Source organism: Cohaesibacter haloalkalitolerans (assembly GCF_003574655.1).
Classification (GTDB): Bacteria; Pseudomonadota; Alphaproteobacteria; order Rhizobiales; family Cohaesibacteraceae; genus Cohaesibacter; species Cohaesibacter haloalkalitolerans.
Genome location: NZ_QNUM01000009.1, coordinates 1 through 55,160, shown reverse-complemented (window position 1 = coordinate 55,160; position 55,160 = coordinate 1). Strand labels below are relative to the sequence as shown.

The 55,160-nt window shown below is 54.9% G+C and carries 61 protein-coding genes (1 of these 61 running past the window's edge); 50 read left to right on the top strand and 11 right to left on the bottom strand.

Annotated elements, in window-relative coordinates:
* On the bottom strand, positions 1–116 hold the 5' portion of the coding sequence (locus DSL70_RS19485) for a type II toxin-antitoxin system HicA family toxin (protein ID WP_119309729.1). The gene continues 67 nt to the left of window position 1, outside the view; only the first 116 of its 183 coding nucleotides appear in the window; its start codon is at positions 114–116; its stop codon lies off the left edge, out of view.
* 98 nt (positions 117–214) lie between these two features.
* On the opposite strand from DSL70_RS19485, the gene DSL70_RS19480 reads away from it, so the two are divergent.
* From DSL70_RS19480 to DSL70_RS22345, 4 genes are read left to right on the top strand one after another with little or no spacing between them, the layout of a single operon-like run.
* A complete protein-coding gene (locus DSL70_RS19480) occupies positions 215–574 on the top strand; it encodes a hypothetical protein (RefSeq protein ID WP_119309652.1) in 360 nt (119 codons plus the stop codon).
* Position 575: 1 nt separating this feature from the next.
* Positions 576–899 carry a hypothetical protein gene (locus DSL70_RS19475; protein ID WP_119309651.1) on the top strand — a complete coding sequence of 108 codons (324 nt, stop codon included), beginning with the start codon at positions 576–578 and terminating at the stop codon, positions 897–899.
* Positions 896–1,597 (top strand): helix-turn-helix domain-containing protein, encoded by a 702-nt coding sequence (locus DSL70_RS19470; RefSeq protein ID WP_119309650.1) that lies wholly within the window; start codon positions 896–898, stop codon positions 1,595–1,597. Before DSL70_RS19475 ends, DSL70_RS19470 begins: the two co-directional genes overlap by 4 nt.
* Positions 1,598–1,654: 57 nt before the next feature.
* Entirely contained in the window at positions 1,655–2,035 is a 381-nt protein-coding gene (locus DSL70_RS22345; protein WP_162916924.1) for an HNH endonuclease, read from the top strand.
* A 140-nt stretch (positions 2,036–2,175) separates the two neighbouring features.
* On the opposite strand, the gene DSL70_RS19460 is transcribed toward DSL70_RS22345, so the two are convergent.
* Positions 2,176–2,379 (bottom strand): hypothetical protein, encoded by a 204-nt coding sequence (locus DSL70_RS19460; protein ID WP_119309648.1) that lies wholly within the window; start codon positions 2,377–2,379, stop codon positions 2,176–2,178.
* 308 nt (positions 2,380–2,687) lie between these two features.
* Complete coding sequence (locus DSL70_RS22340) at positions 2,688–3,665, bottom strand: hypothetical protein (protein ID WP_162916923.1); 978 nt, start codon at positions 3,663–3,665, stop codon at positions 2,688–2,690.
* 266 nt (positions 3,666–3,931) lie between these two features.
* Here DSL70_RS22340 and DSL70_RS19445 point away from each other — a divergent pair, with 266 nt between their 5' ends.
* The 19 genes from DSL70_RS19445 to DSL70_RS19360 all read left to right on the top strand — a co-directional run bounded on the left by DSL70_RS19445 (position 3,932) and on the right by DSL70_RS19360 (position 22,049).
* Positions 3,932–4,402, top strand: coding sequence for a P27 family phage terminase small subunit (locus DSL70_RS19445; protein ID WP_119309728.1), 471 nt, complete (start codon positions 3,932–3,934; stop codon positions 4,400–4,402).
* Complete coding sequence (locus tag DSL70_RS19440; RefSeq protein ID WP_119309645.1) at positions 4,399–6,111, top strand: terminase large subunit; 1,713 nt, start codon at positions 4,399–4,401, stop codon at positions 6,109–6,111. The genes DSL70_RS19445 and DSL70_RS19440 overlap by 4 nt, the downstream gene beginning before the upstream one ends.
* 148 nt (positions 6,112–6,259) lie before the next feature.
* The gene (locus DSL70_RS19435) at positions 6,260–7,459 is read left to right on the top strand and encodes a phage portal protein (protein WP_245418293.1); all 1,200 of its coding nucleotides are present in this window, start codon (positions 6,260–6,262) and stop codon (positions 7,457–7,459) included.
* Positions 7,449–8,123 carry an HK97 family phage prohead protease gene (locus tag DSL70_RS19430; protein ID WP_245418292.1) on the top strand — a complete coding sequence of 225 codons (675 nt, stop codon included), beginning with the start codon at positions 7,449–7,451 and terminating at the stop codon, positions 8,121–8,123. The genes DSL70_RS19435 and DSL70_RS19430 overlap by 11 nt, the downstream gene beginning before the upstream one ends.
* A 25-nt stretch (positions 8,124–8,148) precedes the next feature.
* Positions 8,149–9,348: a phage major capsid protein gene (locus tag DSL70_RS19425; protein WP_119309644.1), complete on the top strand. Its 1,200-nt coding sequence runs from the start codon at positions 8,149–8,151 to the stop codon at positions 9,346–9,348.
* Between the two features lie 65 nt (positions 9,349–9,413).
* Complete coding sequence (locus DSL70_RS19420) at positions 9,414–9,713, top strand: hypothetical protein (RefSeq protein WP_119309643.1); 300 nt, start codon at positions 9,414–9,416, stop codon at positions 9,711–9,713.
* Positions 9,710–10,288, top strand: coding sequence for a head-tail connector protein (locus DSL70_RS19415; RefSeq protein WP_119309642.1), 579 nt, complete (start codon positions 9,710–9,712; stop codon positions 10,286–10,288). The genes DSL70_RS19420 and DSL70_RS19415 overlap by 4 nt, the downstream gene beginning before the upstream one ends.
* On the top strand, positions 10,288–10,479 hold the full coding sequence (locus DSL70_RS22335; RefSeq protein ID WP_162916922.1) for a hypothetical protein: 192 nt from the start codon (positions 10,288–10,290) through the stop codon (positions 10,477–10,479). Before DSL70_RS19415 ends, DSL70_RS22335 begins: the two co-directional genes overlap by 1 nt.
* On the top strand, positions 10,457–10,792 hold the full coding sequence (locus DSL70_RS19410) for a phage head closure protein (RefSeq protein ID WP_162916920.1): 336 nt from the start codon (positions 10,457–10,459) through the stop codon (positions 10,790–10,792). The genes DSL70_RS22335 and DSL70_RS19410 overlap by 23 nt, the downstream gene beginning before the upstream one ends.
* Positions 10,792–11,250 (top strand): HK97 gp10 family phage protein, encoded by a 459-nt coding sequence (locus tag DSL70_RS19405; RefSeq protein WP_119309640.1) that lies wholly within the window; start codon positions 10,792–10,794, stop codon positions 11,248–11,250. Before DSL70_RS19410 ends, DSL70_RS19405 begins: the two co-directional genes overlap by 1 nt.
* A gap of 8 nt (positions 11,251–11,258) precedes the next feature.
* The gene (locus DSL70_RS19400) at positions 11,259–11,684 is read left to right on the top strand and encodes a DUF3168 domain-containing protein (protein WP_119309639.1); all 426 of its coding nucleotides are present in this window, start codon (positions 11,259–11,261) and stop codon (positions 11,682–11,684) included.
* Positions 11,681–12,106 carry a phage tail tube protein gene (locus DSL70_RS19395; protein ID WP_119309638.1) on the top strand — a complete coding sequence of 142 codons (426 nt, stop codon included), beginning with the start codon at positions 11,681–11,683 and terminating at the stop codon, positions 12,104–12,106. Before DSL70_RS19400 ends, DSL70_RS19395 begins: the two co-directional genes overlap by 4 nt.
* A gap of 10 nt (positions 12,107–12,116) precedes the next feature.
* On the top strand, positions 12,117–12,479 hold the full coding sequence (locus DSL70_RS19390) for a hypothetical protein (protein ID WP_119309637.1): 363 nt from the start codon (positions 12,117–12,119) through the stop codon (positions 12,477–12,479).
* 159 nt (positions 12,480–12,638) lie between these two features.
* Positions 12,639–14,615 carry a phage tail tape measure protein gene (locus DSL70_RS19385; protein WP_119309636.1) on the top strand — a complete coding sequence of 659 codons (1,977 nt, stop codon included), beginning with the start codon at positions 12,639–12,641 and terminating at the stop codon, positions 14,613–14,615.
* Between the two features lie 10 nt (positions 14,616–14,625).
* The gene (locus DSL70_RS19380) at positions 14,626–15,255 is read left to right on the top strand and encodes a DUF2460 domain-containing protein (RefSeq protein ID WP_119309635.1); all 630 of its coding nucleotides are present in this window, start codon (positions 14,626–14,628) and stop codon (positions 15,253–15,255) included.
* Complete coding sequence (locus DSL70_RS19375) at positions 15,252–16,151, top strand: DUF2163 domain-containing protein (RefSeq protein ID WP_119309634.1); 900 nt, start codon at positions 15,252–15,254, stop codon at positions 16,149–16,151. The genes DSL70_RS19380 and DSL70_RS19375 overlap by 4 nt, the downstream gene beginning before the upstream one ends.
* A complete protein-coding gene (locus DSL70_RS19370; protein ID WP_119309633.1) occupies positions 16,138–16,578 on the top strand; it encodes an NlpC/P60 family protein in 441 nt (146 codons plus the stop codon). Before DSL70_RS19375 ends, DSL70_RS19370 begins: the two co-directional genes overlap by 14 nt.
* A 2-nt stretch (positions 16,579–16,580) precedes the next feature.
* Entirely contained in the window at positions 16,581–20,543 is a 3,963-nt protein-coding gene (locus DSL70_RS19365; RefSeq protein ID WP_162916919.1) for a baseplate multidomain protein megatron, read from the top strand.
* Positions 20,544–20,690: 147 nt separating this feature from the next.
* A complete protein-coding gene (locus DSL70_RS19360) occupies positions 20,691–22,049 on the top strand; it encodes a hypothetical protein (RefSeq protein ID WP_162916918.1) in 1,359 nt (452 codons plus the stop codon).
* Here DSL70_RS19360 and DSL70_RS19355 read toward each other — a convergent pair.
* The gene (locus tag DSL70_RS19355) at positions 22,020–22,649 is read right to left on the bottom strand and encodes an NUDIX hydrolase (RefSeq protein ID WP_119309630.1); all 630 of its coding nucleotides are present in this window, start codon (positions 22,647–22,649) and stop codon (positions 22,020–22,022) included. The two genes, DSL70_RS19360 and DSL70_RS19355, sit on opposite strands and share 30 nt — an antisense overlap.
* A gap of 140 nt (positions 22,650–22,789) precedes the next feature.
* Here DSL70_RS19355 and DSL70_RS19350 point away from each other — a divergent pair, with 140 nt between their 5' ends.
* The 13 genes from DSL70_RS19350 to DSL70_RS19290 all read left to right on the top strand — a co-directional run bounded on the left by DSL70_RS19350 (position 22,790) and on the right by DSL70_RS19290 (position 32,267).
* The gene (locus DSL70_RS19350; protein WP_119309629.1) at positions 22,790–24,004 is read left to right on the top strand and encodes a DUF2793 domain-containing protein; all 1,215 of its coding nucleotides are present in this window, start codon (positions 22,790–22,792) and stop codon (positions 24,002–24,004) included.
* 11 nt (positions 24,005–24,015) lie between these two features.
* Complete coding sequence (locus tag DSL70_RS19345) at positions 24,016–24,351, top strand: hypothetical protein (protein WP_119309628.1); 336 nt, start codon at positions 24,016–24,018, stop codon at positions 24,349–24,351.
* Positions 24,348–24,770 carry a hypothetical protein gene (locus DSL70_RS19340; RefSeq protein ID WP_119309627.1) on the top strand — a complete coding sequence of 141 codons (423 nt, stop codon included), beginning with the start codon at positions 24,348–24,350 and terminating at the stop codon, positions 24,768–24,770. Before DSL70_RS19345 ends, DSL70_RS19340 begins: the two co-directional genes overlap by 4 nt.
* 64 nt (positions 24,771–24,834) lie before the next feature.
* The gene (locus tag DSL70_RS19335) at positions 24,835–25,584 is read left to right on the top strand and encodes an NlpC/P60 family protein (RefSeq protein WP_119309626.1); all 750 of its coding nucleotides are present in this window, start codon (positions 24,835–24,837) and stop codon (positions 25,582–25,584) included.
* Between the two features lie 74 nt (positions 25,585–25,658).
* Complete coding sequence (locus tag DSL70_RS19330; protein ID WP_119309625.1) at positions 25,659–26,144, top strand: hypothetical protein; 486 nt, start codon at positions 25,659–25,661, stop codon at positions 26,142–26,144.
* Between the two features lie 18 nt (positions 26,145–26,162).
* Positions 26,163–26,384, top strand: coding sequence for a hypothetical protein (locus DSL70_RS19325; RefSeq protein ID WP_119309624.1), 222 nt, complete (start codon positions 26,163–26,165; stop codon positions 26,382–26,384).
* Positions 26,344–26,610, top strand: a complete 267-nt coding sequence (locus DSL70_RS19320; RefSeq protein WP_162916917.1) for a hypothetical protein — start codon at positions 26,344–26,346, stop codon at positions 26,608–26,610. Before DSL70_RS19325 ends, DSL70_RS19320 begins: the two co-directional genes overlap by 41 nt.
* Positions 26,607–26,798: a hypothetical protein gene (locus DSL70_RS19315; RefSeq protein ID WP_119309622.1), complete on the top strand. Its 192-nt coding sequence runs from the start codon at positions 26,607–26,609 to the stop codon at positions 26,796–26,798. The genes DSL70_RS19320 and DSL70_RS19315 overlap by 4 nt, the downstream gene beginning before the upstream one ends.
* A 477-nt stretch (positions 26,799–27,275) precedes the next feature.
* A complete protein-coding gene (gene choX / locus DSL70_RS19310; RefSeq protein ID WP_119309621.1) occupies positions 27,276–28,196 on the top strand; it encodes a choline ABC transporter substrate-binding protein in 921 nt (306 codons plus the stop codon).
* 92 nt (positions 28,197–28,288) lie between these two features.
* Positions 28,289–29,125 carry a choline ABC transporter permease subunit gene (gene choW / locus DSL70_RS19305; RefSeq protein ID WP_119309620.1) on the top strand — a complete coding sequence of 279 codons (837 nt, stop codon included), beginning with the start codon at positions 28,289–28,291 and terminating at the stop codon, positions 29,123–29,125.
* A complete protein-coding gene (choV, locus tag DSL70_RS19300; protein ID WP_119309619.1) occupies positions 29,122–30,159 on the top strand; it encodes a choline ABC transporter ATP-binding protein in 1,038 nt (345 codons plus the stop codon). Before choW ends, choV begins: the two co-directional genes overlap by 4 nt.
* Before the next feature lie 77 nt (positions 30,160–30,236).
* Positions 30,237–30,929, top strand: a complete 693-nt coding sequence (locus DSL70_RS19295; RefSeq protein ID WP_245418291.1) for a potassium channel family protein — start codon at positions 30,237–30,239, stop codon at positions 30,927–30,929.
* Positions 30,930–30,932: 3 nt separating this feature from the next.
* A complete protein-coding gene (locus DSL70_RS19290; RefSeq protein ID WP_205563380.1) occupies positions 30,933–32,267 on the top strand; it encodes a TrkH family potassium uptake protein in 1,335 nt (444 codons plus the stop codon).
* Positions 32,268–32,313: 46 nt separating this feature from the next.
* On the opposite strand, the gene DSL70_RS19285 is transcribed toward DSL70_RS19290, so the two are convergent.
* The gene (locus DSL70_RS19285) at positions 32,314–33,135 is read right to left on the bottom strand and encodes a response regulator (protein WP_119309724.1); all 822 of its coding nucleotides are present in this window, start codon (positions 33,133–33,135) and stop codon (positions 32,314–32,316) included.
* 575 nt (positions 33,136–33,710) lie between these two features.
* Between DSL70_RS19285 and DSL70_RS19280 the strand changes: the two genes are divergently transcribed.
* The 4 genes from DSL70_RS19280 to DSL70_RS19265 all read left to right on the top strand — a co-directional run bounded on the left by DSL70_RS19280 (position 33,711) and on the right by DSL70_RS19265 (position 37,701).
* Entirely contained in the window at positions 33,711–35,462 is a 1,752-nt protein-coding gene (locus tag DSL70_RS19280; RefSeq protein WP_119309617.1) for an ArnT family glycosyltransferase, read from the top strand.
* A 51-nt stretch (positions 35,463–35,513) separates the two neighbouring features.
* A complete protein-coding gene (locus DSL70_RS19275) occupies positions 35,514–36,338 on the top strand; it encodes a phosphatase PAP2 family protein (protein WP_119309616.1) in 825 nt (274 codons plus the stop codon).
* Between the two features lie 153 nt (positions 36,339–36,491).
* Positions 36,492–37,265 (top strand): glycosyltransferase family 2 protein, encoded by a 774-nt coding sequence (locus tag DSL70_RS19270; RefSeq protein ID WP_119309615.1) that lies wholly within the window; start codon positions 36,492–36,494, stop codon positions 37,263–37,265.
* 88 nt (positions 37,266–37,353) lie between these two features.
* On the top strand, positions 37,354–37,701 hold the full coding sequence (locus tag DSL70_RS19265; RefSeq protein WP_119309614.1) for a lipid-A-disaccharide synthase N-terminal domain-containing protein: 348 nt from the start codon (positions 37,354–37,356) through the stop codon (positions 37,699–37,701).
* A gap of 84 nt (positions 37,702–37,785) precedes the next feature.
* On the opposite strand, the gene metC is transcribed toward DSL70_RS19265, so the two are convergent.
* Complete coding sequence (gene metC, locus DSL70_RS19260) at positions 37,786–38,970, bottom strand: cystathionine beta-lyase (RefSeq protein WP_119309613.1); 1,185 nt, start codon at positions 38,968–38,970, stop codon at positions 37,786–37,788.
* 331 nt (positions 38,971–39,301) lie between these two features.
* Here metC and DSL70_RS19255 point away from each other — a divergent pair, with 331 nt between their 5' ends.
* The 4 genes from DSL70_RS19255 (at position 39,302) to DSL70_RS19240 (ending at position 43,793) form a co-directional block, all read left to right on the top strand.
* Complete coding sequence (locus DSL70_RS19255) at positions 39,302–40,318, top strand: amino acid ABC transporter substrate-binding protein (RefSeq protein WP_119309612.1); 1,017 nt, start codon at positions 39,302–39,304, stop codon at positions 40,316–40,318.
* A gap of 150 nt (positions 40,319–40,468) precedes the next feature.
* Positions 40,469–41,662, top strand: a complete 1,194-nt coding sequence (locus tag DSL70_RS19250; RefSeq protein WP_119309611.1) for an amino acid ABC transporter permease — start codon at positions 40,469–40,471, stop codon at positions 41,660–41,662.
* Positions 41,663–41,672: 10 nt separating this feature from the next.
* The gene (locus DSL70_RS19245) at positions 41,673–42,980 is read left to right on the top strand and encodes an amino acid ABC transporter permease (RefSeq protein ID WP_119309610.1); all 1,308 of its coding nucleotides are present in this window, start codon (positions 41,673–41,675) and stop codon (positions 42,978–42,980) included.
* An 18-nt stretch (positions 42,981–42,998) separates the two neighbouring features.
* Positions 42,999–43,793, top strand: coding sequence for an amino acid ABC transporter ATP-binding protein (locus DSL70_RS19240; protein WP_119309609.1), 795 nt, complete (start codon positions 42,999–43,001; stop codon positions 43,791–43,793).
* Between the two features lie 105 nt (positions 43,794–43,898).
* Here DSL70_RS19240 and DSL70_RS19235 read toward each other — a convergent pair whose 3' ends face one another.
* The 5 genes from DSL70_RS19235 to DSL70_RS19215 all read right to left on the bottom strand — a co-directional run bounded on the left by DSL70_RS19235 (position 43,899) and on the right by DSL70_RS19215 (position 48,577).
* Positions 43,899–44,546, bottom strand: coding sequence for an outer membrane protein (locus tag DSL70_RS19235; RefSeq protein WP_162916916.1), 648 nt, complete (start codon positions 44,544–44,546; stop codon positions 43,899–43,901).
* Positions 44,547–44,745: 199 nt separating this feature from the next.
* Positions 44,746–45,594 (bottom strand): 3-mercaptopyruvate sulfurtransferase, encoded by an 849-nt coding sequence (sseA, locus tag DSL70_RS19230; RefSeq protein ID WP_119309607.1) that lies wholly within the window; start codon positions 45,592–45,594, stop codon positions 44,746–44,748.
* Between the two features lie 206 nt (positions 45,595–45,800).
* Positions 45,801–46,148 carry a carboxymuconolactone decarboxylase family protein gene (locus DSL70_RS19225; protein ID WP_119309606.1) on the bottom strand — a complete coding sequence of 116 codons (348 nt, stop codon included), beginning with the start codon at positions 46,146–46,148 and terminating at the stop codon, positions 45,801–45,803.
* Between the two features lie 321 nt (positions 46,149–46,469).
* Complete coding sequence (locus DSL70_RS19220) at positions 46,470–47,186, bottom strand: alanyl-tRNA editing protein (RefSeq protein WP_119309723.1); 717 nt, start codon at positions 47,184–47,186, stop codon at positions 46,470–46,472.
* A gap of 272 nt (positions 47,187–47,458) precedes the next feature.
* Positions 47,459–48,577 (bottom strand): iron-containing alcohol dehydrogenase family protein, encoded by a 1,119-nt coding sequence (locus tag DSL70_RS19215; RefSeq protein ID WP_119309605.1) that lies wholly within the window; start codon positions 48,575–48,577, stop codon positions 47,459–47,461.
* 424 nt (positions 48,578–49,001) lie between these two features.
* On the opposite strand from DSL70_RS19215, the gene DSL70_RS19210 reads away from it, so the two are divergent.
* From DSL70_RS19210 to pdxA, 6 genes are all read left to right on the top strand, one after another.
* Positions 49,002–49,463 carry a tripartite tricarboxylate transporter TctB family protein gene (locus DSL70_RS19210; RefSeq protein ID WP_119309604.1) on the top strand — a complete coding sequence of 154 codons (462 nt, stop codon included), beginning with the start codon at positions 49,002–49,004 and terminating at the stop codon, positions 49,461–49,463.
* Positions 49,464–49,499: 36 nt separating this feature from the next.
* Positions 49,500–50,465, top strand: coding sequence for a Bug family tripartite tricarboxylate transporter substrate binding protein (locus DSL70_RS19205; protein WP_119309603.1), 966 nt, complete (start codon positions 49,500–49,502; stop codon positions 50,463–50,465).
* 116 nt (positions 50,466–50,581) lie between these two features.
* Positions 50,582–52,075, top strand: a complete 1,494-nt coding sequence (locus DSL70_RS19200) for a tripartite tricarboxylate transporter permease (protein WP_119309602.1) — start codon at positions 50,582–50,584, stop codon at positions 52,073–52,075.
* A gap of 3 nt (positions 52,076–52,078) precedes the next feature.
* Complete coding sequence (locus DSL70_RS19195; protein WP_119309601.1) at positions 52,079–52,963, top strand: dihydrodipicolinate synthase family protein; 885 nt, start codon at positions 52,079–52,081, stop codon at positions 52,961–52,963.
* Positions 52,963–53,925 carry a phosphoglycerate dehydrogenase gene (locus tag DSL70_RS19190; RefSeq protein WP_119309600.1) on the top strand — a complete coding sequence of 321 codons (963 nt, stop codon included), beginning with the start codon at positions 52,963–52,965 and terminating at the stop codon, positions 53,923–53,925. Before DSL70_RS19195 ends, DSL70_RS19190 begins: the two co-directional genes overlap by 1 nt.
* Positions 53,926–53,983: 58 nt before the next feature.
* Positions 53,984–54,970 (top strand): 4-hydroxythreonine-4-phosphate dehydrogenase PdxA, encoded by a 987-nt coding sequence (gene pdxA, locus DSL70_RS19185; RefSeq protein WP_119309599.1) that lies wholly within the window; start codon positions 53,984–53,986, stop codon positions 54,968–54,970.
* Positions 54,971–55,160 lie beyond the last annotated feature (190 nt).

Here is a 55,160-nt window from a genome sequence, read left to right as displayed (position 1 = left end):
GGGACAATGACAACCTTGTCTCCCTTCCTCAATTTATGGTGCGAGCCCTTCACCGACATTTCCTCAAACCCTTCGGCCTTGAGCCTCTTTATGATCTCTCGGCTGTTTGTTTCCATCGCGGTTCCCATGGTGGTTTGAAGTGTGGCCCGGTGTTCTTTTATGCGCATTATAATGTGTATTTCAGGGAAATTTGTCAAGGGTTGAGAGCATTATTATGCGCACGCAAGAGCGCGCAAGGGGGTGCTATCATGAAGATGGAATCAACTTCATTGATAAACAGAAAAAGGATTTTGGCATGAGTGCAGAATTGATGACGTGGGTCGGTAAGCAACAGTGTGGCGGTGCTCTTCAGAAGCTGGTGCTTCTGTTGTTGGCAGACAATGGCGGCGGGATTGAGGGGCCAACCTCTTTCAGCATGAGCGAGATCGCAAAATACTGTCAAGAAAGTTCCGAAGCATGCCGTCTTGCCTTGGACGATTTAGAACAGCGCGGGCTAGTTCGCACAGACAGACGTCTTTCGTTTGCGAAGGACGAAGAGGCCATATCTTTCACCTTGATTGCGGAGACTAGGTAGGATGGTAGCTATCAGATTTGAACCTGGTTTGGTCCAAGATAGTGTCGTGAAGATTAGCAAGGAGATTACAGAGGCTTCATCGCTGAGCGTTGAGGCGCTAGGGTTGCTTTGCTATTTAACCCACTACGCTGAAACCGGCCACTTTGAACCTGAAGACCTTCGGGCGGCAATTAATCTCGGACGAGATAAATACAACCGCTTGATGCGTGAATTGTTGACGTCAGGATGGGTGATCCGCCATCAGCCGCGAGATCATTCAACGAAAACCTTTGGCGCGATTGAACTCCATGTTTGCCGAACTTTGAAAGCAAAGGGTGAAGCATGAGCATTCAGGACGTTGGATGGGTACTTGGGCAGAATATTGTTAACACCGGTGCCAAGCTTGTTTTGGTAAGCATTGCCAATCACATTCATAGCAAGATGGACTATGCATTCCCGTCTATCGACAATCTGGCAGAAGAAGCCAGCATGTCTAGGCGGTCAGTGCAGCGTCATATCAAGTGGCTTGAGGATCAGCAGTATCTGATTGTTGAGGCTTCCTATGATGTGACGAGCCGTCAGACTTCGAACCGATACAGGCTAAATTTCAATCGTCCTGAAGAACAGTCTAGGGAGGGTGACAAATTGGCACCCTCCAAGGAAGCCATTGATTTTGTTGAAGGGGGAGGGTGTCAAATTGACACCCCGGGGTGTCAGATTGACACGGAGGAGGGTGACACAGGTGACACCCCCGAGGGTGACACTGCTGTCACCCCTTTAATAGGAATAATAACCGGAATAAATAAAAACCCCTTACCCCAAACGACAGTCAAACGACGCAAGAAGCGCTCTAACGGTACTCCCTTGCCTGCTGAGCAGCAACGGGTGTTTGTCGTGCAGTACTCGCCACAGTGGGAGGCTTGGGTGCGGCACCGTGGCAACACCGTTCCAACGGGCAATTATCGAGATCCCGAAACAGGGCGTTACCTGACCGGATGGTGGTTTGATACTCTCTGGCCGCCCGGTTACGCGGAGGCATCGTAAGGGCTCGGCAGAACAGGGAAAGGGGAAGGGGAAGGGGAAGGGGAAGGGGAAGCGACCATGCCAAAGGCACCAAGCACGTTCAAAGCGCCATGGGCTCCTGTGCGGAGCAAACAGGACAGGGAACGCGACAACGACATGAACCGGCGCAAGCGTCACCCGTGGCGGAACTGGTACAAGCTGGCGGCGTGGAAGCGGATACGGGCGTTGCGGCTGTCGGCTGATCCGCTGTGCGTGATGTGCCTGGCTGAGGGCAATACGATGGCGGCAACCGTGGTTGACCACATCGAGCCGCACCGGGGCAATCGTGAGATGTTCTTCAGCTACGCCAACACGCAAAGTCTATGCGAGACGCATCACAACCGGGACAAGCAGCGGCTGGAAGCCAGCGGCGAAACCCAAAGCCCACCGGCATCGGCCGAGCCGGGGGCCTGCCGCTGAGGGGTGGGGGCGGTCAAATCTCTACACCCCGACAGCGCGCGGACCGGCGGGGTAGTTAGATTTCTACGGTGTAGAAAATTAAAAGAGAAAACCCATTAAGATATTGAACTTAATATGTTTCTATGGCCTTTTAAAGATGGCTATTTTTGCTTTTCTCTCTGTTCTGGGAGCTTTTCAAGCCTTGCACTAATCTCTTCAGCTTGTGCAAACAGAACTCTGTTGTTTTCATTGATTTTGGCACTTTCTTCAGTAGTCATTTCTTTGGATTGTAATTCTTGATGATTGAGCTTTATGGATTCAAAACAGGTTTCAAGATTTCTTAAAAGTATTTTGTCTTCCGTCATTTCATTTCCCCCTAGATGGTGTCTGTCAGACTATAGCACTTTAAAGATGAATGACTGTCGCTTTTCAACCAAATCACAATAAATTCTATCAGACGAGGGCCAGAGGAGTATCTTGCAAGCCCTTTCTTGTTACTGAAACGGCCTGTTCGGTTCTGCTTATCTATAGGGCGGGTAGTTCCGTAGGGAAATTGCGTGGCTAGAGGAAGGAAAGATGGTGTAGATTATGTTGGGCAGCGGCTCCCCAAAAATAGAGATAATTCGAATTAGAACGGGGAGATAGTAACTTAGTATTAGCAAGAATCATGAAATTAACATTTTTCGAAACTAACAATATCTTTTTTAAAACGGGAAACAATATCTTCGGCAATCAAAGCAGCTCGCAACTTATTTTCCTCTCTTAAGTAATTACTTCCGTAAAAGCGCTTGTCGAGATTCTCGAGACAATCGAATTCGAGGTTCTTTTCTGCAGGATACTTATCCAATCCAACAGATGTAATCTCTTTTTGTACCAGCCACACTTGCTGAAGAAAATTCTTGTACCAGGCATGCATATCCGCAAAACGGCTAATAGCTTCGTTTTCAGAGACGGAAGAGCTTTCCATTAGGGTATCTAAATGAAGCCAAAATCGTAGGAATATTGTCATAATCATGTGTTCATTAGTTCTATTCATAATGTCATTTTCGGATATTAGGTCAAAATGTCCTCTAAATGAAATATCATTTTGAAAGGGTACTTTTCTGCATTCATCATGATTCTTAAACGGTCTTTGTTCGTATAACAAAAGCGCGCCTATTAGGTCATATCTATATAAATCACCATCTTCTCCTTCCCAGCTTAACCATTTCGTTGCTATGTCCCAAGATGGAAGAATTACCTGAAGATAATTTATATATGAATAGAAATTATTTGACACATTAGCAAGTATTTCTCTTTTTTCTTGTTTTATTTTGTTTTTTTCACTAATTCTCGCAAAAACAACAGACGCAACCAAAACGATAAACACTGAAGAGAAAACAGAATTTACACTAGAAATTGAGGAAAGTATTGATATAAGCGGCTTTATATCTCCGTTTATACTAAATTTATCAATTTCAAAATATGAAGATAAAAAGTTGACGGAATTTCCGCTAAAAATATACAAAAGTATATTAATGGATAAAGTGGATAGAATTAGAAAAAATATTCCGAAAACCGAGGTGCACAATAAAATGATTATGGATCCAATTGATCCAGAATTTATGCTTTGAATGAATTTTTGAGAAAGCTTCGCAAATAGAGTTTGCATTCAAGCTGTCCTTCATGGCTAAAAGTTTTCACACCTAAATCTGCTATAAATATCATATAAATGGATTTCAACAGAATGTAGCGTATGGATGCCGTCAGGCAATTCGCAACTTGGCAATAGTTCTCGAAAAAATCAACTTATCAACCAAATCAAAACCAATTCCATCATGTGAGGGCTGGCGGGTAACTGCTGGCCCTTTCTTGTGACTGGGAAGGCCTGTTCGGTTCCTTGCACCCATGGGGCCGGGCGGGCTGTATGGAATTGGTATGGCTAGAGGCAGAAAACCTGATTTTGAAAATGTCGTTCGGTTCAAGAACGACGGCGGGATTCCGTTCGAAGAGCAGTGCGAGCAACTGGCGGCGGAGCTGAAGCCGTTTGATTTGACCGAGTATGAGGCGTTGATCTGGGACAGGATTGCGCCACAGTTGGCAGAACAGCAAAGGCTCAAGGCGCATTTTGTCGATACGGTGGCCGAATATTGCCGGGCGCTGATCCGCATGCGGGCGTTGCGCTCGACGTTGCTGGATGAGGGCGAAACCTATGTGGTCGAAGGGCGCAACGGCAAGCAGTACAAATCCCGACCAGAAGTGGCGCAGCTCAACGAGACTTGGCGGCAGTGGCGCAACCTGACTGCAGCGCTTGGCCTGACACCAGTTGATGAACGGGGCCTTGCTGCCGGGCAGGGAGATCTGTTCCCACCTGGTGGCGAAAATCCTTTCGCCGGGATGGGCGCATGAGTGCGCTTGTGATCGACGCTGAGCTATACCCGCGCACTGCCTCGGCCTTCCAGTATGCAGAGGATATCGTCAGCGGGGATCTTCCTTCCTGCCGGTGGGTGCGGCTGGCCTGTGAGAGACACAAGCACGATCTGGAGCAGGCGGCGGGGGATCTCTTCGGCTTTGCCTTCGATCCGGCCAAATCCGAAAAGGTCCTGAAGTTTATCGAGGCGATGCCGCATACAAAGGGCAAGTGGGCAGCACAACGCAAGAGCCTGACGCTTGAGCCGTGGCAGCGCTTTTTTGTGGCGTCCCTGTTCGGTTGGGTCCGCAAACAGGATGGGTTCCGGCGCTACCGCGAAGGGCGGCTCATGGTGCCGCGCAAGAACGGCAAGTCGGCGCTGGCCGCTGGCATTGGCAATTACATGCTGTCTGCCGATGGCGAATATGGTGCGGAGGTCTATTCGGGCGCGACGACGCAGAAGCAGGCCTTCGAGGTGTTCACCCCGGCGCGGCTGATGGCCAAGAATACGCCGCTCTACCGGCGCTCGCTCGGGGTGGAGGTTTCGGCGCAGAAGCTCACAACCCGGACAGGTGGCCGGTTTGAACCGCTGGTCGGCGATCCGGGCGACGGGGCGTCCCCCTCCTGCGGCATCGTTGATGAATATCACGAACACACATCAGACAAGCTTTACGATACTCTCAAAACCGGTATGGGGGCGCGAGACCAGCCGCTTATGCTGGTGATCACCACGGCGGGCGACAACATCGCCGGGCCGTGTTACCTGGCGTTTGATGAGCTGAAAAACGTGCTTGAGGGTGTGATCGAAGACGACGAACTGTTCGGGCTGATCTACACGATTGACGAGGGCGACGACTGGACCGACCCGGCCAACCTGATCAAGGCAAACCCGAATTTCGGGGTGTCGGTCGGCGACGAGTTTTTGCGCTCCGAGCAGCAAAAGGCGATCCGGACGCCACGCAATCAGGCGCGATTCAAGACAAAGCATCTCAATGTCTGGATCTCGGCCAGATCTGCCTATTACAACATGGAAGACTGGCACAAGCAGGCCGACAAAGAGCTTTGCATTCCCGAAGGGGATGACGTGGCGCGGTTCGGCTCGCTCGACCTTTCGGCCAAGCTGGACATTACGGCGCGCGTGGATCTCTGGCGCAAGCCGATCAACGGCAAGCATCATTACTATGTGATCGCGCCGCGCTTCTATCTGCCGGAAAAGACAGCGGAAGACCCGGAGAAAAAGCACTATCTGGAATGGGCCGAGACCGGGGCGCTGACGGTCACCGATGGCAATATCATCGATTATGACGTCATCAAGGACGATATCGAAGAGGATCACGCGGACTTTCCGTTCGAGCGCATCGGCTTTGACCCTTGGGGAGCGGTGCAGCTTTCGCTGCAGATCCAGAATGAATTGAATATCGAGGTGGTCGAGTATCCGCAACGGACCTCGCATCTGTCCGAGCCGATGAAATGGGTCGAGGCGCTTTTGAAAGATGGCCGGTTGCACCACGACGGCAACCCGGTTTTGACCTGGATGATTTCCAACGTCATCGCCAAGCCGGACGCCAATGACAATGTTTTCCCGCGCAAGCCAACGCCAGAAAAGAAGATAGACGGGGCCGTGGCGCTGATCATGGCACTAGGGCTGGCCATGGCCGAAGACCAGAACGAAGACGGTGACATGGATGGCTATTTTGCTTCGCTGTAAATCGCAGGTTTTCGCCACTCTTGGCGCTGTGCCTGCAAGAGATATCAACCAAAAGCGGGCCGGTGTTAGCCTTTGATTTGCCGCTGCGTCGGCCCGCCACACGGAAACGCAGCATGGAAAGCGAAAGTGCATCAATCGGAGGTGCCGCGTGAAATTTTCGGTTCGTACCAAATCAGCACCTATCCGACAGCTCACCATCAGGGAGCCTGACGGCTGGTTGGCTGAAGGAGCATTTTCGGATAGCGGTGAAGCGGTGACCTTTGAAACGGCCATGGCGCTTTCGGCTGTCTGGGCTTGCGTCAATCTGCTGTCCGGCACCATCGGGACATTGCCGCTGTCGCTCTATCGCAAGACCGGCGACAACCGGACAGAGGCCACAGGCCACCCGCTCTATTCGGTGCTGCATGACAGCCCGAACTATATCCAGACGGCAGTTGACTTCTGGGAATTCGTGGCCGCATCGCTGGAACTGAAAGGCAATGCCTTTGCGCAGAAGATCAGGACGGGCGGGCGCATTGTCTCGCTTGAGCCAATTCATGTGCCGGTTTCTGTCACCAAGAACACGGATGGCAGTTTGCGCTATCGCTGGACGGAAGATGGCAAGAGCCATGATCTACCAGAAACAGAAGTCCTTCATATTCGCGGCTTTGGCGGCAATGCGCTTGGCGGTTTCTCGACCCTGCATTTTGCCCGCCATTCCTTCGGCATTGCGCGGGCGGTCGACAGATCGGCGGGCGCGACGTTCAAAAACGGCTTGCGCCCGAGTGGCACGCTGACCTTTGAAAAGTTTCTGACCGATGACCAGCGGGCCAAGGCCAACGAGATCCTGACCGAGAAATTTCTCGGTGCGGTGAATACTGGCCGTCCGCTGATCCTTGAGGGTGGGACCAAATGGCAATCCCTTTCGCTCAACCCTGAAGACGCGCAGATGCTGGAAAGCCGCAAATTCTCGGTCGAAGAGATTTGCCGCTTTTTCGGTGTGCCGCCTCACATGATCGGCCACACAGAGAAGACCACGTCTTTCGGCACCGGCCTTGAGCAACAGACCCTCAGTTTCATCAAATTCACCTTACGGCGGCGCTTGAAGCGCATCGAGCAGGCCTTGATTAAGCAGCTTCTGTCTGCGGCTGACCGGGCAGCGGGAATCTATGTCGAATTCAATCTTGAGGGGCTTTTGCGCGGTGACAGCCAAGGGCGCGCAACCTTCTACCAATCCGGCCTGTCCAACGGCTGGCTGACCATCAACGAAGTGCGGCGGCGCGAAAACCTGCCCCCTGTAGCGGGTGGCGATGTGCCGCGCATGCAAATGCAGAATGTGCCGATCACGGAGGCAGGCAATGCAAATTGACACAAAGGTTACATCTCCCGTTTTGCAAATCAAAGCGCTCACGGAAAAGGGCGAGTTTGAAGGATACGCCAGCACCTTCGGCGGTGAGCCTGACGATTATGGCGATATCATTGCGCCGGGGGCCTATGCAGAAAGCCTTGCTGACCATGCCGCAAACAAGACCATGCCGAAGTTGTTCTGGCAGCATAACCGCGACCAGCCGATTGGCCGTTGGCTTGAGCTGAAGGAAGACGACAAGGGCCTGTACGGTGTCGGCAAGCTCAATATGGGTGTTCAGTGCGCAAGGGAAGCGCATGAGCTTTTGAAAGAGGGCGACATCGACGGCCTGTCGATTGGATACCGCATCAAGGCATATTCGGTCGATACCGAAACCGGCGTCTGGACGCTGGAAAAGCTCGACCTGCGCGAAATCTCGGTTGTCTCGATTGGGGCCAACCCGGACGCGCTGATTGGCAGCGTCAAGGCGCTCAAACAATCTCACGATTTGACAGAACGGCTCAAGGCTGGGGACCAGCTGCAGGAGCGCGAGTTTGAATTGTGGCTCAAGGGATTGGGCTTTTCAAACTCACAGGCGGAGCGTGCCGTGCGTCTTCACCTGAAAGGGCAGGCGGGGCCTGCCACAGCGGACAATGAACGGGCCTTCTTGCAGGCTCTGTTGAGTTAATTCAGCACGCACAGGAGAAAATCTTATGGCTGAACCAAAATCCCCTGAAGACCTGGCCAAAGAAGTCAAAGCCGGTTTTGACACTGCAATCGACAAGGTCAAGGAAGTGGCCGAAGAGGCGCTTGGCAAGGCAGCCAAGGGCGAGAAACTGACCGCGACCATCAAGGAAACGGCAGACGAAGCCCTACTCAAAATGAACGAGCTGAAAGGCCAGTTTAGCGAATTTGAACAGAAGATGGCGCGGATCGGCACCGGTCACGATGAACCGGCCAAGAGCATCGGTGAACAGTTTACCGAAAGCGAACAGGTCAAGGCATGGATCGGTGACAGCCCGACCAAGGGCAAGGCAGACCTGAAGATCAAGGCCACGATTACCACGTCAACGGCTGACGCTGCCGGTTCGGTTGGGGCTGCCATTGCACCGCAACGCATGCCGGGCATTCAGGAACTGCCACAGCGCCGCATGACCGTGCGCGACCTGCTGTCGCCGGGCGACATGACCTCGCCAAGCCTTGAGTATGTGCAGGAAACCGGCTTCACCAACAACGCGGCACCGGTGGCCGAAGGAGCGGCAAAACCGTCTTCCGACATTCAGCTTGATCTGGTGACCACAAGCGCCAAGGTCATTGCCCACTGGTTCAAGGCATCGCGCCAGTCGCTCGACGATGTATCGCAGTTGCGTTCGCTGATCGACAATCGCCTGCTGTATGGCCTCGCCTTTCAGGAAGAGCTGCAGCTTTTGAGCGGCGACGGCACCGGCCAGAACCTGCATGGCCTCATCCCGCAGGCCACGGCCTATGTGGCGCCATTTGCGCCAGTAGATGGCACCAACATTGACGCCTTGCGCCTTGCCATGCTGCAGGCGGTATTGGCCGAATATCCGGCAACCGGTCATGTGCTCAACCCGATTGACTGGGCGCGCATCGAGCTGACCAAGGACGCGCAGGGCAAATACATCATTGGCCAGCCGCAGGGTTCCCTGACCCCGACCCTTTGGAATCTGCCAGTGGTGCAGACGCAGGCCATGGCCGTCGACAAGTTCCTGACCGGTGCATTCAAGCTCGGCGCACAGGTCTTTGACCTCTGGCAGGCCCGGGTTGAGGTCGGCTTCGAGAATGACGACTTCACCAAAAACCTTGTCACCATCTTGGGTGAAGAGCGCCTGGCGCTGGCTGTCTATCGCCCGGAAGCCTTCATCTACGGCGACTTTGGCAATGTTGCCTAATCGCTTCTGATCAAAGGGAGGGGCGGGGGATCTGCCCCTCTTTCATCACACAACGAGGAACGAACATGGCAAAGCGAGAATTCAAGGTGTTACGCCCGCATCTGGGCGACAAAATGTATGACAAGGGCGACACCCGCGTGGCTGAAGAGGCGCAGGTGCGTCACCTGATCAAGGCCGGGGTGTTGTCTGAGGCAATCACGGAAGAAGCCAAGGCCAAAGAGGCCGCAGACAAGGCCGCAGCCGATGCCAAAGCTAATAGTGTGCCCGACACCAAGGCTCCATTGCTTGCGACGTTGACCGGTGAAGCGCCAAAGGCTGACGCAGATGCGAAGACCGGCAAGGCTGAAAGCGGGGCCGCGAAATGAAATTCGAGCCATACCAGATAACGGCACCGGCCAGCCTTCCGGTCACGCTGGAAGAAATCAAGACGCATTGCCGCGTTGATGATGGAACAGACGATGACTATTTGACCGGACTTGTCGAAGCCGCTGTCAGTTATCTGGATGGCTATGGCGGCATTCTGGGCAAGTGCCTGATGGTGCAGGAATGGGCGCAGGAATTTGAATGGTGGGGCGACTTCCCGCTTTGTCTCGGGCCGGTCATCGACCTGACCTCGATCTCCTATTTCGATGCGGACGGGGAAAGCCAGGTGGTCGACCTTTCGACCGTGCGCATCGAGCGGCGCGTCCTCGGCACCTTTGCTTGTCTCAAGGTAGGGGCGAGCTGGCCGGACGCTGACCCGGACGCGGGGCCGATCACTGTCACCTGGCGGGCAGGCCATGAAAGCGCGGCTGTGGTTCCTGCCGGGATCCGCCATGCAATCAAACTGCTTGTCGGCCACTGGTTTGAAAACCGTGAGGCTGTGTTGGTCGGTGTTGCTGCCAATCAGGTGCCGATTGCTGTCGATGCACTTCTGGCACCACACAGAAAGGTCTTGTGATGGCCAATGTTCGGGTGGCGCTGAAAATCAAATATCCCTGGTGGTGGCGGCTCTACATGGCTGGAGCCATGTTCTTTGAAGCCACGATTGGCGGGATCGATCCGGATGTCGCGGCCAATTTCATCGCACGGCATACCAAGTTTGAACTGGAAGAAATCAAAGGGGGCCATGATGCAGGCGGGCAAGCTTAACAAGCGGGTGACGTTTCAGGCTCCCATGCATACCGACACGGCAAGCGGCGGGCAGACTGAACTGTGGGGCAATGACCTGACCGTCTGGGGCGGGTTCCGTCCAGATCGGGCGGGCGAGAAGGACGGCGGCGGGCGGTTTGAAGCAAGCGTTACCGGTGTGCTGCGGGTGCGTGGATCGAGCGCAACCATGGCCATTGGCGAAGACTGGCGGGTGCTGATTGATGGCCAGATTTACAGCATCGGCGGCATCATCAACCCGGACCAGCGCGGGCGGGAATTGCAGATCACGGTAACCCGAGGGGAGTTGATCTGATGGCCAAAGTCAAATGGATCGGCAAAGAGCGCGCCTTCCGTCAACTCAAGCGGGTTGTGCCTGCGGTCGAGGATGACCTGAAAGATGCACTTGAAATGGGGGCTGTCGAGGTTGCCGATCTGGCGCGTCTATTTGCGCCCAAACGGACGGGAAAATATGCCCGAACCATTACAGCAAAAGAGCGCGCCACCGCAAACGGCCTGCCATCGTGGGGCGTATTTGCAAGCTATATCTGGCGATTTATCGAATTCGGCACCAAATCCGGGCGCTATCTTGCCCGAGTCGGTATGCGCAAAAGCGATGTCAAACAGCACAAGACACTCGGGCGGCGGAGCTATCGCACACATCCGGGCAATCCTGCGCAACCGCATCTCTGGCCAGCCTATCGGGTGGTCAAGCGCCGGATGATGTCGCGGATTACGCGCAGCATCAACAAGGCCATCAAACGGGCCGGATAGGGGGAACCATGGCGCTCGACTTTACCAAGGCGCAAGAGATGCTGGTCAGCACCCTGAAGGCTGCAGCGATCTGTGACGGGCGGATTTATGACTTTCTGCCGGAAAGTCCGTCAAAGGCCAATCCGGGGCATGTCGGGCAGGTTTATCCCTTTTGCATTCTGGGCAGCTATGCCGGGGATGAAAATGACGTGGGCAACCAGCTTGGCGAAGTGGTTTTCCAGATGCTGGAGGTTCACAGCCGCGACAGGGGCAAGGCGGAAGCCATGGCGATTGCCGCCAAGATCCGGGCGGCGCTGCACAAACAGCTTTTCACGCTGGCCGATGGGGCGAGCATGCGCGTTATCTGGCGCGGGGAAGATATCAACGGACCTGAAAACCGGGTCTATTTTTGCGACATGCGTTTTGAAATCAAACTCTATGAGGCTTGCACATGACAAAGCATCTTGGCCAAGAGCTGTATATTCAGGTTGAAGACCCGGAGAATGTCGGCACCTATGTCGACTTTTGCGGGATCACGTCAACGGACTTTTCCATGGGGCCGGAAATGGTCGACCGGGTCGTACCTGAATGCGACGGCGACCGGACAAAGCCCGCCAGCGTCACAAAGCGGGCTGGCAATATCGATCTGAGCTTTTCCGGCTCCGGTATCGCCGAACTGAACACCCGCACCAAAGCCATTTTTGACGCGGCGCGCACCGGGGTCACCCTCAAGTTCAAGGTCATTGTGCCAGCCTATGGCAGCTTTACCGGACCGGCCTATGTAAAAATTACCTTTACCGGCAACACCAATGAAGACCTTGCAATCTCGGCTGAGTTCGGTTGGGAGAGCGTGCCAGCCTTCGCGGTTGCGGCTTAAGGGGTGGACCATGCAAGTCAATGAACTGACCGGGGAAGTCTCGGTCACACTTGATGGCAAGGGCTTTGTGCTGCATGCGACCTTGCCACGGGTGGCCGCTCTGATGGCTGAGCTGCAAATCACCGGGCTAAGGCAGTTGCATTTCATGGCGGCGGTGCATGACCCGCGTCTGACCTATTCGGGGCTCAAGTGTCTTTGTGCCTCGGGCAACAGCGCCGCTGCTGATGGCATGCTGTTTGGCAAGGTCTCGGAAGAGGCCGAAGGCGCTGTCATTGCGGCTTTGGCGGCGGGCATGCCGGAAAAGAGCCGACAGCCGGGAAAGCCACAGCAGCCGGGGGAGACGGAAGCGACCGCATCCCCTGGCGACGCATAAGGCAGATTGCCTTTGCCTTCCTTGGCTGGGGGCCGTGCGACTTCAGTCAGGCAACCTTGCGCGATTATATCGACGCAATTGCAGGCTTCAACGAGCGATATGGAGAGCCGGAAAAGCCGACCATGTCGCGGGACCGATACGAAGAGTTAAAGGCGCGCTATGGCTGAGAAGGATCTTGAAAAGCTGGTCTTGCGAATTGAGGCGAACACCACCCAGTTCAACAAGGCGCTGAAGAAAATCGAGAAGAACACCGAGACCAGCCTCGGCAAAAGTGAAAAGAGCGTTGTCAAATTCACATCGAGCCTTGGAAGCCTTGGCAAAGCCGCAAAGGGGGCCGTGACGGCTGTCGGCGGCTTTGCCGGTATTGCTGTTGGTGGTGGCCTTGCGGGGATTGCTGCCCTTGCCAAGACTTCAGCCGAACAGGTAGCGGACCTTGCAACGGAAGCCAAACGGGCAGGGGTGAGCTTTGAGGCCTTTCAGGAGCTGGACTATGCTGCGCGCAAAAGCAATGTTTCCATTGATGCGCTGACCGATGGCCTCAAGGAGCTGCAGCTTCGAGCTGACGAGTTTATCACGACGGGTAGCGGCGGTGGTGCGGATGCATTCAAGCGGCTTGGCTATTCCGCTGATGACCTGAAAAATCGGCTCAAGGAGCCGGACAAGCTGTTTGACGACATTATCGGACGATTGCAACAGTTTGACAAAGCGGCGCAAATTCGCATTGCTGACGAGGTCTTCGGCGGCACGGGTGGCGAACAATTTGTCCAGATGATCGAACGCGGCCAAAAGGGGCTCAGAGACGCAAGGGAAGAAGCGCGGCGGCTCGGGATTGTGCTTGACGAGACTGTCGCCAGACAGGCCCAACAGATCAATCAGGAATTTGAAACCCTCTCAACCACCATCGGGACCAAGGTCAAGGGGGCAGTTGTGACCGTTACGGCGGCACTTCTCCAACTCAAGAACAGTTTTGACGATAGCGTTCTGGGGGACTCTGCAGGCGGACAGGTAGACACGGTGTTCCGGCTGGCTGACCGCTATCGGGAAGCAAAGGACCAGCTTGAAAAGGCGCGCGGGGCGCTCGATACATCGCGGCGCAATGCTGGCAGCACGGGCAACACGTTTGAGGCTTCGCTTGTTGAAGAGGTCAAAAAGGCTGAGGACCAGATCAGGAAATATTCCGAGCTGATCGCACGGGCCGATTATGATCTGGGCGGGGGTGCCATCAGCGTTGCCGGGCTTGATATCAAGTCCAAACAGCGCGAAATGGGCCTTATCCCGCCAGCCTCGCCAATGATCCCGAAACCGGCACCGGGGTCACCATCGACCAAACCTGACAAGGGAGACGACAAGAAGACAAGAACAGAACAGGTCGACAAGGTGCACGAAGTCATTCTGGCACTGGAGCAGGAAGCGGCGCAGCTTGGCCGGACGTCCGGTGAGCAGGAGCTTTACAACGCTCTGGCAAAGGCCGGTGTGAACCTTGAGAGTGATCAGGGGCAGGCTATCGCAGCGGCGGTCAATGGCCTGCAGGCAAAGCGCCTCGCCATGCAGGAAGCAGCCAGCACGGCGAAAGCCATGCAAATGCAGACCCAAGAGCTGACCCAGAATTTCGAATATCTCGGGCAGTCTGGTGTCGACATGTTGACCGATATCGTCAGCGGCGCGAGTTCGGCTGAGGATGCCATGCGCTCCTTTGCCCTGCAGATCGCCAATGCGGCGGCGCAAGCGGCGCTGTTTGGCACCGGGCCGATGGCGTCCATCATGACAGCGCTCACCGGCAGTTCTGGCGGTGCCCTCACAGGGCTGTTCACCTCTCTGGCCGGGTCGATCACATCAAGCAGAGCTGCGCTTGATCTGTCTTCCTTTGTAACCGGCGCCCGCGCAGGTGGCGGCATCGTGTTGCCCGGCAATCTCTATCAGGTCAACGAGAACGGGCCGGAACTGTTTTCGCCCAACGTGGCCGGGCGCATCGAGCCATACCAGCCTTTCGGCTCGGTCAGCGGCAATGCAAGCCGGGCGGGCGACACACACAATTGGTATGTTTCGACGCCTGATGTGCAGGGCTTCAAGCAGTCTCAGGGCCAGATTGCCGCCAATATGGCGCGCCTTGTGGCACGTGGCGGGCGCAATCAATAGGGGGCCGGACATGGCGGCATTTCTTGAAATCACATTTCCCGTTGCCATCGGCCTTGGCGCGACTGGTGGACCGCAACGCAAGACACAGGTCGTGCAAAGCGGGTCCGGCACCGAAGAGCGCAATCAGCAATGGGCCAATTCACGGCGCACCTGGGATGTCGGCACCGGTATCCGCGATATCTGGGAGGCCGAAACGGTGATTGCCTTCTTTGAAGAGGTGCGCGGGCGGCTTTCCGGCTTCCGTTTCTGCGATCCATTCGACTTGCGCTCATGCGCCATCCTCGCAACGCCCGCCGCAACAGACCAGAGGATCGGCACCGGCGACGGGCTGACCGCCAGCTATCAGCTTACCAAGATCTACGGCAGCACCAATCCCTACACGCGCACAATCCGCAAGCCCAAAGCGGGCTCGGTGCTTGTGGCCGTGGGTGGCGTGGCGCTCGATGCGGCAGACTACACGGTCAATCACGCAACGGGGCTTGTGACCCTTGTCAATGCGCCGGCTGCTGGCGCGGCGGTGACCGCTGGCTATGAATTTTTTGTGCCGGTGCGCTTTGACACCGACAGCCTTTCGATTGCCTGGGAAAACAACCGGCTTATCTCGGTGCCTTCCATTCCCATTGTGGAGCTGATCCAATGAAGACTTTGCCCGATGGCATGCAAGCCCACCTTGACAGCGGGGCAACGACCCTCTGCTGGTGCTGGAAACTCATAAGGCGCGATGGTGCGGTCTATGGCTTTACCGATCATGATGCCGATGTTGTTTTTGATGGTGTCACCTATTCGGCAGACAGCGGCTTTACCGCAACAGAGCTGCAATCAAGTCTTGGGCTGTCGGTTGACAATGTCGACGTTGACGGGGCCTTGTCGGCGGATTTCATCACGGAAGAGGATATATCGGCAGGGCTTTATGACGGGGCCGGGGTCGAGGTCTGGCGGGTCAACTGGATGGACCTTGACCAACGCGTCCTGATGCGGGCGGGCAACCTTGGCGAAATCACGCGAGGGGACACCTATTTCAGCGCCGAGGTTCGGGGGCTGGCGGCTGAGCTTCAGCAAAAGCAGGGCCGGGTCTATCAGGCCGGTTGCGATGCGGTTCTGGGGGATGAACGCTGTGGGGTCGATATCTCGGACCCGGCCTTCTCGGCCAGTGTGACCGTTTCCGGCTATTCTGGCGGGCAGGTGCTGCAGATATCCGGCGCGGAAGATTTCGGGGCCGGTTGGTTCAACCGGGGCACGTTGACCTTTACCAGCGGTGCAAACAACGGACTTTCCTATCAGCTTCAAAGCCACGTGGTGACAAGTGGCCTCGTGACGATTGGCATCTGGTCGCCATTCCTCAAGGCGGTTGCCATCGGGGATACGCTGGATCTGGTCGCCGGGTGCGACAAGCGGTTTGCAACATGCGTCAAGAAATTCGCCAACGGGGTGAATTTTCGCGGCTGTCCGCACATGCCGGGCAACGACTATGTGACGACCTATCCAAGCCCGGATGATGACGACCTGTCGGGGGCCATTCGTTATGACCAGTATTGAGCGGCAACAGATCATTGCCAGCGCTCGGGGCTGGCTTGGCACGCCTTATCACCATCAGGCCAGCAACAAGGGTATAGGCTGCGATTGTCTGGGGCTGATACGCGGGGTCTGGCGCGAGCTTTATGGGGCAGAGGTCGGGCCAGTTCCAGCCTATTCGCCCGATTGGGGAGACGCCAGCAATGCAGACAGTCTGCTGGTTGCCGGTCGGACCTACATGCAGGAAATCGCGATTGCCGATATGGGGCCGGGGGATGTGTTTGCCATCCGATGGCGCGGGGCAAAGAGCGCCAAACACCTTGGCATCCTGACCGGTGAGACGCGATTTATCCACGCCTATGAAAAATGTGGTGTGGTCGAGGTGACCCTTTCCCCTCACTGGCGGCGGATGATTGCCGCTGCTTTCCGCTTTCCCGATCTGGAGGTCTGAGCATGTCAACGCTGGTTTTGTCCAAGGTCGGAAGTGTGGTCGGCGGGGCCTTGCTGGGGCCGCTGGGCGCGATGATCGGCGGGACACTCGGGGCGCTCGGCGGCGCTGTCATCGACAACATGCTTTTGGCCGGGGGCCGGGACACCCACACAACGGGGCCAAGGCTCGACAGCCTGCAGGTGACCAGCTCGACCGAGGGAAGCGCGATCAACCGGGCCTATGGGCGTGTGCGGATTGGCGGGCAGGTGATCTGGGCGACGACCCTTGAAGAGGTCGCCAGCACCAGCAAGCAGGGCGGCAAGGGCGGTGGCGCGACAGCCAAGACGACCAATTACACCTATTATGCCAATTTCGCGATTGGGATCTGTGAGGGGCCGGGGGTCTATCTCAACCGGATCTTTGCCGATGGCACCGAAATTGACATGTCGAAAATCGACTTCCGGTTCTATGACGGCAGCGAAACCCAAGAGCCGGACAGTCTGATTGAAAGCATCGAAGGGGAAGGGCTTGCCCCGGCCTATCGCGGGCTTTGCTATATCGTCTTTGACCGGCTGGAGCTGACCGACTACGGCAACCGCATTCCGCAATTTACCTTCGAGATTTTCCGGCCCTCGCCAAACCGTCAGTTGGAAACTGCCATCATGGGCGTCAATCTCATTCCGGGGTCAACAGAATTCGGATATGAGCCGGATGTCATGCTCAAGCAGACGCTCTCATCCAGCGGGGCTGTGACCTCGGAAGACTATGAAAACGTCCACCAGAAGCAGGGCGCGTCTGATCTGTCTGTCTCTCTTGATCAACTCGCCAGTGCCTTGCCGAATGTGAAAAGCGTCTGTCTGGTCGTGGCATGGTTCTTTGACGACCTGCGCTGTGGTGCCTGCAGCATCCGGCCAAAGGTGGAAACGGCCAGCAAGCCAACCTCGCCCTATAACTGGCAGGTTGCAGGCCTGACGCGAGACACGGCCCTGCTGATTACGCAGCTAAGCGATGACAATGGCAACGCCTATCCGGTCTATGGGGGCACGCCTTCAGACCGATCTGTCATTCATGCCATTGGCGAATTGAAGAATCGCGGCTATGAGGTAATGCTATACCCGTTCATCATGGGCGATATTCCCAAAGGCAATGGCCTTGCCGACCCTTGGGGCGGGGAGGAACAATCTGCTTTCCCTTGGCGTGGGCGGATCACCTGTTACCCGGCTCCGGGGATGGCGGATAGCCCGGACCAGACCAGCGCGGCGGCTGATCAGGTCTGGGCCTTTCTCGGTTCGGCGTCTGTTGCCGATTTTTCCATTTCAGATGAAACAATTACTTATGCGGGTGCGGAGGATTGGGGGTACAGGCGGTTCGTGTTGCACCTCGCCACACTGGCGAGCGCTGCCGGTGGTGTCGCTTCGATCTGCATTGGCTCGGAAATGGTCGGCCTTACCACGGTGCGCGACAGCGCAACCAGCTATCCCTTTGTGACGGGGCTCAAGACACTTGCTGCTGATGTGCGCACCATTCTTGGCGCTGCGGTCAAGATCGGCTATGCGGCGGACTGGAGTGAATATCACTCGCACAGGCCGGGGGACGGGTCGGGCGATGTGATTTTCAACATGGACCCGCTATGGTCTGACGCCAATATCGATTTCATTGGAATTGATAATTATTTCCCGCTCAGTGACTGGCGGCGGGGCAGGGAGCATCTTGATTATGATCAGGAACGCGGCTTTGTGACGCCCTATAGTCTCGACTATCTTCAGGCCAACATTGAGGGCGGCGAGTATTACGACTTCTATTATGCTGACAATGCGGCGCGGGTGGCGCAGACGCGCACGGCCATCAGTGACGGGGCGCACGGGGAAGACTGGATCTTCCGGCAAAAAGACCTCAAGGGCTGGTGGAGCAATAGCCACCACAACAGGCCGGGCGGGGTGCGCGACAGCGAGGCAACCGGCTGGACGCCACAAAGCAAGCCTATCTGGTTTACCGAATTGGGATGCCCTGCGCTGGATCTCGGCAGCAACCAGCCGAATGTTTTCTTTGACCCGAAATCAAGCGAAAGCGCCTTGCCCTATTTCTCCAGCGGGGCGCGGGATGACGTGCAACAGCATTGCCATCTGAAGGCGACAATTGACTATTGGGCCGACGCGGCCAACAACCCGGCATCGAGCCTTTATGACGGCGCGATGATCGACATGGATCGGGTGCATGTTTGGAGTTGGGACGCCCGGCCTTTTCCCTCCTGGCCGCTGGATGGGGCGACATGGGCGGATGCGGACAACTGGGCCTTCGGGCACTGGCTGTCTTCCCGCGTCGGCATGGTCTACATGCCGGACCTGATGCGCCATATCTCGGACGAATATGGTTTTGCCACTTATGATTTTGATGCTGCTTACGGGGCCTGCGATGGCTATGTGATCGATAGCACCATGAGCTTGCGCAGTGCCTGGCAACCGCTGGAACTGGCGTTCGGCTTTGACTTGATCGAAACAGGCGGCATCATCAAGGCGGTTTCGCGCAAGGCCATTCCGCTTTGCGCTGCAGTTGACAAGAGCAGCCTGCAGGACGGCAACGGCGACAAGGTGGGCGAGCTGGTTACCCTGACGCGGGCGCAGGAAAGCGAGCTGGCACGGGCGGTGCGCATTACATACCTCAACGCCAACAAGGCCTATAATTCCGGCACGGTGAGCGCATGGGCCAATTTCACCGGTGCGACCAGTGTTTCGGAAAGCCAGCTTGCAATCGTGATGGACGAAGACAGGGCAAGCGCGGTGGCCGACTATCTATTGCAGGATGTCTGGGCGGCACGGGAAACCGGAAAATTTGCCCTCATGCCGTCCCTGCTGGCTCTGGAACCGGGGGACGTTATCGAGGTGGCAACAGACAATGGCGCAAGGGAAATGCGCCTGACGGACGTCAAGGACGGGGAGGGGCGCAGCTGCGAAGCAAGCGGCTTTATCGATGCTGCCCTGTCTGTTTCCGGGGCCACCTTGAGCATTCGGGCGGCCTCAACGACTGGAAGCCTCACGCGCATTCTGGCGCGGTTTATGGACCTGCCGTTGCTGCAGCCCGATCACGACCCGAATGCGGGCTATGTGGCTCTTGCGGCCAAGCGTTGGCCGGGGGCGGGGCTGGTGCTGCGCTCAGCAACAGAAAGCAACTGGCAAACCAACATCGAAATATCCAATTCCGCCATCATCGGCGAAACGTTGACCGCTTTGGACAAGGGGCCGCTTTATGTCCTTGACCGGGGGAATAGCCTTGATATCGAGATATTCAGCGGCTCGCTGCTGTCGGTCACAGAGGACGAGTTGCTGGCCGGTGCCAACGCCTTTGCCATCGAGACCAGCGCAGGGACATGGGAAATCATCCAGGCGCAGACTGTGGAGCTGATCGGCACAAACCGCTATCGCCTTTCCACCCTGTTGCGTGGCCAGCTCGGCACAGAAAGCGCCATGCTCGACACTGTGGCGGCGGGGGCCGCTATCGTCTATCTGGCGCAAGGGATCGCGCAGGCAGACATGACGCTGTCAGATGTCGGCAAGGACTATTATTGGCGCTATGGGCCGGAAGGCGAAACAGTTGGCTCGGATCGCTTCACGACGGAGCAGCACGCTTTCACCGGGCGGGCGCTCAAGCCCTATGCGCCGGTTCATGCCCGGTGGTCGATCGATGACGCGGACAATCACACAATCACATGGATAAGGCGCACGCGGCTCGATGGTGATAGCTGGGATCTCTATCAAGTGCCGCTGGGTGAAGAGCAGGAGGCTTATGAGGTCGATATCATCAGCGGCGGTGCAGTTGTGCGCACCATCACGACCAGTGCACCACAAGCCAGTTACAGCGCAGCAGAACGCCTCGCCGATCTCGGCAGCGCAACGGCTGGCTATGACGTGGCGATTTATCAAATCAGCCAAACGCTCGGGCGCGGCGATGCGCTTGAGGCGGAATGGAAGAAAAACTCCTCGGGTAGCTGAGGCTCGTTGCAAATAGGATGAATTCCGTGAACTTTAAAACACAATGAGGTGTAATAAAGAATTCTGTATTATTCCTAATTGAGAATCGTAGATAGTTAATATATATTCAATACTATCACCGTAACTCTTTATCATTGTTGTATTGATATGCCCAAAAATATTGAAACTACCGCATTTTCACATTTTTTTGATGATTCTACAAAAATATCGTCTGCACCTGAGTATTTGAAAAAGCTTAAGTCCCATATAATTTTAACGTTACTTGTTCGTGACAAGGTTATGGTATCTGATACCCAAGCCGTAACCTCTGGGAATTTCAGAAATCTATTAAGGAAAGATGGAGTTATTAGGGAGCTTTTGAAGAAAGGATATTTTAAGCTGGCTATTCGAGACCGTTATGATGGCGAAATCGTCAAGTCTTTGAATCAATTGAATAGAAAATTTATTGCAAATGGAAATTTAGATGTTGGAAGGAAAATATCAAATCTAAAACAGGACTTCTTCGAGAAAGATGACGATATTTCCTTCTTTGAACAGTTTTCTAACTGCAATGAATGGAAAATTGATGAGATAAGTGAAATCTATACGAACAAAGTAATGTTTTATACGATGGAGCGACTTTCTTCTCTCGTTAGTGCTCGTGAGATTGATATCGTGAAAGAGGAATTTGCTGCCGAAATTAGTCAAAGAAGAAACGGCATCAAGGGATTAACTGGTGTATTTATGTACAATGTTCTTCCTGAGAAACTTTATAAACGAATTGGTGTGCCTGAATTTGATCTGACTACCCTCTTAAAAGAATGTTCTGATGCAGCCTATCAAACAGCCCTACCTTCATTAATGCATTTGGATACCTATTTTTCCGATAATCATGCAAAGTGCTTTTCACTGAATTGCCAGCGTTCACCAATGTGGGAGAGTATAGGAGAGACAGAAATTCTCAGAATTCCAACAAAATCGAAATTCTTAGTCGATTCTATCGCTGATTTTGATATATTAGATGTTGTGAGACTTAGGGATAGCAGAAGTTCAAAGAGAATACGTGAGTTGGTCCGAAATGGCGTATGTACTGAATATTTGATCGAAGAGTATAAGAATAACTTAGAGGAATTGTATGCAAGAATATTTGAAACTATGGTTGATAAAAATCCCTTAACTAAATCGACAATATCTGTATCTGAGGATGTGAGATTAAGTAAAAGAGTTTATATGATTGAGAATTCTTTGGGATTTTTAGTCGAAGTTCTTGGATTGCATTTTCTTTTTCCGGGCATTGGCTTCGCGATAACAAGTTTATTCAATCGAAACATACGAAAAACGCTTCCATCCCCCGAAGATAAACGCGCACGGGAGATGGCCAATTGGCACCTTCAGCAAGAAAAGGTAAATCAACATATGGAAAATGTAGGAGAAAATAAAAAAATAGATTTTGATACACCAGCTTTAATGAACGTTGTTGGAAATGAAGTTGTTAGTTCACCCGAAAATGTTGGAGTAATTTCTTAAACAGTATTTTTGAATTAGTATCTTCGTGTTTTGATCGTAGATAAATTTTGATTTTTCTTCGTCAACTATTTCTTTTAAATTAAAATAGTGAAACCCGCTTATTGCTTCAGTATCTTCCTTGTGCTCGGTTGATAACTCTTTTGAATCTGAGATAATTGCCAAAAATAGGTGCGTTACAAAGTCGTGCCCAACTGTGCCGTAGCTTTGGATGCTGTTGGGTTTGAGGCCTGTTTCTTCACTCAGTTCTCGTAAGGCATCATCAAATGGGGTTGAATCTTTACTACCGAAACCTTGTGGCACCTCATATGAAAACGCTTTTTCCGAATATCTGTAGTTCTTAACTAATAATGCGGTATTGTTTATTACAGGCAATATTGCAACACCATAAGGTGCTCTCCACCGAGATCGAAAGTATGTGCCAACTTTTCCGGACGGGAAGGAAACTATATCATCGTAAACATCGATGAATTCATTCTCGTATACTTTTATTTCTTTTATAGTTTTAATTATACCATCCAAAATTAGTTTCCCTTCTGCGCCAAACTGTGTGAACCGTGCCGGGGTGCTCCCAACTTTAAAAAAGTTTGAATGAATTTTCATCAAAGATTCTAGTCGCTGCAACGTAGAAGTCTTTTATGTCCACACAATATGCAGTCGGTAAATGTGCCGAGACGACTTCTCAACCACCTCACACCATCCCTTACCCTCGTGTTGAGTGAAATCAACCGAGGGTAAATTTCATGACTGAAACAGCGCTTTTGCGGTTGCCTTATATTGCGAGCAATCAGAACCAGAAGCATATCACCCATAACGAAGCCCTGCGGATGCTGGACGCACTGGTCCAGCTGTCCGTTGCTGATCGGGATTTGTCAGCGCCACCGGCAGAACCGGAAGAGGGCACTCGCTACATTGTCGCCGATGGGGCAAGCGGGGCCTGGACCGGATGGGAGGGCAGCATTGCCGCCTATCTTGACGGGGCCTGGATGCGGTTTCAGCCGCTGGCCGGATGGCTGGCGTGGCTTGTCGATGAAGGCAAGCTGCTTTGCTATGACGGGGCGGGCTGGTCGGATTTCATTTCAACAAGCCTCGGCGCGGCTCTGGCGGGGGGAACATTCGACAAGATCGGGATCAACGCCACGGCGGACACGACAAACCGCCTAGCCCTTGCCTCTGCTGCCAGTCTTTTCAACCATGCTGGCAATGGCCATCAGATCAAGGTCAACAAGGCGGCGGTTGCCGACACCAACAGCCTGTTGTTTCAGACCAACTGGTCAGGCCGTGCTGAAATGGGGTGTGCCGGGGAAGATGACTTTTCATTCAAGGTGAGCGCTGATGGTTCCAGCTGGACCACGGCGCTCAAGATCGCTCGGGCAACCGGGCTTCTCACCGGCGCGGCGGTGCAATCATCCGCCAGTGATGCGACAAGCGGAAGGCTTTTGACCGTTGGTGCATTCGGGCTTGGGGAAGCGGGAAGTGTGCCCCCGCTCGCTGATGTTGACGACCCGAACACCCCTTGCGGCCTTTGGGGCGTGTTGGGTGGATCGACGGCGAACAACGCCAGCTTGCCTGCTGGTCTTGCCGGAACGGCTGGTTCAAAATTCGGCATGCTGATGATGGAAAAATACAGTTCATCCCGCGTCCGGCAAATCGTTTGGTCGACGGTTGCCAATGATGCCAAGGTGTTCGAGCGCTGGTATCGCTCGGCAGGTTGGGAAAGCTGGCAGCTCATATACGGTCAAAGAAACATCATCGGAACGGTGGCGCAATCGTCGGGCGTTCCAACAGGGGCCATTATCGAGCGCGGCAGCAACGCCAACGGTGAATATGTGCGCTTTGCCGATGGCTTCCAGATTTGCACCAATGGCAATGCAGCAATCACGACAGCGGCGGCGGCCTTCACCGGCACCATCACCAAAATCGACAGTGACAAGCTTTGGCTTGGCCGCTGGTACTAGGGAGACACTCCATGAAACTCACTCTGATTCCGCAACGGCGCGACGATGCGCTTGCCCTGTCGCTTGCGGGTGACGTGCTGACCATCAACGGCGAAGCGCTGGACCTTTCCGGCATTCCGGCCGGGGCCACCTTGCCGCGCAAAGCGGTGGGCTGCGCTTGGCTGGCATCCGATATCGAGCGCGACAAAGACGGCCAATTGTCTCTCTCGCTTATTCTGCCTCATGGTTTCATTGCAGATCCTTCGACGGACGCGGCAAGGGCCGTGCTTTATCCTGCCCCGCTTGAAGTTACCGAAGACGGGGAAATCACCTTGCCAGCCCATGAAGAGGAAGGAATTGAAGAATGAGTATTACCATTGATCTTGGCCAATTGATCACCCCGGAGGCGAAACAGGCGTTTTCCCTTGAGAGAGCAAAGAGCATTGCGCTTGATGTCATTAACACCCGGATTGAAAAGAAACGGGCCGCCCTGCTGACGGACATGGTAGGGCAAGAGATGATTTATCTTGCCAAGGAAGCGGAAGCCAAGGCTTGGCAGGCGGCAACCAATCCTGATCTTGCCGATTATCCGCTTTTGGCGGCTGAAGTTGGCATTACCGCTGACGATGCGGACGCATTGGCCGCGCTCTGGCTTTCCATGGCCGATCAGTGGCGACAGACGGCAGCGATCCTTGAAGCGATCCGGCTCAAGGCAAAGGCTGATATCGGCGCGGCGGAAACGCTGGACGCCGTTACGAGCGTTGAAGATGGCATTGTGTGGCCGTAACAAATCAACCGGATCAAAACAGCCCTTACCCTCGGATGGACTGAAACCAACCGAGGGTATTTTTATGGACAAGGCAGAAATCAAGGCCATTCAAAAGGCGCTGAAGGCCAAGGGCTTTTACAATGGGGCAATTGACGGCCTGCGCGGCAGGCTGACCAATCGGGCCATCATCGACTTCAAAAAATCTATCGGTTATCGCGGGCGCGACTACGTGGGGCCGCTGACCAAGGCGGCGCTGTTCGATGGGCGCGTTGATCCGGTGACGGCAGCGCGCACACCATCGGCCAAGGCGCTCGCTGTGTTTGATGAACCGGCATGGCTGCAGGTGGGCCGGTCTTACCTTGGTTTGCGCGAATACAAGGGCAACCGGCACAACCCGAAAATCCTTGAATGGTGGGTTAAGATCCGCATGCCATTCACCGATGATGAAACCCCATGGTGCGCCGGGTTTGTGGGCGGCGTTCTGGAAGAGTGCGGCATTCGCTCGACCAGATCGGCGGGCGCACGCTCTTACCTCTGGCAGAATTGGGGAACGCGGCTCAGCGGGCCTGCTGTTGGCGCTGTGGTTGTCTTCTGGCGGGGCAGCAAGACGGGTGCAAATGGTCATGTCGGGTTTGTGGTCGGGCGCGACCAGCATGGCAACCTGATGGTGCTGGGCGGCAATCAGGGCGATGCGGTGACCATCCGGCCATTCTCGATGGACCGTGTCTTGTCCTATCACTACCCGGCTGGTGTGGCCATCAAGAGCGCTATCGGCTTCTCATCGCTGCCGGTGGTGGACTCCAACGGCATGCTCTCAACCAACGAAGCGTGAAAAGATATCAACGGATCGGAAAGTCATGAGACCCTTTGTTTGACGGTTTATCAACTCTCAAATGGAGCAATATCATGACTTCCCGAATTGCATTTCACCCCACTGTCGCCATTGGCATCGCCCTGGCTTGCCTGTTCGCCATGCCTGCCAGTGCTGCGACCATTGACCTTTCGCCGGTCTCGACCCTTTTCAACGAATTCATGCAGTCCTTTGTCGGCCTGCTGGCCTCGGTGATCGTCGGGGCCGCTGCCTGGGCGGCCAAGAAATGGTTTGGCCTGCAGGTGGACGCCAAGCAGCGCGAAAGCCTGCACGGGGCTATTGTGCGTGGTATCGGCGCGGCGCTCGAAACCTTGCTCAAAAAGATGGACGGCAAGACCAGCATTGAGATTGACAATGAGACGGTGGCGCTGGTTGCCAATTACGTTATCAAGCTCAGCCCCGGCGCCGTAAAATACTTCAATCTCACGCCTGATGCGCTGGCCGATCTGATCCGGGCCAAGTTTGGCGAACGCCTGATGATGGAGCTGGATCTCACTGCGCAGCCTAGCGCCAGCGCATAAATGAGGAGGGTTGGCGGCATGTGGGAATGGATCATCGGGGCGGCGTTGGGCTTTCTGGGGGAGCTGTTGCGCTCGCTCTATGAGACCTACACCGCCAACCAGTCCATGAAAGAGGTTGGCAGGCTGGAAGAGCAGAAGGCCAACCTTGAAAAGCAAATCACCATCAGCAAAGAGGCGCAAGCCATCAGGGACAAGGCCAATGCAGAAACTGACCTTAACGCTGTTATTGACGGGCTGTAGCCTGTTTCTCGCTGGCTGTCCTTCGCAGACAGTCACGCTCGACAGCCTTTGCGAAGCGCGGGCCGTGCCGGTATCGCCGGAAATCAAGGCGCAGTTTCGCGCCTGGCTAACGCCTGACGGCAAACTCAAGGCCAATGCCCCAATGGGGGCGGCGGACTTCCTGAAGGGCCTGAAGGCCAACAATGACCTGATAAGACACTATTGCAGCAAAGGGGCAGGGCAGTGAGCACTGAAATTAAGGATCTGGTCTATATTGGGGGAATTGTTGTGGCCGTTGCGGGCTCACACTTCATGTTGCGCGCCCGCGTCATGGTGCTGGAAGAGCGAATCAAGGGCTATTCCGAAGCCATGAAACGCATCTTCGAAAGCCTGAGCCGGATAGAAGAAAAGCTGGACGGAAAGGCGGACAAGTGACATAAAGGAGCCAAGAAAATTTGGCTCCTTATTTTGTACTACCAATTGTACTACAGATTGTACTACACAAAGTTTCGGAAAATAGGTAATGATAAATATTTCAAATAGTTAGAAATAAGTCAAAGTGACCACGAATCCTGCAGGGGTCGCCACTTTCCTTGAGACGATACATCTTTTTTCCGCTCAACATTGCGCTTGCTGCGAAACTGATTCCTTCCTAGAGATACACCTCTGCAGGGCCTCTTTGCCTCGGCAAACTGCGCGCCAGACACTACGGCCATCACCATATTGTTCCAGCTCCGTTTTCACTGCAGATGAACTCAATGCTGAGTATCGGTGAAAATACGCAATTAAATGCGTTTGGAAACAATCGTCATGGCATGAAAATGCAAATCCGCATCTTGCCTCGACACCGGTCAATCAATAGCATGGCGCCAAATCGCGACAGGATAGTCAAACCATTCGGGAGAGTGTGAAATGAAACTGGCAGCCGCAGCAACCGTTCTTGCCTTGTCCACCTCAGCTGCCTTTGCAGACTGCTCAATGGTGACCTTCTCCGATGTGGGTTGGACCGACATCACGGCAACAACAGCCGCAACAAGCACCATTCTTCAGGCGCTTGGCTACAAGACCGACACCCGTATTCTTTCCTTGCCCGTCACCTATATCTCGCTCGAAGAGGGTAAGGTGGACGTCTTTCTTGGCACCTGGTTGCCCAGCATGGAATCGGACATCAAGCCCTATCGTGAAAAGGGCACCATCGACACCGTCCGCGCCAATCTGACGGGGGCAAAATACACCCTTGCCACCAACGCTGCCGGTGCAAAGCTGGGCATCACAGATTTCGCGTCTATTGCCACGCATGCCGACGAGTTGAAGAGCTCCATCTATGGCATCGAGCCGGGCAATGATGGCAATCGGCTGATCATGACGATGATCGAGAAGAACGCTTTCAACCTCAAGGATTTCAAGATCCGCGAAAGCTCGGAGCAGGGTATGCTCAGCCAGGTCCAGCGGCTCTCGAAACGGGACCAGCCGATCGTCTTTCTTGGCTGGGAACCGCATCCGATGAATTCCAGCTTCGAATTGACCTATCTGAGCGGTGGGGACGAGTTCTTCGGGCCAGACTTTGGCGGTGCAACGGTCTATACCAACACCCGCGCCGGGTATGCCAAAGAGTGCCCGAATGTTGGCAAACTGCTAAAAAACCTTGAGTTTTCCCTCAAAATGGAAAATGAGATCATGGGCTATATCCTCAACGACGGAAAAAAGGCAGAAGACGCTGCAAAGATCTGGCTAAAAGCCAATCCTTCCGTTTTGGATAAATGGCTCGATGGTGTAGAAACACTCGATGGCAAACCCGCATTGCCAGCAGCAAAGTCCGCCTTGGGGCTTTGACCATACCAAAATCATGGTCCCATTGAAATGGGACCATTTCTGCCGCCCTGTTCTGAGCGTGTCGGTGGATTGAGACAAAAGGAACGCCGAACGTGGAATGGCTCTATTCCCACAAAATTCCCGTAGGGGATTGGGCAAGCGCGCTGTTTGAATGGATTCGCATGAATCTCGGAGGGCCGCTCGATAGTCTGAGCCTGATCCTTGAGCAGATCATCAACGGCATCCTGTGGGTCCTGCACACACCGCATCCACTGATCGTTATCGCCGTGTTTGTTGGCCTGACCTGGCTCATCCAAAGAAGCTGGAAGACCTGTGTGCTGGTCGGGCTCGGTTTTCTGTTCATCCTCAATCAGGGATACTGGCGCGAAACCACCGAGAGCCTGACACTCGTTCTGACCTCATGCGCGGTCTGCATGGCGCTTGGCGTCCCCATCGGCATTGCCGCAGCCCATCGGCCCCGGCTATATGCGGTGTTGCGGCCAATCCTCGACCTGATGCAAACGCTGCCCACCTTTGTCTATCTCATTCCCGCCATCGTCTTTTTCGGCATTGGCATGGTGCCAGGGCTTATTGCTACCGTTGTCTTCGTGCTGCCAGCCCCCATCCGCTTGACGCAACTCGGTATTTCCTCAACGCCGGAAAAGCTGATTGAGGCCGTGCGGGCCTTTGGCGGAACCCGGCGGGACGTACTGCTGAAGGCAGAGCTGCCCCACGCCCGTCCGCAGATCATGGCAGGTCTCAACCAGACCATCATGCTGGCGCTGTCGATGGTGGTGATCGCCGCCCTTGTCGGCGCAGACGGGTTAGGGGTTCCTGTCGTGCGGGCACTCAATCAGGTCAACACCAGCCTCGGATTTGAAAGCGGCTTTGTCATCGTTGTGGTCGCCATCATCCTTGACCGAATCTTGAACAGGAAACGCGAGCATTGACGACCGCCATCAAACTCGAAAAAGTCTCCATCGTTTTTGGTGACAAACCCGAATCTGCCTTGCCCTATATGGATCAGGGGCTTGCGCGCGCCGAAATTCAGGACAAATCCAACCAGATCATGGCTGTTCAGGACTGCTCCTTTGACGTTGAGGAGGGCGAGATCTTTGTGCTGATGGGATTGTCCGGTTCTGGCAAATCGACCCTGCTGCGCGCTGTCAATGGCCTCAACCCGGTCGTGCGGGGAGCGGTTCATGTCAACACCGGCGACAAGCTGTTGAATGTAACGAAAGCCTCAGCCCAGAAACTACGCAATATCCGGCGCAACCGGGTCGCCATGGTCTTCCAGCAATTCGCGCTGTTGCCATGGCGCACGGTGGCGGAAAATGTTGGCCTCGGGCTGGAGCTGTCGGGCATGCCGCGGCGTCTGCGCCGAGAAGCTGCCATGGAACAACTGGCGCTGGTGGGACTTGAGGGCTGGGCAGACAATCAGGTCAGCGAGCTGTCCGGCGGCATGCAGCAGCGGGTAGGGCTCGCCCGCGCCTTTGCAACGAAGGCGCCGATCCTGCTGATGGACGAACCCTTTTCCGCGCTCGATCCGCTTATCCGCTGCAAGCTGCAGGATGAACTGCTCGACCTGCAGAAAAAGCTCAAGCGGACGATCCTGTTTGTCAGCCACGATCTGGACGAGGCCTTCAAGCTGGGCAACCGCATTGCCATCATGGAAGGCGGCCACATCAAGCAGATCGGCACCCCGCAGGCGATCTTTTCCAACCCGGCGGATGACTATGTCTCCGAATTTGTCGCCAACATGAACCCGCTTGGCGTTCTGCGCGTTTGCGATGGCATGGTCAGCCCGACAAGTGAACAGTATGAAACAACCATTGGTGCGGACATTCTTCTGTCAGACAGCCTCGATCTGCTCGTGAAGTCGACCAGCCCGCTCGGAGTGATCCGCAATGGCCAGACCGTTGGCGAGTTGTCAACGCGCAATGCCCTGCGCCTGCTGTCCGGTCGCCCGGGAGACAATGTCTGATCACAGCAGCATCAGGACATAGGGCAGGCTATCGACAACGATTGTATTTTGCACTTGCCTGACGCTAAGATAGGCGGATGAAACAGACTTGGGGGCGTGTCATGAATAACCGCAGCTTTGCCGTCATCGGCCTTGGCACATTCGGCAGCACTGTTGCCAGAGAATTGGCCAATTTCGGCAACCCGGTTCTTGGTATCGACTCAAGGGAACAGAATGTTGCCGCGCTGGCTGACACCCTGTCTGAAGCGATCATAGCAGACGGGCGTGACGAGGTGGCACTTAAGGAAGCCGGCGTCGGTGACTATGATGTTGCCATTATTGCCATCGGCGAAGATCTGGAAGCCAACATTCTCTGCACGATGAACACCAAGCTCCTCGGTGTGAAGACCATCTGGGTCAAGGCGCTCAACAAGACGCATCATCGGATCCTTTCCCGGCTGGGGGCGGACCGTGTCATTCTGCCCGAACAGGAAGTGGGCCAGCATATCGCCCAGATGCTGCATAACCCGCAGGTGCGGGACTATGTCAGCCTCGGCAATGGCTATCATGTCGTCGACTTCAAGGTGCCAAAGCTGCTCGATGGCGTTGCAGTCTCCGACCCGAAATGGTTTGATGTCGACGATCTGCGCGTTCTGGGTTTCATGCGCGATAGTCAGTATTATTCTGGCGTCAACCAGAGCGAACCCCTCAAGGAAGACGACAAGCTCTTGTTGCTGGGCAAGCGCCCCGACCTGCGTCGCTTCGGAGACGCTCTCAGAGGCCGGAGCTGAACGATGGCAGTCGGAAAACCAAAGCGCAAAGTGGCCGGTTATCCGCCACCTCTGGTGCTCGTCATGCTCTATGCGTCGCTGATCCTTGTCGGCACCTTCGGCCTGAAACTACCGATTGCAACAACAGCTCCCATTAGCTGGTCTGATGCCATGTTTACCGCGACTTCGGCGGTAACCGTAACAGGCCTTGCGGTTGTCGATACCGGGCAGGGGTTCACCTTCTTTGGTCAGGCCCTTATCTGCCTCCTGATCCAGCTTGGCGGATTGGGGCTGATGACCTTCGCGGTTCTGATCCTTTCCATGCTCGGAATCCCCATTGGTTTTACCAATCGTCTCTATCTGCGTGAGGATCTCAACCAGACCTCGGCAACCGATCTTCTGGCCTTGACCAAGACAATCCTGCGCGTCGTTCTGCTGTGCGAAATAATTGGCGCGGCCATTCTGGCGATTGTCTTCGTTCCTGAGTTCGGTGTTTACCTCGGCCTCTGGAGTGCGGTTTTCCATGCGGTGTCGGCCTTCAACAATGCTGGGTTTTCGCTCTATGCGGACAGCCTCAGCCACTGGGTCGGCAATCCGCTGATCAACATCACGGTGCCTTTCCTTTTCATTCTTGGCGGATTGGGATTCACCGTCATCGCCGATATCTGGCGCCTTCGGTCGTGGCAGAAATACTCCCTGCACAGCAAACTAATGCTGATTGGAACGGCACTTTTGCTCTTTCTATCCTTTGCCGCCTTTGCGGTACTGGAATGGAACAATCCTGCAACTCTGGGCGGGCTCGACTGGTCCGCCAAACTCTGGGCCAGCTGGTTTCAGGGGGCAACCACCCGAACCGCAGGCTTCAACACCGTGGACATGGCCGGGCTGACCGATGCCAGCAGCCTGATGTTCATGATCCTGATGGTCATCGGCTCGGGCAGTACCTCAACGGGCGGAGGCATCAAGGTCACCACCTTCATCGTCCTCGTTCTGGCGACCCTTGCCTTTTTCAAACGTCAGACCACGATTGATGTCTTTGGCCGCAGGGTCGGGCCAGAGCAGATCGTCAAGGTCCTCGCTCTGGTCATGGTCTCCCTGTCGATCATCCTCACGGGCCTGTTCACCATGCTGATCTTTCACGAGGGCCGCTTCCTCGACGTCACTTTCGAAACCCTGTCAGCCTTCGGCACCGTCGGCCTCTCGCGAGGCACCACCGCCGATTTTGACAGTATCGGGCGCCTCATCATCATGATCATCATGTTCATCGGGCGCGTTGGCCCCTTGACGATTGGCTTCCTTCTCGCCGCGCAGAGACCAAAACGGATTTCCTACCCTGCTGGCAGGATCTATCTTGGATAGCAATGAGGTCGGGTGGGGAAGATCAGGATTTAACACACATAGTGCGTCAGATCATCACCTGATTGCTTTCGACATAATGATCCAGAAAGCCGAACATCGGCCGGGTCTTGCCGAATTTCGGCGTATCGAGCCCCAGACGCTTATGCATGATGCTGTCGATGTCATCCGCATTGAACGGCTTTTTGAGAAACCCTGTGATGCCCACGAAGGCCGCGGAGCGTTCGAGATGGTCGGTGTCACTCGTTGACATCATGTAGATGCCAATGCGATCGGATACGCTACGGATCACGCCCGCCAGCTCGATGCCATCGACATCCGGCATATGGAAGTCCGTCAAAACAATGTGCGGACGTTCGGCGACAATCACCTTGATTGCTTCCTTGGCACTGTCCGCCTCGCAGATTTCGAAGGAAAAGCGGCTTTTATTCAAAATTTTGCGGGTCAGTTTTCGCATGGTCGCTGAGTCATCGACAATCAGGATGCGATATGTCTCCGTCATCACGATATAGGTCATGAAGACATCCGCCGCGTCCTGCGCCTTGAACGGCTTCTTCATGAAATGATAGGCACCATACTCCTTGAGTACCGCTTCGGCCTGCTGGTCCATCTGCCCCGAAACAGCAATCGTCAGACAGTCCTTTGATATCGTGTCCGGCAACTCGGAGACCAACTGCGGCCCTGTCAGGCCCGGCATGTTGATATCAATGAAGGCGACATCGATTTTCTGCGTCTTGAAGACGCCAAGCGCCGCAGCCCCATCCGCCACATAGGTCACATCAAGATAGCGATGATCCTTGTAGACCTGAATGCCTCGCCGGATCACATCCCGCGTTACAGAGCTGTCATCAGCGACAAGCACTCGGAGCATTTTGTGAACAACGGTCTGTTCTGAAGATTTTCGACTGGCGATCATATCAATTGCTCTGCGTATACCGGGCGGAAAGAATATATTTGGTCATTTGAGTATTGGCGACACTGCGTCTCCCAAGGAGATAGAAAACAAAAATTACCATTTGATGATCAATTCTGTTTCAGATTATACAAAAGTCGTCCGCATATTCAGCATCGCACAAGGCTAGCTGCCGCCGGTTTACAGCAAGAGTTCCGTAAGCCATTGGTATATAATCAAAACCACGATCTTCCCCTAACGACAAAACAGGAAGGTCACACTGATGGAAATATTTTTCTTTTTTCCCGTTTCGTCGGCATCCTTTCCCTCAAACGGGAAAGGGGCGTTGCCGTGCCCGCATTTGGTCGCACCTTCAGGGTTCAAAAAAAGCCGACAAAGCGGGAGATTGCAAGCTACAGCGCAGTCGGAATGACAAAACTTTTCACACCAGTTTGCGTCGCAAGTCTGTGCATCACTGGCCAAATCCGCTAATAGGTTCGTATCAGACACTGCGGTATCATTGCGATACAGCATAAGCCCATGGAGAGACACCGATGTCAGATCTTGGCCCATTCCCTTTGGATCCCCAGAGTCCTCCCGGCTACCCGCGTCAGAACGCAACGCCCCCCGAAGTCGACTGGATCACATCGCTTAGTGATTCCATCGAAGCAGGCCTCAGCAGGCTGTGCTCGTCGCGGACGAAATCCTTCATCGCGCTCATGCTCTTCGCGCTCGTCTGCTTCCTGCCAGGGTTCAACTCCATTCCGCCTGTTGACCGGGACGAAGCCCGCTTCGCCCAGGCGTCCAAGCAGATGATGGAATCGGGCGACTATATTGACATCCGGTTTCAGGACGGCACCCGCTACAAGAAGCCGGTCGGCATCTATTGGCTGCAGGTAGCAAGCGCCAAGCTGACGGGGAAAGGCGTTGATGCTCCGATCTGGGCCTACCGCATTCCGTCTCTCGCGGGCGCGCTTCTGAGCGTCGGGTTGACCTTCCTCATCGGCATGCGCATGGGCTCCGTTCGTAGCGGCATGCTGGCAGGGTTGGGCATGGCCGCCGCTATCCTGCTTGGGGTCGAGGCCCGTCTCGCCAAGACTGACGCCATGCTTCTGGCCACCATATTGGCCGTGCAATGGCTCATCTGGGAGCTTTATGACCTGCGCAGCGGCCTCAGCAAACCCAAGGGCGCCCTGTTGTGGATTGCGCTCGGCGTTGGCGTGCTTATCAAGGGGCCCATCATTCTCATGGTCAGCAGCCTGACGCTGATTGTTCTGGCCATTCGTGAGCGCTCCATTGGCTGGCTCAAAGGCAACGGCTGGAAATATGGCGTTCCACTGTTCATCCTCATTACCGTGCCATGGTTTATCGCCATTGGCATCAAGACCGACTGGGGCTTCTTCTTCGATTCCGTCGGCAAGGACATGATGGCCAAGGTCGCCACGGGCAAGGAATCCCATGGTGCTCCTCCGGGCACCTATCTGGCCGCCAGCATCGGCACCTTCTGGCCGATCTCTGTCTTCTTCATACTCTCGGTGGTCTGGATCTGGAAGCAGCGCAAGCAGAAGACGGTGTTTTTCGCTCTGGCATGGATCATCCCGAGCTGGATCATTTTCGAAATCGTGCCAACCAAATTGCCCCATTATGTCCTTCCCGCCATGCCCGCACTGGCAATCCTCATGGCCGAAGCTCTCGAAGCCAGAGCCACGAGTTGGGCAAGCCTTTGGGGCAAGATCGTAGCTCTGTTGATCCCGATTGTCGCCGTGGTCATGGGGCTGGGTGCCCCCATCGGTCTGATCTTCCTTGAGGGCACCATCAATCCGGCCGCCTTCGGCCTCGGTCTGGTCGCTTCGGGTCTTGGGCTGCTCAGTTATGCCGTGTTGACCCGTGGACGCGTCATGGCGGCGTTTGTTCTGGCCTGCCTCGTTGCGCCGATCCTCTATCTCTCCCTGCATGGAACCATTTTCCCGGAACTGCGTTCTGTCTGGATATCAAACCAGTTGCAGGAAGCCGCCTGGAAGGTCAAACCCTGTGAGAGCTCCGAGATTGCCAGCGCCGGATACAGCGAGCCAAGCCTTGTGTTCCTGACCGGAACAGACACCGTCCTCACAGACGGCAAGGGGGCTGCAAGCTTTCTGCTGGAAGCCGGATGCCGCCTCGCCATTGTTGAAAAGCGACAGCAACAGGCATTCCTTGATGGGCTCGGCGACAGCCGTGAGAAAATTGAAGAGGCCACTACCGTCGAAGGCTACAAGCTGAACGGTGGCAAATGGCAGACCTTCGGGCTTTATCGCTACAAGATGTAGCATCCGGCGATAAGCGGACGAGGAGACAGAACACTGCTGGATCAGATCAAGATGGCCTGCCACAGGGCAGGGGAACGCTATACCGCGTTCAGGAACCTACGTGCGCAGCGGGCTTTTCAATACCGGTCCTACAAGGCGGTGCCGCAAGCAGCCGGTCCGGACTGGCTGCTGATCCTTGTTGTCGCCTGTAGCCTGATGGCGCTTGGCTTCCTGTTCGTGGATGAATCTGCCGCGCAGTGGAAGGCATCATTACCCAAAGAGACCCTTGATCTTTTCCGTACCATTACACGGCTTGGCAAATCGGAGAACTATCTGGTTCCCTCCGGCATCATCGTGCTCGGTCTGGCCTTTGCGCCTTGGGAACGGCTGACCCTTTCCGCCAAGGCGGCTCTATTTCAGGTGCAGATGATGGGCCTATTCGTCTTTGTAGCCGTTGCGGGCGCTGGGCTATCCAACAACGTGATCAAGATCGCCATTGGCCGGGCACGCCCGCGCTATTTCGAGGAGTTCGGCGCACATTATTTCAATTCCCCCGGATGGGCCTCCGGCTTCCAGAGTTTCCCGTCGGGGCATTCCACAACGGCAGGCGCAATGGCCATAGCCTTGACGCTGCTGTTCCCGCGCTTCAAGTGGCTCTGGGTAGCCATCGGCTTCTGGATTGCCTTTTCGCGGGTGGTGGTCGGTGCGCATTATCCGTCCGACATTGTGGCCGGATTCCTCTATGGCGCTGCCTTTACCTGGCTGCTGGCAAAATACTGCACAAACCGCCGCCTGTTGTTCCGTGTTCGCGAGGGATTCATCAGATTGCCCAAAACTGGCGGACTTTCGCTTTCCCGAGTGATGAAAGCCCTTCACATGCTGATCCAAAAAGCCTAAAGAGTGAGCAACTCGGCCCTTTCCGTCGCTTATTCGCGTCCAAGGCCACGACATCATCATTCTGTCGCATTCCAAAGGCTATTGAACGCACCGGTCTGCCGCATGAAATGATGCCAGACCAATTGAAACCATGCTCAGCGTCAGGAATGCGCCATGCTATCCACCTTGCCCCCGTTGCACCATGCCCTTGAAGTCAGCGTGGTTATCCCTTGCAAGAACGAAAAAGACAATCTGGCCTTCCTGATCGATGAAGTCGGCACAGCACTTGTTGGCCGCAGCTTCGAATTGATCGTCGTCGATGACGGATCCGATGACGGCACGGACCTGTTCCTCAAGCAAGCTGCGACAACCAGACCATGGTTGCGCCATATCCGGCATGAAAAATCCTGCGGCCAGTCCAACGCCGTGCGCACCGGTCTGCTGTTCGCCAAGGGCGAGTTCATCGCAACGCTGGACGGCGACGGCCAGAACGACCCGGCCTTCTTCCCCCAGATGATCGACGCCTTGAAGGCAGGCGGACCGTCCTGCGCCCTTGCCGCCGGTCAGCGAACCAAGCGGACCGATGGTTTCGTCAAGAAATATGGCTCCCGCCTCGCCAACAAGATCCGCCAGTCGATGCTCAAGGACAACACCCGGGATTCCGGCTGTGGGCTGAAAGTCATCCGCCGGCAGGTCTTCCTCAACCTGCCGTTCTTTGAAGCCTGGCACCGTTTTCTGCCGGCTCTGGTGGTGCGTGAGGGGCTTCAGGTTGTTCATATCGACGTCCTTGACCGCGGTCGCAGCCACGGCACCTCCAAATATGGCATTTTCGATCGCCTCTGGGTCGGCATCATCGACCTTTTCGGCGTTCTCTGGCTGCGCAAGCGCCGCAAGAAAATCCCGATCATCTCCGAGATCGACCTCGGCGGCACCACAGAACCACGATAACGACCCAAGATAACGCCCCAAGATAACGCCCCAAGATAACGACCCAAGATAACTCCGGCCCTCAATTGCCGATTGGAAAGACCAACATATGCACTCGTCACTCTGGAATGATATTCAATCCTGGCTCAATACCGTTTTTGTTGCGCAGTGGGATGTCTGGCTGGTGCTTGGCTTTGTCGCGCAAGCCATGTTCACCATGCGCTTTGTAGTCCAGTGGATTGCCAGTGAACGCGCAGGCAAATCCATCATGCCCGTTGCCTTCTGGTTCTTCTCAATCGGCGGCGGTGCCTTATTGTTCATCTATGCCCTGAAACGCGCTGATCCTGTGTTTATCGTCGGGCAGGGGGCTGGCCTGCTGATCTATGTGCGTAACGTCTGGCTGATCATCAAGGAGCACAAGGCCGACAAGCTCATGGAAAATACACCGGTCGAGTAGGATTTGCTTACAGTCGCAGCAATTGAAAAGACGGGCGCACGGCCCGTCTTTTCGTTTCAATTGATATCAATAAGGAAGAGCCGGCTATCGGGGCGTCACAAGGGCTGCAAAGCCCTTTTCCAGATCGGCCTTCAGGTCGTCAGCATCCTCAAGACCGATATGCAGCCGCAACAGCCGTCCCGGTTCGTCCCATGTCGTTGCCGTTCTGTAGCCGCGTGGATCTACATAAGTGACAAGGCTTTCGAAGCCGCCCCAGGAATAGCCAAGCCCGAACAGCTCCAGCGCATCGATAAAGGCAAAGGCCTGTTTCTGGCTGCAGTCCCTGAGCACAAAGCCAAGCAGCCCGCAAGCTCCGGTGAAGTCCCGTTTCCAGATCGCATGGCCGGGATCACTCTCCAGCGCCGGATAGAGAACACGATCCACCTCAGGACGGGCCTGTAACCATTTGGCCAACGCCATGGCGCTTGCCTGATGCTGTTTGAGGCGCACAGACATGGTTCTCAGGCCACGCAGCGCCAGATAGACATCATCCGGCCCGACATGATAGCCCATCGCCCCATGGACCTCATAAAGCCGGGACCAGGCGCGTTCATTGGCCGAGATCGTTCCCAGCATGACATCCGAATGCCCGACGATATATTTTGTTCCAGCCTGAATGGTGATGTCGATCCCGTGGCCCATGCTGTCAAAGAACAAAGGCGTTGCCCATGTGTTGTCGAGCAGCACAAGAATATCCCGCGCGTGAGCAGCTTCAACGATCGCCGGAATGTCCTGCATCTCGAAAGTCTGCGAGCCCGGGGATTCAGTGAATATTGCACTGGTGTTCGGCCGAAGAAGTTCATTTATTTCGCCTCCGATCCGAGGGTCATAGTATTCTACGTCCACGCCCATAGGCGTCAGCACCTGCGCCGCAAAATTCCGGGTTGGCTCGTAGACACTGTCCGTAATCAGAACATGGTCGCCACTTTTGCAGGCAGAGAGCAGGGCAAGAGAGCAGGCGGCCAAGCCGGAAGGAGTCAAAACAGTCCCCGCAGCTCCCTCAAGATCGGTCAATGCATCACAAAGCGCATTTGTTGTTGGCGTTCCGCGCCGCCCGTAGGAATACTTAGCCTTGCCACTATAAAGATGATCTGTAGACTCGAACAGCACAGTGGATGCATGAATCACGGGGGGATTGACAAAACAAGCATGGTCTTCGGTAGGACGACCAGTGGTGATTAATCGTGTATCAGTGTGATAATTTTTTGTGCAGTTTTTCTTCTTTTGCATTTTCCAAAGGCTCTCCAGACTTGGATGTTAGCTTTAGTATTCAGCATTATCATCTGAATAAAACGAGAACAAGAACAAAATATTTCAGTTTTACAGCCATCTTGCACAATTTTCGTGCGAAATCTAAAGAATTGAGCCTAACGCTGCATTTTGCCTCTTGACCCAAGTCCAATAATTTTCTTCGATAACGACTGTCAGACGTCGGTTTTCAGACGTTCGACCAACTATAAAACAACTGGCAGGGGCAATGACTGTTTTTGACAACCCATTGCCGACTGAATTTTATCGAGACAATCGTATTCTTATTTGGGCAACAAACGAAGGCTGCAAAATGAAGAAAGTTCTTATTTCCGTACTTATGGGTTCCGCAATGGCTGTCGGCGCATCTGCTGCTAGCGCTGCGACCCTTGACGATGTGAAAGCCAAAGGCGCTGTTCAGTGCGGTGTGAGCCAGGGTCTGCCCGGCTTCTCCAACCCTGACGATCAGGGCAACTGGACCGGCATCGACGTTGACGTCTGCCGCGCTGTTGCTGCTGCTGTATTCGGCGATGCAAAAGCTGTGAAATACACCCCGCTGTCTGCCAAGGAGCGTTTCACCGCCCTGCAGTCCAGTGAAATCGACCTGCTGTCCCGTAACACCACCTGGACCATGACCCGCGACACTTCGCTGGGCCTGAACTTCGCTGGTGTGAACTATTATGACGGCCAGGGCTTCATGGTTCGCAAGTCCCTCGGCATCACCTCCGCTCTGGAACTGGATGGCGCATCAGTCTGCACCAACACCGGCACCACCACCGAGCTGAACGTTACCGACTACTTCCGTTCCCACAACATGCAGCTCGAACTGGTTCAGTTCGAAAAGTCTGACGAAGTTGTGCAGGCCTACGATAGCGGCCGTTGCGACGTCTACACCACTGACGCATCCGGCCTCTATGCACAGCGCCTGAAGCTCACCAACCCTGATGAACATGTCGTTCTTCCGGAAATCATCTCCAAAGAGCCTCTTGGCCCGGTTGTCCGTCAGGGCGATGACCAGTGGTTCAACATTGTGAAATGGTCTCTGTTCGCCATGATCAACGCTGAAGAACTCGGTGTTTCCTCTGCAAACGTTGACGAAATGAAAGAGTCCACCAACCCGGCCGTTCGTCGTCTGCTCGGCCTCGAAGGTGCCTTCGGTGAAGCTCTTGGCATTCCGAATGACTGGGCTTACCAGATCGTCAAGCAGGTTGGTAACTACGCTGAAATCTTCGACAACAACGTAGGACCGGACACCCCGCTGAAAATTTCTCGCGGTGTCAACGCCCTGTGGTCCAATGGTGGCTTCCAGTACGCACCACCTATCCGCTAATAGGCAATAAAGATCCCCGGCAGGACAAATCCGTCCGCCGGGGTTTTTTGTAAGCGACATCTAAAGAATAACAAAATCTAAACTCTCACCGTTTTGATGTCGCACTCGATAGACTGACTGAAAACAAAGTCAGTGTCACACGAGGATAATATGGCTGCTAAACCTCACCATTCCACCGGGCAAACCTCGACCAAGGGATCTATATTCAATGATCCCAAGGTCAGGGGCATAATCTATCAGCTTGTGTTGGTCGCCGGGCTCGTCTATTTCTTCTGGAGCATCGTCCAGAACGCGGCACACAACCTTGAAAAGCAAAATATTGCGTCTGGCTTCGGTTTCATTGAAAACACGGCCGGGTTCCTTCCAAACCAGACCCTCATCAGCCTTTCGGCCACCTCCACCTATGGACAGGCCCTGCTGGCAGGCTTGCTGAACACATTGCTTGTTGCCGTCATCGGCATCATTCTAGCCACCATCGTCGGCTTTGTCATGGGCGTTGCCCGGTTGTCCAACAACTGGGTCGTCTCGAAGCTCGCGACCATGTATATCGAGATCGTGCGCAACATTCCGTTGTTGCTGCAGTTGTTCTTCTGGTATTTCGCGGTTTTGCGCAACCTGCCCAATCCCAAGGACTCTAGCAATCTGTTCGGTGTCTTTCACCTCAACAACCGCGGCCTCTTCATGCCTCGACCCATTTTCGAGGCTGGTTCCGAAGCGATGCTTGTCGCTCTTGCCGTGGGCATTGTCGGCGCCATCGGCGTCAGCATCTGGGCCAGGAAGCGCCAGGTGAAAACAGGTCAGCGGTTCCCGGCATTCTGGACAGGTCTTGGCCTGATCATCCTGCTGCCCGTGTTGGCCTATTTCCTTTCCGGTAGACCGATCAGCTATGACTATGCCGAACTGAAGGGCTTCAACTACAAGGGCGGCATGAAGGTTATCCCCGAGTTCGTTGGTCTGACCCTTGCCCTGACCATCTATACCGGCGCCTTCATCGCCGAAATCGTGCGCGCAGGCATTCTGGCGGTCAACCATGGTCAGACCGAAGCGGCTCACGCGCTTGGCCTTCGCAATGGACCGACCCTGCGCCTCGTCATCATTCCACAGGCAATGCGCGTGATCATTCCGCCGCTCACCAGCCAGTATCTCAACCTGACGAAAAACTCGTCTCTGGCTGTTGCCATCGCCTATCCGGATATCGTGTCGGTGGGTGGTACGGTGCTCAACCAGACGGGGCAGGCCATTGAAGTCATTGCCGTCTGGATGATCGTTTACCTGAGCATCTCGCTCCTCACATCCATTCTGATGAACTGGTATAACCGGTCCATTGCCTTGGTTGAAAGGTAAGGAGAAAACCATGTCTGAACACTCTTTATCCTTCGTGCGCAAGGAAATGGTCGACCAGAGACCGGCTCCGGTTTCTTCTCAGGGACCTCTTTACTGGATGCATCATAACCTGCTGTCATCCGTTCCCAACGCGATGCTGACACTCCTGGGCATCTATATCATCTACCTGATCCTGAATGCCGTCATTCCGTTTGCGTTCATCCATGCGGTTTGGGAAGGGAAAGATCGGGAAGCCTGTGTTGTGACCGATGCGGCCGCTCATGGCGCCTGCTGGGCCTATGTGAAGGCCTATTTCCCGCAGTTCGTCTATGGCCGCTATCCGGTCGACGAGATCTGGCGTGTCAATATCGTCTTCATAGTTGGTGCTTTGGGCCTTATTCCAGCGCTCATTCCGAAGGTTCCGTTCAAGCGGGAAAACGTCCTCTTCATGCTGCTTGTCTTCCCGGTCATGACATTCATTCTGCTGACCGGCGGCAACCTGGCTTTCGAGGATCACATTATTGCCTTTGTCGTCATCTTCGCCGTCGTCATGGGGCTCGCTGCCCTCATCACATACGCGACACAAGGCAAGATGAAGCCGGTTCTGACAACCGTCGGAGCAATCGGCATCGGCATTGCCATCATCTATGCGATCATGTCCATCGACTTCGGCCTCCAGCCAGTCGAAACGGCAAACTGGGGCGGGTTCCTTGTAACTCTCGTCATCGCGATCACGGGTATTGTGGCCTCGCTGCCGCTCGGCATCATTCTGGCCCTTGGCCGTCGTTCCAAGATGCCGGTCGTTCGTCTTGTCTCGATCATCTTCATCGAGTTCTGGCGAGGCGTTCCGTTGATCACCGTGCTGTTCATGTCTTCGGTCGTGCTGCCGCTGTTCCTGCCGGAAGGCGTCAATTTCGACAAGCTGCTGCGCGCTCTGATTGGCGTTGCCCTTTTCTCCGCTGCCTATATGGCGGAAGTTGTTCGTGGTGGCTTGCAAGCCATCCCCAAAGGACAGTATGAAGGGGCCGACGCACTGGGACTGACCTTCTGGCAATCCACGGCACTGATCATCATGCCGCAAGCCTTGAAGCTCGTCATCCCTGGCATTGTGAATACCTTTATCGGGCTATTCAAGGACACCACGCTGGTCCTGATCATTGGTCTGTTTGATCTGTTGGGACAGGTTCAGTCGTCCTTTACGGATCCGACCTGGTCGACGCCAGTGACATCGCATACGGGTTACCTCTTCGCAGCCATGGTCTTCTGGATCTTCTGCTTCGGTATGTCCCGCTATTCAATTTTCATGGAAAACCGGCTGCACACCGGTCATAAACGATAAGCAGTCAGGAGTAATACTATGAGTGACAACGCAGTCGACGCAAAACCGAGCGAAGTCAAGAAAATGCACGTCTCCGAGACCGATGTCGCAATCGAAATCGACAAGATGAACAAGTGGTACGGTGATTTCCACGTTCTCAGAGACATCAACCTGAAGGTCATGCGCGGCGAACGTATCGTTATTGCCGGTCCGTCCGGTTCAGGCAAATCGACCATGATCCGCTGCATCAACCGTCTGGAAGAACATCAGGAAGGCAAGATCATCGTTGATGGCATCGAGCTGACCAACGACCTTAAAAAGATCGACGAGATCCGCAGGGAAGTGGGCATGGTGTTCCAGCACTTCAATCTTTTCCCGCATCTGACGATTCTGGAAAACCTGACGCTGGCGCCGGTCTGGGTTCGCAACATGCCCAAGAAGGAAGCCGAAGAAATTGCCATGCACTACCTGGAGCGCGTGAAGATTCCGGAGCAGGCCCTGAAATATCCCGGCCAGCTTTCCGGTGGTCAGCAACAGCGTGTGGCCATTGCCCGTTCGCTTTGCATGAACCCGCGCATTATGCTGTTCGATGAGCCAACCTCGGCCCTCGACCCGGAAATGATCAAGGAAGTGCTCGACGTCATGGTCTCGCTCGCCGAAGAAGGCATGACCATGCTTTGCGTGACCCACGAAATGGGCTTTGCGCGTCAGGTTGCCAACCGCGTGATCTTCATGGACGCAGGCCAGATTGTCGAGCAGAACGAGCCGGAAGAATTCTTCACCAATCCTCAGCACGAACGGACCAAGCTGTTCCTAAGCCAGATCCTTCACTAGGACATGTGATCGCAGTCAAAAAGAAAGAGCCCGGACAGATTGCCCGGGCTCTTTTTGTATTCAGGGTCAGACGAGGCTTTCAGCCTCTCACGACGGCGTTCGGTCCTAGAAGTGGTAGGACAGGCCGACCTTGGCTACAGCACCATCGACATCGGTCTTGGAGCTGGTGGCGCCGAAATTGTAATTCTTGTGGTTGGACCAGCGATAGCCAGCCTCAGCACGTACGGACACATTGTCGGCAACCATGGCTTCAACACCACCGGTGGCACCCACAAAGGTATGAACGTTGTCGTCAGACACATTGGTTGCACGATCGGTCAACTTGCCATCCTGGAAGCCAACACCGACAGCTGCATAAGGCATGAAGAAGCCCATGTCGTAGCCTGCACGAACGCGTGCCTCGGTGTCCCATCTGCTTTCAAAGCGGGTGGTAGCACTCTTGTTGTCAATGTCATTGTAGTTGACGGACAATTCCGGACCAAACACGAAATGGTCATAGGTGAAATTGTAACCGCCAAACGCACCGATGGATACGCCGTCACCGTCTACGGAGTTGGCGCCACCGTTCGTATCTGTGCCACTCCAGGTCCAGCCAGCAGCTGCACCGGCATAGGCACCAGCCCATGGTGTTCCCATGACTTCAGCAGGAGCCGGATCTGCATAGGCCGGCTCGGACTGAGGCAGGTCGGCAGCCATGCTGACGCCCGTTGCAGCCATCAAAACAATTGCACTCGATACAATAACTCTTTTCATTTTCATCACCGCTAGTTTGTTGTCATGTCTTTTGACTTATGCGACTGAACAACGTTTAGCAGCGAGTAGTGTTCCTATCGTGGTCGAAATAAGCCAATATTATGGCACCCCCTGATAGTGACAACTTTGCAACAGAATTGAGTGAATAAAGGGAAGAGGGGGACATCCCCCCACTTCAAAAGTTGCTCGAAAACCCGGTCTAGTCCCGTTCAATGACACTCTCTTGCCGTGACGCCCATTCGGTCCAGGAGCCGTCATAGAGGGCCAGTTTCTTCTGACCGATGGTATCAAGCGCCAGATAAAGAATGGCAGCCGTCGCCCCGGACCCGCATGACGTGATGATCGGCTTGGACAGATCAACCCCGGCCTCGACAAAGCGTGCCTTGAGCGCACCAGCATCCTTCAGCCGCCCGTTTTCGTCGATCAAGCCTCCGAACGGTACGTTGCGGGAGCCCGGCATGCGCCCGGATGACAGATGTGGCCGTGGCTCGGGTGCAATTCCGCGCCAACGTTCTTCGGACCGCGCGTCAACAATCTCCACGCCATCGTCGCGAATCGCCTTCAGCATGTCCTCAAAGTTCTTGACGGCGCTATGGTCGAGCTGTGCATGGAAATGCCCCGGAGCTCGCTTGGCGAGCACATCGGTCACCGGCTTCTTTTCAGCTTTCCATTTGGGCAACCCACCATCGAGAATGAAGACATCCTTGACACCCATGACACGGAAAGTCCACCACAATCGCGGTGCAGAACTCAGCCCGAGCCCGTCATAGACAACGATGGTTTGTCCATCGCTGATTCCCATCTGCGAGACTGCATCGCTGAACATCTGGGCACTTGGCAACATGTGAGGCAAGTCGGTCGACAGGTCTGCAACTTCGTCGATATCGAAGAACATGGCTCCGGGAATGTGGGCACGCGCAAATTCTGCCTTTGGGTCACGTTCAAGTTGCGGCAAGTACCAGGACCCATCCAGAACAACCACGTCCGGGCTGTCGAGGTGCTCTTCCAGCCAGTCCGTATCCACCAGCCATTTTGTGCGTTCAGCCATTATATTCTCCACGTCTGAAACAGTTGCTGCGAGGCTAGAAGCGGGAACCACGTCATGCAAGGTGGTTCCCATATTTTGTCCCAACAATGCACACCAAGCGGGGAGCCGAGCTGTTTCAGGTCTCCGACGAAACGCCACTGGCAACAAAAAAGGCCAGCGTCAAGCTGGCCTCTCTTTTGTCTTCAGGACTGATCCGGTTGGATCAATTAGTCTTTTTTGGAAATCTGAGAAAATGCTTCCATGGCATGGGCAGCATACATCAGAGCCGGGCCGCCGCCCATATAGATGGCGCAACCGAGGGTCTCTTCCAGTTCTTCCTTGGTCACGCCAAGACGAACCAGAGCAGCCGTGTGGAATGCCATGCAGGGTTCACAGCGCAGGGCAACGGCAATTGCCAGCGTGATCAGCTCTTTGGTTTTCTCGTCAAGAGCGCCATTCTTGGTTGCGCCGCCAGCCATGGCATAAAAGCCAGAGATGGTGTCCGGCTGGTCCTTTTTCAGAACTGCAACCTGGGAAGAAACGTCTTTCATCATTTGTTTGTAATCGGAAGCCATTGCGAACCTCATTTTGGAAACTGTGAACCATGATGGTCGACTAATGTATTACGCGCTCGCCGTCCTTATTTCAATAGTTTCAAACATACATAGCTATAAAAAATTGGAATTTTAGCTACCTGTTTAAAACCCATTGGCTCCTCAGGCCGGAAGCGTCGGTGACAATCTGCGTTCCGCAGACTGCACCATCTTAGTATATTGCGGTTCGCCTGCAATAGGACATCGGTCACCATGTCTTGAACTGGCAGAACCGCAATTATGAGACGCAAGGCCGACCGTGTTCTCGCGTCCCAAAACGCAAACAGGCGAGAAAGGCAGAGACTAGTCGGCGAACCTGATTCGAATCCGACGATTCTGTTTTCCCTTGTTCTCGATCTTGGCAACGACAACAGCGCCGATTTCCGAGGTTTTGCGCACATGGCTACCGCCACAAGGCTGCAAGTCCACATCACCAATCGCCACAAGCCGCACCTTGCCCGACCCTCTGGGCGGCTGGACGGACATGGTCTTGACCAGATCCGGCTGTGCATCAAGCTCCTCATCGGTAATCCAGCGGGTGGAAACCTCATGATCCTGTTCAATCAGGCCCATGAGTGTCTCCGTCAGTGATTCCTTGGTGAAATCAGGGTCCGGCAACATGAAGTCCAGACGGGCATCCTTGTCGCTGACCTGACCGCCAGTGACCGGGAAGGGGACCGCAACAGACAAAAGATGAAGCGCCGTATGGAAGCGCATATGCTTGTAGCGTGTCTCCCAGTCGATCTGACATGTGATAGAGTCCCCAACTTTCACCTGAAGGGCTTGATCAGCCGCAGGAATATGAAGGATTTCCCCTCCGTCCGTGCCCTTCACAGTTGTCTGAATCTGGAGCGTTTCCCCGCCAGCCAATGTCAACACACCAGAGTCGCCAGGTTGTCCACCGCCAGTGGGATAAAAAACAGTACGGTCAAGAATGATGGCGCCATCGTCCAGTACCCCGGTGACCGTCGCTTCACAACTGGTCAGGTAGGAATCATGGCGAAACAGATCTTCAGTCACGATCAAGCCTCTGAAAATTGATTGGATAACTCTGCTGAACAGCAGAATGCACACTCTGGCACGTAGAGCCCTGACGAACAAGGCCAAACCCTGCGCTATAGAGCCACAAGCTGATGAGCGGCGATGCTGGGGCAGAGAAGAATTGGATGGCTGAAAAGACAGGGACCGCGCGGGGCCTAAAAAAAGCGCGCTCTCTCACGCTTGGGGGACGGAAGAGAGCGCGTCACCAGCTCACAAGGGAGGATGGTCGCTGGAGGAGATGTGTCCGAGGATCAGAACGCCTGACGGTAGATGGCTTCGATATCAGCCACAGAGAGATCAACCGGGTTCCAGTCGAGCAGGCGTCGGATATCGTGCGCCTCCTGAGCCATGGAAGCCAGATCCTCTTCAGGAACACCGTAGGCGCGCAGCCTCATGTCGAGCCCGAGCGACTCGCAGAATGCCTTTGCTCCGGCAAGAACCTCTTCAACCGTCGACCCCGAGAAGCCCAAAGCGGCACAGATCTTGGCGGTCTTTTCAGGTGCCGCCGGCGTGTTGGCTGCCAGCGTGTGCGGAAAAATCAGCGCATTGGCGATGCCGTGAGCTAGATGGTAGCGCGTGCCCAGCGGGTAGGAAATGGCATGGCCAGACGTCGTGTTGACCGGTCCGAGGCAAACGCCGCCATAGAAAGCAGCCAGCGCCAGCCCCGTACGGGCTTCGGCGTCGGATCCGTCTTCGACGGCACGCTTGAGATATTTGCCAACCAGCTCAATACCTTGCAGAGCATAGCTATCGATGATCGGATGAGAACGTTTGGACGTGAAAGCCTCAACGCAGTGCGCCATGGCATCAACACCGGTGGCAGCGGTCACCTTGCCAGGCACCGTCATCGTCATGCTAGGATCAACAATCGCAAGATCTGCCAGCATATGAACGCTTTCCGTTGCCACCTTGCTGTTGGTTTCGGGGTTGGTCACCAGAGCACGGGTACCGACTTCAGATCCTGTACCAGCTGTGGTCGGGATCTGCACAAGGCCAACCTTGCGGGGCAGGGCGCGATGCGGGCCGGAGATATCCTTGAATTCCACATCCTGCCAGACGAGCACTGCAACTAGTTTGGCAAGGTCCATGGCAGAGCCGCCACCAAAGCCGATCACCACGTCACATCCGGCAGCAGCTTCAACCGCCTTCTGTAGGTTGGCGATGTCCGGTTCAGGCACAACATCGCCAAAACAGTTGACATTTTTCAGCCCCAGCATGTCCAGGCGCGCGACATTGACGGCATCGGCAACAACGAAGGGAGCCTTGTATCCCTTCTTTTCAACCCAGTCAGCCAGCGACCGGATGGTCCCTTCACCGAACCTGATAACAGACGGAAACTGCATTTCCAATGGAGACGTAAGGGATAGCATTAATCATTCCTCCCGACGTGGCGCTTCAACACACATGTTTTTTGACAACACGCAGCACTTGACAATTTTTGATCAAGGCGCGCAGCTATTTTTCCAAAGATCGACCTTAAATTGCGCTCAATTCAGATATTTGTCAATCTTGTATTGACATGTAAAATAGAATTGGACGTCGCACGATCCGGTTTCCACAAATTTGACCGGATTTTCGAATTTTAATTTTAATACAGTAATTTCAGTAGGTTAATTCCATGAAAACACAGATTTCCGCCCAATCAGAAACGACAGCCGCATTTATGGTTTCTTGGACTAATCGCTAATTGCCACAATTATGTTGACAAATTGTCAGATTGGAAGCATCTTGTAACCCAAGGTCCGAGAAGACCTTTGGGGGTCCTTTCTGATCTACCCCCATTTGGAGGAATACATGACGACTGTATCGGAACGTAAAAGCGATATGTGGATCGGCGGTGGTTTGCTGATCTTTTGCGCCATCTCAGCCTGGCTTACCCTTAGCATCAAACAGGGCATGATCAATTCGGTCGCTGGCCCGTCAATGGTCCCGTGGATCATGATTGGCGGCACCGCGATCCTCGCTCTGATGATGATTTTCAGGGCAAAAGCAGCTGAACAGGGCAAGGAAGAAAAGACGATTTCCATGCCCGATGTTCGCACATTGGTCATCATGTTGGCTTTTGTGCTTCTGCTGATCGCCTATGCACTGGCATTCTATCCAATAGGCTACATACCAGCCACGCTCGTGACCTTTTTCGTCGGTCTCTGGTTGCTTGGAGAAAGACGCTGGCTCGTCTTTGTCCTGTTCCCGGCGATCATGACTTGCGCCGTCTATTTCGGCTTTACAGAACTTCTGTCGGTCTGGCTCCCATAAGTATAGTCACACCGTTCATTCTCGGGAGGATAACGAATGAAAAAATCCCTGCTAACCCTTTCTGTTGCAGTCGCAGCCGTCATGGCCGCTGGCACAGTCTCCGCCGCAGACTTCCCTGCACGTCCAATTCAGGTCGTTGTGCCTTACTCCGCCGGTGGATCGACCGACCTTTCCCTGCGCGTCTTTGCTGACACCTTTGAAAAGAACTTCGAAGGCAAGCAGATGGTCATCCGCAACCAGCCAGGTGGTGGCGGCGGCATCGGCACATCCGCTGTGGCACATGGTCGTCCGGACGGCTACACGATTGGTGCAGCTGCCCAGGGCCCGATCGCCATCAAACCGCACATCGGCGGCACCGACTACGGCGTGGAAGACTTCAACTATGTTGGTTTGTTCGCTCGTTCCCTTCAGCTGCTTGTTGCTTGTAAAGACGCACCGTTCAATGATTATGATTCCTTCATTGAATATGCCAAAGCCAACAAGCCTCAGGTCGGCAACTCCGGTGCTGGTGGTGCCAACCAGATTTCTGCTGAAGCATTTGCAGAAGCCGCAGGCATCAAGATCGAATCCATTCCGTTCGAAGGTTCTTCCAAGGCTCGCACAGCCTGCATCGGCGGCCACATCCATGCAATGGTTGCCTCTCCGGCAGAAGCCAAGGCAGCAGCCGATTCTGGCCAGATGGTTCCGATCTTTGTGATGGAAGACAAACGCATCGATCTGTTCCCGGACACCCCGACTGCCGTGGAAAAAGGCGTGGACTTCACCTGGTCGTCCTGGAAGGGCATCGTGGCTCCGAAGACCGTTCAGGGTGAAACCCTCGAATACCTGCGCGCTGCCGTCCAGAAGATTGCAACCGACCCGGCCTTCATCAAGAAAATGACCGACATGGGCGAATTCGTGACCTATGAAGATGCCGCAACCTTCGAAGCTCGCGTCAAAAAGGACAGCGAAGTCTCCAAGAAGGTTCTTGAAGACCTCGGCATGCTGGGCATGAACAAGTAAGCCAAACGCTTCCCCGCAGACTATTGCTGGAGCGCGCCCCGTGCGCTCCAGTCCTCAACGAACAAAATGTCACGTCTGAAGACGAAGACTTCAGCAGATTTGCCTGAAAGTTGACCATGGACACGCTCTCCTATCTCGCACCTCTTTTTCACGTCGACGTACTCTGGACTATCGCCATGGGCACGCTTGGCGGGCTGGTAATCGGCGCCCTGCCTGGCTTGACCGCAACGATGGGCGTCGCTCTGCTCATCCCGCTCACCTTCAGTATGACCCCGGTCATGGGCCTCAACATGCTGATCGGCATCTATATCGGCGGCATTTATGGTGGCTGTGTCTCTTCCATTCTGCTTAGAACACCCGGCACTCCGGCCTCTGCCGCAACGGTTCTGGACGGCTACCCACTGGCCCAGAAAGGGCAGGCGGGCAAGGCGCTCGGCATGGCAACAATCGCTTCAACGATTGGCGGCCTCATTGCAGCCGTGGTGCTTGCAACGCTCGCGCCCCAGTTGGCTAGTGTTGCCCTTGAGTTCGGCGCACCTGAGTATTTTGCCCTTGCCCTGTTTGGCCTGACGATCATTGCCTCTTTGTCGGGAGACATCCTGAAGGGTGCCATTTCCGGTCTTCTCGGCATTCTGATCTCCTGTGTCGGTGCCGACCCGATCTCCGGTGTCATGCGCTACACCTTCGGCATCAACGGCTTCGCATCCGGCTTTGCCTTTACGCCAGCCCTGATCGGCCTGTTCGCCCTTTCCGAAGTCTTCACCCAGCTCGAACGCCTGACCGTCAAGGATGACAACATCATCGCCCACGTCTCCGGTCGCTGGCCAACTTTACAGGAAATGAAGGAAAGCACCTCGGCACTGATCCGCGGCTCCATCATCGGCACCTTCATCGGTATCGTCCCCGGCACCGGCTCCGGCACCGCCTCCTGGATTTCCTATAACGAAGCCCGCCGCACCTCCAAGACTCCGGAAAAATTCGGCACTGGCTACATCCCGGGCGTTGCAGCAACCGAAAGCGCCAACAACGCGGTGTGTGCTGCGGCTCTCATCCCGCTGCTGGCCCTCGGTGTTCCCGGTGACGTCGTGACCGCCGTTCTCATGGGCGGCCTGATGATCCAGGGTCTTGCTCCCGGACCGATGCTTTTTCAGACCAACCCTGACGTGGTTGTCGGTATCTTCGGCGGCACCTTCATCGCGACCATCTTCATGTTCATCTTCGGCATGGCCCTCATTCCGCTCTTCTCGAAGATCCTGAAGGTTCCACGCAGAATGCTGACCATTTCAATCGTGATCTTCTGCTTCATCGGCTCCTTCTCCATCAACCTCAACCAGGTCGATCTGTTGACCATGGTAGGATTTGGTGTGCTGGGCTGGGGCATGCAGAAATACGGTTTCTCACAGGCAGCTCTGTGTATCGCTCTTATCCTTGGCCCAATGATGGAATCCAACTTGCGCCGCGGTCTTCTTCAGACTGGCGACAATGTCATCGAGTTCGTTTCCGGACCAATCACCCTTCTGTTCATTGGCCTGACAATCCTTTCTCTCGCCTGGCCATTCATTTCGCAGGCACGCCTGAAATCCAAGCGGACCGCAAACCCAACGGAGTAAACCATGACCAAAGAGGCATATGTTGCACTCGTCACTTGTTTCAACGAAGACGAGACACTGAACTACGAAGCAACCCGCGCCCAGGTACGTCGCCAGATTGCAGCCGGCAACAACATCCTGTGTGCAGGGACGAACGGCGACTTTTCGGCTCTGACCTTTGATGAAAAAGTCCGTCTGACGGAAGAAGTTGTTTCCGAAGTCAATGGTCGCTGCAAGGTCATCGTCAATGCTGGCATGCCGGCAACCTTTGAAACCAAGCTGCTAGCCAAAGAATTTGACCGCATTGGCGTTGATGGCATCGCCGTGATCACTCCGTTCTTCATTGCCTGCACCCAGGACGGCCTGGAGCGCCATTATCTGACGATTGCGGACGCTGTGAATACGCCAATCTATCTCTATGACATTCCGGCCCGCACCCAGAACCACATCGAACCGGAAACCGCCCGCAAGCTGTCCGCTCATCCGAACATTGCCGGTATCAAGGACTCTGGTGGCGCTCAGGAAACCCTGGAAGCCTACATGAAGATCGGCAACGAAGTCGAAGGCTTCGACGTCTATTCCGGTCCGGACCATCTGGTTCACTGGGCACTGAAGAATGGCGCAGCAGGCTGCATCTCCGGTCTTGGCAACGTCATGCCTGAAGTTCTGGCCACCATCGTTTCCTGCTTCAACGCCGGTGACGAAGCCGGTGCTGCTGCCGCTCAGGAAATCTATGGCAACTTCCGCAAGGACCTCTATGGCCTCGGCTTCCCTCCTGCCATGGTCAAGCGCGCCCTCTGGGTCATGGACCATTCCGTTGGAGCCTCCCGTCAGCCGGCTCTTCTGCCAGATCCGGAACAGGACAAACTGGTTGAAGCCCTTCTCAAGAAATACGAGCTGATCAAGTAATGGTAAAGGTAATCACCACGTCACCCGGCTTTGGCAAGCACGGCCGGGTGCCCGACGAAATCGCAGCGCACGGATGGGATCTCGTGCGTTGTGATGACACCTCCAAGCCGGATGGTGGCGTTTCCGCCGAGATCGCAGACGCAGACATTCTTGTCGTCGGTCTGGTTCCCGTTACCGCTGAAACGCTGGTCGGCGCTAACAATCTCAAGGCCGTCATCAAACACGGGGTAGGGGTCGACAATATCGACATTCCAGCCTGCACAGCCAAGAATATTCCGGTCTGCAACACCCCGGCGGCCAACGCGGACGCCGTTGCCGAACTGGCCATGGGTTTCATGTATGCCATGGCTCGTTTCATCCCGCAGGGTCATGTCTGTGTGACGGGCGGCAAATGGGAACGGCGCGTCGGCACCCAGCTTGGCGGCAAGACCCTCGGCATCGTCGGTCTTGGCAACATCGGCAAGCGCCTTGCCAAACTGGCGATCGGCGTCGGCATGAAGGTCGTTGCAACCGACCCCTACGCGGACATGGTCTTTGCTTCGGAAAACAGCATCGAGATCCTGTCTCTGGAAGACCTGCTGGGCAAGGCAGACTATGTCTCCCTGCACATCTTCGGCGGCAAGGACAATGCGGCCCTGATCAACACCGACACCATCGCCAAGATGAAGCCAGGCGCCAAGCTGATCAACCTAGCCCGCGGTGAAGTGGTCGATCTGGATGCCATCTCGGCAGCTCTCGAAAGCGGACAGCTGGGCGGCGTCGCCATCGATGCCTATGTAACCGAGCCACCGGAAACTTCTCATCCGGTGTTCAGCCACCCCAATGCGATCTTTACCCCGCATTCCGGCGCTGACACCAAGGAAGCGGTTGAGAATGTTGGCCTGATGGTTGTCGAAGACATTGCGACGATTCTGGATGGTGGCATGCCAAAACGGTGTCTTAACGCCGATAAGCTGAAATAGATGAACTAAAACAGGTGAGGGCTGACAAGCCCTCCATTTCTATTCCAAGGAGAGAGACATGTCCAACAGCCTGGTAGTCATCACCATGGGCGATCCTTCCGGCGTCGGCCCGGAAGTCATTGTAAAAGCCATGGCAGCGCTTTCTGCTGAAGAGAGGGCCCAATATGCGGTGATCGGCGACATGGATACGCTTGAGCGGGCAAAGGTTGTCTGCAAGGTGGATCTGCCCCTGCATGCCTATGGGGAAAAGGGAGCAGAAGGCTCTCTGGCCGTCATCCACGTGCCGATTGAAGGCCTGCCGGGTGAATTCGGCGTTCTGTCACCGGCCTGTGGCGAAGCATCCTTCCAGTATATCAAGAAGGCTGTCGACATGGTGTCTGCGGATGAAGCCGCCTGCATCGTGACGGCGCCAATCAACAAGGCTGCCCTCAATGCCGCCGGCCATCACTATGACGGTCACACCGGCATGCTGGCGCACCTGACCGGCTCCAAGAGTTCGTTCATGCTGCTGGCGTCCGAGACCCTCAACGTATTGCATATCTCCACACACGTGTCCCTGAAGACGGCCATCGAGCGCTCCACGCCACAGCGTGTCCTCGACACCATTCGCATGGGTTACAGACACTTCAAGCGGATGGGCTATGACAATCCACGCATCGCCGTTGCAGGGATCAACCCGCATTGCGGCGAAGGTGGCCTGTTTGGCGATGAAGATGATGTGCACACCTTGCCGGGGATCGAAATGGCACAGAAAGAAGGCATCAATGTTGTCGGCCCGGTTCCTGCCGATACCGCCTACTACCGTGCCCACAAGGGTGCTTTTGATCTGGTGATCGCCCAGTATCATGATCAGGGCCACATCCCGATCAAGATGATCGCCTTCGATTCTGCCGTCAACGTATCTCTCGGCCTGCCGATCGACCGCTGCTCTGTCGACCACGGCACCGCCTTTGATATCGCCGGCACAGGACAGGCAAATCACGTCAACATGCTCAGCACGCTTGACTACGCAGCCAAACTTGCTGCAACCCGCGATAAACGATAGCGCACACTATCTCTCCTGAAATATCCGAATCCACCTTCAAGGGAGCCCGAGGGCTCCCTTTTTTTGTATCTACACTAAACCTCCACCTACGGTGGAGGACTGGACAAGTTCTACAATATCGGTAAGAGACCTCCTCACTTGAACCATTGGCGTGGTTTGAAGATCAAATGAGGAGGTTTTTATGGACGAA

Bases quoted from the DNA above. Each gene is read 5' to 3' on its own strand.
- DSL70_RS19480 (WP_119309652.1), top strand. From the start codon at position 215: ATGCGCACGCAAGAGCGCGCAAGGGGGTGCTATCATGAAGATGGAATC.
- DSL70_RS19475 (WP_119309651.1), top strand. From the start codon at position 576: ATGGTAGCTATCAGATTTGAACCTGGTTTGGTCCAAGATAGTGTCGTG.
- DSL70_RS19470 (WP_119309650.1), top strand. From the start codon at position 896: ATGAGCATTCAGGACGTTGGATGGGTACTTGGGCAGAATATTGTTAAC.
- DSL70_RS22345 (WP_162916924.1), top strand. From the start codon at position 1,655: ATGCCAAAGGCACCAAGCACGTTCAAAGCGCCATGGGCTCCTGTGCGG.
- DSL70_RS19460 (WP_119309648.1), bottom strand. From the start codon at position 2,379: ATGACGGAAGACAAAATACTTTTAAGAAATCTTGAAACCTGTTTTGAA.
- DSL70_RS22340 (WP_162916923.1), bottom strand. From the start codon at position 3,665: ATGCAAACTCTATTTGCGAAGCTTTCTCAAAAATTCATTCAAAGCATA.
- DSL70_RS19445 (WP_119309728.1), top strand. From the start codon at position 3,932: ATGGCTAGAGGCAGAAAACCTGATTTTGAAAATGTCGTTCGGTTCAAG.
- DSL70_RS19440 (WP_119309645.1), top strand. From the start codon at position 4,399: ATGAGTGCGCTTGTGATCGACGCTGAGCTATACCCGCGCACTGCCTCG.
- DSL70_RS19430 (WP_245418292.1), top strand. From the start codon at position 7,449: ATGCAAATTGACACAAAGGTTACATCTCCCGTTTTGCAAATCAAAGCG.
- DSL70_RS19425 (WP_119309644.1), top strand. From the start codon at position 8,149: ATGGCTGAACCAAAATCCCCTGAAGACCTGGCCAAAGAAGTCAAAGCC.
- DSL70_RS19420 (WP_119309643.1), top strand. From the start codon at position 9,414: ATGGCAAAGCGAGAATTCAAGGTGTTACGCCCGCATCTGGGCGACAAA.
- DSL70_RS19415 (WP_119309642.1), top strand. From the start codon at position 9,710: ATGAAATTCGAGCCATACCAGATAACGGCACCGGCCAGCCTTCCGGTC.
- DSL70_RS22335 (WP_162916922.1), top strand. From the start codon at position 10,288: ATGGCCAATGTTCGGGTGGCGCTGAAAATCAAATATCCCTGGTGGTGG.
- DSL70_RS19410 (WP_162916920.1), top strand. From the start codon at position 10,457: ATGATGCAGGCGGGCAAGCTTAACAAGCGGGTGACGTTTCAGGCTCCC.
- DSL70_RS19405 (WP_119309640.1), top strand. From the start codon at position 10,792: ATGGCCAAAGTCAAATGGATCGGCAAAGAGCGCGCCTTCCGTCAACTC.
- DSL70_RS19400 (WP_119309639.1), top strand. From the start codon at position 11,259: ATGGCGCTCGACTTTACCAAGGCGCAAGAGATGCTGGTCAGCACCCTG.
- DSL70_RS19395 (WP_119309638.1), top strand. From the start codon at position 11,681: ATGACAAAGCATCTTGGCCAAGAGCTGTATATTCAGGTTGAAGACCCG.
- DSL70_RS19390 (WP_119309637.1), top strand. From the start codon at position 12,117: ATGCAAGTCAATGAACTGACCGGGGAAGTCTCGGTCACACTTGATGGC.
- DSL70_RS19385 (WP_119309636.1), top strand. From the start codon at position 12,639: ATGGCTGAGAAGGATCTTGAAAAGCTGGTCTTGCGAATTGAGGCGAAC.
- DSL70_RS19380 (WP_119309635.1), top strand. From the start codon at position 14,626: ATGGCGGCATTTCTTGAAATCACATTTCCCGTTGCCATCGGCCTTGGC.
- DSL70_RS19375 (WP_119309634.1), top strand. From the start codon at position 15,252: ATGAAGACTTTGCCCGATGGCATGCAAGCCCACCTTGACAGCGGGGCA.
- DSL70_RS19370 (WP_119309633.1), top strand. From the start codon at position 16,138: ATGACCAGTATTGAGCGGCAACAGATCATTGCCAGCGCTCGGGGCTGG.
- DSL70_RS19365 (WP_162916919.1), top strand. From the start codon at position 16,581: ATGTCAACGCTGGTTTTGTCCAAGGTCGGAAGTGTGGTCGGCGGGGCC.
- DSL70_RS19360 (WP_162916918.1), top strand. From the start codon at position 20,691: ATGCCCAAAAATATTGAAACTACCGCATTTTCACATTTTTTTGATGAT.
- DSL70_RS19355 (WP_119309630.1), bottom strand. From the start codon at position 22,649: ATGAAAATTCATTCAAACTTTTTTAAAGTTGGGAGCACCCCGGCACGG.
- DSL70_RS19350 (WP_119309629.1), top strand. From the start codon at position 22,790: ATGACTGAAACAGCGCTTTTGCGGTTGCCTTATATTGCGAGCAATCAG.
- DSL70_RS19345 (WP_119309628.1), top strand. From the start codon at position 24,016: ATGAAACTCACTCTGATTCCGCAACGGCGCGACGATGCGCTTGCCCTG.
- DSL70_RS19340 (WP_119309627.1), top strand. From the start codon at position 24,348: ATGAGTATTACCATTGATCTTGGCCAATTGATCACCCCGGAGGCGAAA.
- DSL70_RS19335 (WP_119309626.1), top strand. From the start codon at position 24,835: ATGGACAAGGCAGAAATCAAGGCCATTCAAAAGGCGCTGAAGGCCAAG.
- DSL70_RS19330 (WP_119309625.1), top strand. From the start codon at position 25,659: ATGACTTCCCGAATTGCATTTCACCCCACTGTCGCCATTGGCATCGCC.
- DSL70_RS19325 (WP_119309624.1), top strand. From the start codon at position 26,163: ATGTGGGAATGGATCATCGGGGCGGCGTTGGGCTTTCTGGGGGAGCTG.
- DSL70_RS19320 (WP_162916917.1), top strand. From the start codon at position 26,344: ATGCAGAAACTGACCTTAACGCTGTTATTGACGGGCTGTAGCCTGTTT.
- choX (WP_119309621.1), top strand. From the start codon at position 27,276: ATGAAACTGGCAGCCGCAGCAACCGTTCTTGCCTTGTCCACCTCAGCT.
- DSL70_RS19295 (WP_245418291.1), top strand. From the start codon at position 30,237: ATGAAACAGACTTGGGGGCGTGTCATGAATAACCGCAGCTTTGCCGTC.
- DSL70_RS19290 (WP_205563380.1), top strand. From the start codon at position 30,933: ATGGCAGTCGGAAAACCAAAGCGCAAAGTGGCCGGTTATCCGCCACCT.
- DSL70_RS19285 (WP_119309724.1), bottom strand. From the start codon at position 33,135: ATGCTCCGAGTGCTTGTCGCTGATGACAGCTCTGTAACGCGGGATGTG.
- DSL70_RS19280 (WP_119309617.1), top strand. From the start codon at position 33,711: ATGTCAGATCTTGGCCCATTCCCTTTGGATCCCCAGAGTCCTCCCGGC.
- DSL70_RS19275 (WP_119309616.1), top strand. From the start codon at position 35,514: ATGGCCTGCCACAGGGCAGGGGAACGCTATACCGCGTTCAGGAACCTA.
- DSL70_RS19270 (WP_119309615.1), top strand. From the start codon at position 36,492: ATGCTATCCACCTTGCCCCCGTTGCACCATGCCCTTGAAGTCAGCGTG.
- DSL70_RS19265 (WP_119309614.1), top strand. From the start codon at position 37,354: ATGCACTCGTCACTCTGGAATGATATTCAATCCTGGCTCAATACCGTT.
- metC (WP_119309613.1), bottom strand. From the start codon at position 38,970: ATGCAAAAGAAGAAAAACTGCACAAAAAATTATCACACTGATACACGA.
- DSL70_RS19255 (WP_119309612.1), top strand. From the start codon at position 39,302: ATGAAGAAAGTTCTTATTTCCGTACTTATGGGTTCCGCAATGGCTGTC.
- DSL70_RS19250 (WP_119309611.1), top strand. From the start codon at position 40,469: ATGGCTGCTAAACCTCACCATTCCACCGGGCAAACCTCGACCAAGGGA.
- DSL70_RS19245 (WP_119309610.1), top strand. From the start codon at position 41,673: ATGTCTGAACACTCTTTATCCTTCGTGCGCAAGGAAATGGTCGACCAG.
- DSL70_RS19240 (WP_119309609.1), top strand. From the start codon at position 42,999: ATGAGTGACAACGCAGTCGACGCAAAACCGAGCGAAGTCAAGAAAATG.
- DSL70_RS19235 (WP_162916916.1), bottom strand. From the start codon at position 44,546: ATGAAAAGAGTTATTGTATCGAGTGCAATTGTTTTGATGGCTGCAACG.
- sseA (WP_119309607.1), bottom strand. From the start codon at position 45,594: ATGGCTGAACGCACAAAATGGCTGGTGGATACGGACTGGCTGGAAGAG.
- DSL70_RS19225 (WP_119309606.1), bottom strand. From the start codon at position 46,148: ATGGCTTCCGATTACAAACAAATGATGAAAGACGTTTCTTCCCAGGTT.
- DSL70_RS19215 (WP_119309605.1), bottom strand. From the start codon at position 48,577: ATGCTATCCCTTACGTCTCCATTGGAAATGCAGTTTCCGTCTGTTATC.
- DSL70_RS19210 (WP_119309604.1), top strand. From the start codon at position 49,002: ATGACGACTGTATCGGAACGTAAAAGCGATATGTGGATCGGCGGTGGT.
- DSL70_RS19205 (WP_119309603.1), top strand. From the start codon at position 49,500: ATGAAAAAATCCCTGCTAACCCTTTCTGTTGCAGTCGCAGCCGTCATG.
- DSL70_RS19200 (WP_119309602.1), top strand. From the start codon at position 50,582: ATGGACACGCTCTCCTATCTCGCACCTCTTTTTCACGTCGACGTACTC.
- DSL70_RS19195 (WP_119309601.1), top strand. From the start codon at position 52,079: ATGACCAAAGAGGCATATGTTGCACTCGTCACTTGTTTCAACGAAGAC.
- DSL70_RS19190 (WP_119309600.1), top strand. From the start codon at position 52,963: ATGGTAAAGGTAATCACCACGTCACCCGGCTTTGGCAAGCACGGCCGG.
- pdxA (WP_119309599.1), top strand. From the start codon at position 53,984: ATGTCCAACAGCCTGGTAGTCATCACCATGGGCGATCCTTCCGGCGTC.